Origin of the sequence: Rhizobium sp. 16-488-2b (genome assembly GCF_017741815.1) — a bacterium.
Lineage (GTDB): Bacteria > Pseudomonadota > Alphaproteobacteria > Rhizobiales > Rhizobiaceae > Rhizobium.
On the sequence record NZ_JAGHMF010000036.1, the window covers coordinates 57,672 to 114,853 of the forward strand.

At 61.0% G+C, this 57,182-nt stretch carries 54 protein-coding genes and 2 pseudogenes (2 of these 56 cut by a window edge); 10 read left to right on the top strand and 46 right to left on the bottom strand.

The annotated features are described in order from the left end of the window. The 12 genes from J5286_RS26800 to J5286_RS26855 form a co-directional block, all read right to left on the bottom strand. Positions 1–262: the start of a precorrin-3B C(17)-methyltransferase gene (locus tag J5286_RS26800; RefSeq protein WP_209193053.1), read on the bottom strand. 506 nt of this gene lie to the left of the window's left edge; 262 of the gene's 768 nt are visible here — the first part of the coding sequence; the start codon lies at positions 260–262; its stop codon lies off the left edge, out of view. Next, complete coding sequence (locus J5286_RS26805) at positions 259–990, bottom strand: precorrin-2 C(20)-methyltransferase (protein WP_209193054.1); 732 nt, start codon at positions 988–990, stop codon at positions 259–261. Before J5286_RS26805 ends, J5286_RS26800 begins: the two co-directional genes overlap by 4 nt. After that, positions 987–1,619 (bottom strand): precorrin-8X methylmutase, encoded by a 633-nt coding sequence (locus tag J5286_RS26810; protein ID WP_209193055.1) that lies wholly within the window; start codon positions 1,617–1,619, stop codon positions 987–989. Before J5286_RS26810 ends, J5286_RS26805 begins: the two co-directional genes overlap by 4 nt. Positions 1,620–1,621: 2 nt before the next feature. After that, entirely contained in the window at positions 1,622–2,983 is a 1,362-nt protein-coding gene (cobG, locus tag J5286_RS26815) for a precorrin-3B synthase (RefSeq protein ID WP_209193056.1), read from the bottom strand. 60 nt (positions 2,984–3,043) lie between these two features. After that, on the bottom strand, positions 3,044–3,811 hold the full coding sequence (gene cobF / locus J5286_RS26820; RefSeq protein ID WP_209193057.1) for a precorrin-6A synthase (deacetylating): 768 nt from the start codon (positions 3,809–3,811) through the stop codon (positions 3,044–3,046). Between the two features lie 262 nt (positions 3,812–4,073). Beyond that, positions 4,074–4,787 carry a Bax inhibitor-1/YccA family protein gene (locus J5286_RS26825; protein ID WP_018896506.1) on the bottom strand — a complete coding sequence of 238 codons (714 nt, stop codon included), beginning with the start codon at positions 4,785–4,787 and terminating at the stop codon, positions 4,074–4,076. 19 nt (positions 4,788–4,806) lie between these two features. Next, positions 4,807–5,571 carry an anti-sigma factor family protein gene (locus tag J5286_RS26830; protein ID WP_209193058.1) on the bottom strand — a complete coding sequence of 255 codons (765 nt, stop codon included), beginning with the start codon at positions 5,569–5,571 and terminating at the stop codon, positions 4,807–4,809. Next, entirely contained in the window at positions 5,558–6,097 is a 540-nt protein-coding gene (locus J5286_RS26835; protein ID WP_047505082.1) for a sigma-70 family RNA polymerase sigma factor, read from the bottom strand. The genes J5286_RS26830 and J5286_RS26835 overlap by 14 nt, the downstream gene beginning before the upstream one ends. A 161-nt stretch (positions 6,098–6,258) precedes the next feature. Beyond that, positions 6,259–6,654: a Cu(I)-responsive transcriptional regulator gene (gene cueR, locus J5286_RS26840; protein ID WP_018896509.1), complete on the bottom strand. Its 396-nt coding sequence runs from the start codon at positions 6,652–6,654 to the stop codon at positions 6,259–6,261. 9 nt (positions 6,655–6,663) lie between these two features. Next, positions 6,664–9,159, bottom strand: coding sequence for a heavy metal translocating P-type ATPase (locus tag J5286_RS26845; protein ID WP_209193059.1), 2,496 nt, complete (start codon positions 9,157–9,159; stop codon positions 6,664–6,666). A gap of 105 nt (positions 9,160–9,264) precedes the next feature. Next, positions 9,265–11,355 carry a penicillin-binding protein 1C gene (pbpC, locus tag J5286_RS26850; RefSeq protein ID WP_209215393.1) on the bottom strand — a complete coding sequence of 697 codons (2,091 nt, stop codon included), beginning with the start codon at positions 11,353–11,355 and terminating at the stop codon, positions 9,265–9,267. After that, complete coding sequence (locus J5286_RS26855; protein ID WP_209193061.1) at positions 11,352–16,826, bottom strand: alpha-2-macroglobulin family protein; 5,475 nt, start codon at positions 16,824–16,826, stop codon at positions 11,352–11,354. The genes pbpC and J5286_RS26855 overlap by 4 nt, the downstream gene beginning before the upstream one ends. Before the next feature lie 293 nt (positions 16,827–17,119). Between J5286_RS26855 and J5286_RS26860 the strand changes: the two genes are divergently transcribed. After that, positions 17,120–17,527 carry a response regulator gene (locus J5286_RS26860; protein WP_209193062.1) on the top strand — a complete coding sequence of 136 codons (408 nt, stop codon included), beginning with the start codon at positions 17,120–17,122 and terminating at the stop codon, positions 17,525–17,527. A gap of 73 nt (positions 17,528–17,600) precedes the next feature. Here J5286_RS26860 and J5286_RS26865 read toward each other — a convergent pair whose 3' ends face one another. The 4 genes from J5286_RS26865 to J5286_RS26880 form a co-directional block, all read right to left on the bottom strand. Then, positions 17,601–18,203, bottom strand: a complete 603-nt coding sequence (locus J5286_RS26865) for a HupE/UreJ family protein (protein ID WP_209193063.1) — start codon at positions 18,201–18,203, stop codon at positions 17,601–17,603. 123 nt (positions 18,204–18,326) lie between these two features. Next, on the bottom strand, positions 18,327–19,205 hold the full coding sequence (gene copD / locus J5286_RS26870) for a copper homeostasis membrane protein CopD (RefSeq protein WP_209193064.1): 879 nt from the start codon (positions 19,203–19,205) through the stop codon (positions 18,327–18,329). Beyond that, on the bottom strand, positions 19,202–19,570 hold the full coding sequence (gene copC / locus J5286_RS26875; RefSeq protein WP_209193065.1) for a copper homeostasis periplasmic binding protein CopC: 369 nt from the start codon (positions 19,568–19,570) through the stop codon (positions 19,202–19,204). The genes copD and copC overlap by 4 nt, the downstream gene beginning before the upstream one ends. A gap of 56 nt (positions 19,571–19,626) precedes the next feature. Beyond that, entirely contained in the window at positions 19,627–20,130 is a 504-nt protein-coding gene (locus J5286_RS26880; RefSeq protein WP_209193066.1) for a copper chaperone PCu(A)C, read from the bottom strand. Between the two features lie 319 nt (positions 20,131–20,449). Here J5286_RS26880 and J5286_RS26885 point away from each other — a divergent pair, with 319 nt between their 5' ends. Then, the gene (locus J5286_RS26885) at positions 20,450–20,857 is read left to right on the top strand and encodes a hypothetical protein (protein ID WP_209193067.1); all 408 of its coding nucleotides are present in this window, start codon (positions 20,450–20,452) and stop codon (positions 20,855–20,857) included. Here the strand turns inward: J5286_RS26885 and J5286_RS26890 are convergent. The 9 genes from J5286_RS26890 to J5286_RS26930 all read right to left on the bottom strand — a co-directional run bounded on the left by J5286_RS26890 (position 20,838) and on the right by J5286_RS26930 (position 29,446). Continuing rightward, a complete protein-coding gene (locus J5286_RS26890) occupies positions 20,838–21,338 on the bottom strand; it encodes a hypothetical protein (RefSeq protein WP_209193068.1) in 501 nt (166 codons plus the stop codon). The genes J5286_RS26885 and J5286_RS26890 overlap by 20 nt on opposite strands. Before the next feature lie 74 nt (positions 21,339–21,412). Continuing rightward, the gene (locus J5286_RS26895; protein WP_209193069.1) at positions 21,413–22,180 is read right to left on the bottom strand and encodes a 2-keto-4-pentenoate hydratase; all 768 of its coding nucleotides are present in this window, start codon (positions 22,178–22,180) and stop codon (positions 21,413–21,415) included. An 85-nt stretch (positions 22,181–22,265) separates the two neighbouring features. Beyond that, positions 22,266–23,648, bottom strand: a complete 1,383-nt coding sequence (locus J5286_RS26900) for an FGGY-family carbohydrate kinase (protein WP_209193070.1) — start codon at positions 23,646–23,648, stop codon at positions 22,266–22,268. Further along, positions 23,645–23,965 carry an L-rhamnose mutarotase gene (gene rhaM / locus J5286_RS26905; RefSeq protein WP_209193071.1) on the bottom strand — a complete coding sequence of 107 codons (321 nt, stop codon included), beginning with the start codon at positions 23,963–23,965 and terminating at the stop codon, positions 23,645–23,647. Before rhaM ends, J5286_RS26900 begins: the two co-directional genes overlap by 4 nt. Continuing rightward, positions 23,962–24,975: an ABC transporter permease gene (locus J5286_RS26910; RefSeq protein WP_209193072.1), complete on the bottom strand. Its 1,014-nt coding sequence runs from the start codon at positions 24,973–24,975 to the stop codon at positions 23,962–23,964. Before J5286_RS26910 ends, rhaM begins: the two co-directional genes overlap by 4 nt. Further along, the gene (locus tag J5286_RS26915; RefSeq protein WP_209193073.1) at positions 24,972–25,973 is read right to left on the bottom strand and encodes an ABC transporter permease; all 1,002 of its coding nucleotides are present in this window, start codon (positions 25,971–25,973) and stop codon (positions 24,972–24,974) included. The genes J5286_RS26910 and J5286_RS26915 overlap by 4 nt, the downstream gene beginning before the upstream one ends. Positions 25,974–25,983: 10 nt before the next feature. Beyond that, positions 25,984–27,519 (bottom strand): sugar ABC transporter ATP-binding protein, encoded by a 1,536-nt coding sequence (locus tag J5286_RS26920; protein ID WP_209193074.1) that lies wholly within the window; start codon positions 27,517–27,519, stop codon positions 25,984–25,986. 71 nt (positions 27,520–27,590) lie between these two features. Beyond that, positions 27,591–28,586, bottom strand: a complete 996-nt coding sequence (rhaS, locus tag J5286_RS26925; RefSeq protein WP_018896530.1) for a rhamnose ABC transporter substrate-binding protein — start codon at positions 28,584–28,586, stop codon at positions 27,591–27,593. A 50-nt stretch (positions 28,587–28,636) separates the two neighbouring features. Continuing rightward, positions 28,637–29,446: a DeoR/GlpR family DNA-binding transcription regulator gene (locus J5286_RS26930; protein ID WP_018896531.1), complete on the bottom strand. Its 810-nt coding sequence runs from the start codon at positions 29,444–29,446 to the stop codon at positions 28,637–28,639. Positions 29,447–29,645: 199 nt separating this feature from the next. On the opposite strand from J5286_RS26930, the gene J5286_RS26935 reads away from it, so the two are divergent. Then, the gene (locus J5286_RS26935; protein ID WP_209193075.1) at positions 29,646–31,742 is read left to right on the top strand and encodes a bifunctional rhamnulose-1-phosphate aldolase/short-chain dehydrogenase; all 2,097 of its coding nucleotides are present in this window, start codon (positions 29,646–29,648) and stop codon (positions 31,740–31,742) included. A 3-nt stretch (positions 31,743–31,745) separates the two neighbouring features. Here J5286_RS26935 and J5286_RS26940 read toward each other — a convergent pair whose 3' ends face one another. Next, complete coding sequence (locus J5286_RS26940; protein ID WP_018896533.1) at positions 31,746–31,904, bottom strand: YqaE/Pmp3 family membrane protein; 159 nt, start codon at positions 31,902–31,904, stop codon at positions 31,746–31,748. Positions 31,905–31,988: 84 nt separating this feature from the next. Here J5286_RS26940 and rhaI point away from each other — a divergent pair, with 84 nt between their 5' ends. After that, on the top strand, positions 31,989–33,281 hold the full coding sequence (gene rhaI, locus J5286_RS26945; protein ID WP_209193076.1) for an L-rhamnose catabolism isomerase: 1,293 nt from the start codon (positions 31,989–31,991) through the stop codon (positions 33,279–33,281). A 52-nt stretch (positions 33,282–33,333) separates the two neighbouring features. On the opposite strand, the gene J5286_RS26950 is transcribed toward rhaI, so the two are convergent. After that, a complete protein-coding gene (locus J5286_RS26950) occupies positions 33,334–34,377 on the bottom strand; it encodes an SMP-30/gluconolactonase/LRE family protein (RefSeq protein ID WP_209193077.1) in 1,044 nt (347 codons plus the stop codon). 467 nt (positions 34,378–34,844) lie between these two features. On the opposite strand from J5286_RS26950, the gene J5286_RS26955 reads away from it, so the two are divergent. Together J5286_RS26955 and J5286_RS31395 are read left to right on the top strand one after the other, a co-directional pair. Beyond that, positions 34,845–36,788, top strand: coding sequence for a methyl-accepting chemotaxis protein (locus tag J5286_RS26955; protein ID WP_209193078.1), 1,944 nt, complete (start codon positions 34,845–34,847; stop codon positions 36,786–36,788). A 142-nt stretch (positions 36,789–36,930) separates the two neighbouring features. Next, a pseudogene (locus J5286_RS31395) lies at positions 36,931–37,086 on the top strand (phosphoglucose isomerase-related protein); the annotation flags it as partial. A gap of 523 nt (positions 37,087–37,609) precedes the next feature. Here J5286_RS31395 and J5286_RS26965 read toward each other — a convergent pair. From J5286_RS26965 to J5286_RS27000, 8 genes are all read right to left on the bottom strand, one after another. After that, the gene (locus J5286_RS26965) at positions 37,610–38,920 is read right to left on the bottom strand and encodes a D-tagatose-bisphosphate aldolase, class II, non-catalytic subunit (RefSeq protein ID WP_209193080.1); all 1,311 of its coding nucleotides are present in this window, start codon (positions 38,918–38,920) and stop codon (positions 37,610–37,612) included. A 203-nt stretch (positions 38,921–39,123) separates the two neighbouring features. Then, positions 39,124–40,215 carry an AgaS family sugar isomerase gene (locus J5286_RS26970; protein WP_209193081.1) on the bottom strand — a complete coding sequence of 364 codons (1,092 nt, stop codon included), beginning with the start codon at positions 40,213–40,215 and terminating at the stop codon, positions 39,124–39,126. Between the two features lie 13 nt (positions 40,216–40,228). Then, entirely contained in the window at positions 40,229–41,080 is an 852-nt protein-coding gene (locus tag J5286_RS26975) for a DMT family transporter (protein WP_209215394.1), read from the bottom strand. A gap of 77 nt (positions 41,081–41,157) precedes the next feature. Continuing rightward, entirely contained in the window at positions 41,158–42,270 is a 1,113-nt protein-coding gene (locus J5286_RS26980) for an ABC transporter ATP-binding protein (protein ID WP_209193083.1), read from the bottom strand. A 26-nt stretch (positions 42,271–42,296) separates the two neighbouring features. Further along, positions 42,297–43,613: an alpha-glucosidase/alpha-galactosidase gene (locus J5286_RS26985; RefSeq protein WP_209193084.1), complete on the bottom strand. Its 1,317-nt coding sequence runs from the start codon at positions 43,611–43,613 to the stop codon at positions 42,297–42,299. Positions 43,614–43,635: 22 nt separating this feature from the next. Beyond that, positions 43,636–44,496, bottom strand: a complete 861-nt coding sequence (locus J5286_RS26990) for a carbohydrate ABC transporter permease (protein WP_209193085.1) — start codon at positions 44,494–44,496, stop codon at positions 43,636–43,638. Continuing rightward, the gene (locus J5286_RS26995) at positions 44,496–45,437 is read right to left on the bottom strand and encodes a carbohydrate ABC transporter permease (protein WP_245206586.1); all 942 of its coding nucleotides are present in this window, start codon (positions 45,435–45,437) and stop codon (positions 44,496–44,498) included. The genes J5286_RS26990 and J5286_RS26995 overlap by 1 nt, the downstream gene beginning before the upstream one ends. Positions 45,438–45,467: 30 nt before the next feature. Then, positions 45,468–46,733: an ABC transporter substrate-binding protein gene (locus J5286_RS27000; RefSeq protein WP_209193086.1), complete on the bottom strand. Its 1,266-nt coding sequence runs from the start codon at positions 46,731–46,733 to the stop codon at positions 45,468–45,470. A 361-nt stretch (positions 46,734–47,094) separates the two neighbouring features. On the opposite strand from J5286_RS27000, the gene J5286_RS27005 reads away from it, so the two are divergent. Next, positions 47,095–47,904: a DeoR/GlpR family DNA-binding transcription regulator gene (locus J5286_RS27005; protein WP_209193087.1), complete on the top strand. Its 810-nt coding sequence runs from the start codon at positions 47,095–47,097 to the stop codon at positions 47,902–47,904. Then, the gene (locus J5286_RS27010; protein WP_209193088.1) at positions 47,898–48,788 is read left to right on the top strand and encodes an N-acetylglucosamine kinase; all 891 of its coding nucleotides are present in this window, start codon (positions 47,898–47,900) and stop codon (positions 48,786–48,788) included. Before J5286_RS27005 ends, J5286_RS27010 begins: the two co-directional genes overlap by 7 nt. 68 nt (positions 48,789–48,856) lie before the next feature. Here the strand turns inward: J5286_RS27010 and J5286_RS27015 are convergent, their stop codons facing one another. The 3 genes from J5286_RS27015 to J5286_RS27025 are packed head-to-tail and all read right to left on the bottom strand — an operon-like array spanning position 48,857 to position 50,148. Beyond that, positions 48,857–49,372, bottom strand: coding sequence for an ABC transporter permease (locus J5286_RS27015; RefSeq protein ID WP_209193089.1), 516 nt, complete (start codon positions 49,370–49,372; stop codon positions 48,857–48,859). A gap of 24 nt (positions 49,373–49,396) precedes the next feature. Beyond that, positions 49,397–49,564: a hypothetical protein gene (locus tag J5286_RS27020; protein WP_209193090.1), complete on the bottom strand. Its 168-nt coding sequence runs from the start codon at positions 49,562–49,564 to the stop codon at positions 49,397–49,399. After that, positions 49,561–50,148 (bottom strand): ABC transporter substrate-binding protein, encoded by a 588-nt coding sequence (locus J5286_RS27025; protein WP_209193091.1) that lies wholly within the window; start codon positions 50,146–50,148, stop codon positions 49,561–49,563. Before J5286_RS27025 ends, J5286_RS27020 begins: the two co-directional genes overlap by 4 nt. A gap of 12 nt (positions 50,149–50,160) precedes the next feature. On the opposite strand from J5286_RS27025, the pseudogene J5286_RS27030 reads away from it, so the two are divergent. Beyond that, positions 50,161–50,373: pseudogene (locus tag J5286_RS27030) on the top strand (ISNCY family transposase); the annotation flags it as partial. Between the two features lie 429 nt (positions 50,374–50,802). On the opposite strand, the gene J5286_RS27035 reads toward J5286_RS27030, so the two are convergent. From J5286_RS27035 to J5286_RS27060, 7 genes are all read right to left on the bottom strand, one after another. Beyond that, complete coding sequence (locus tag J5286_RS27035; protein ID WP_209193092.1) at positions 50,803–51,747, bottom strand: 2-hydroxyacid dehydrogenase; 945 nt, start codon at positions 51,745–51,747, stop codon at positions 50,803–50,805. 90 nt (positions 51,748–51,837) lie between these two features. Beyond that, the gene (locus tag J5286_RS31400; protein WP_245206587.1) at positions 51,838–52,116 is read right to left on the bottom strand and encodes a transporter substrate-binding domain-containing protein; all 279 of its coding nucleotides are present in this window, start codon (positions 52,114–52,116) and stop codon (positions 51,838–51,840) included. Beyond that, positions 52,026–52,394, bottom strand: coding sequence for a transporter substrate-binding domain-containing protein (locus J5286_RS31660; RefSeq protein ID WP_348529293.1), 369 nt, complete (start codon positions 52,392–52,394; stop codon positions 52,026–52,028). Before J5286_RS31660 ends, J5286_RS31400 begins: the two co-directional genes overlap by 91 nt. 60 nt (positions 52,395–52,454) lie before the next feature. After that, positions 52,455–53,414 carry an agmatinase gene (locus tag J5286_RS27045; protein ID WP_209193093.1) on the bottom strand — a complete coding sequence of 320 codons (960 nt, stop codon included), beginning with the start codon at positions 53,412–53,414 and terminating at the stop codon, positions 52,455–52,457. 8 nt (positions 53,415–53,422) lie between these two features. Continuing rightward, positions 53,423–54,079: an amino acid ABC transporter permease gene (locus tag J5286_RS27050; protein WP_209193094.1), complete on the bottom strand. Its 657-nt coding sequence runs from the start codon at positions 54,077–54,079 to the stop codon at positions 53,423–53,425. Beyond that, complete coding sequence (locus J5286_RS27055; RefSeq protein ID WP_209193095.1) at positions 54,079–54,888, bottom strand: amino acid ABC transporter ATP-binding protein; 810 nt, start codon at positions 54,886–54,888, stop codon at positions 54,079–54,081. The genes J5286_RS27050 and J5286_RS27055 overlap by 1 nt, the downstream gene beginning before the upstream one ends. Further along, a complete protein-coding gene (locus J5286_RS27060) occupies positions 54,885–55,511 on the bottom strand; it encodes a DUF1989 domain-containing protein (protein ID WP_245206588.1) in 627 nt (208 codons plus the stop codon). The genes J5286_RS27055 and J5286_RS27060 overlap by 4 nt, the downstream gene beginning before the upstream one ends. Before the next feature lie 289 nt (positions 55,512–55,800). Between J5286_RS27060 and J5286_RS27065 the strand changes: the two genes are divergently transcribed. Further along, a complete protein-coding gene (locus J5286_RS27065; protein WP_209193097.1) occupies positions 55,801–56,976 on the top strand; it encodes a M24 family metallopeptidase in 1,176 nt (391 codons plus the stop codon). Positions 56,977–57,041: 65 nt separating this feature from the next. Here the strand turns inward: J5286_RS27065 and J5286_RS27070 are convergent, their stop codons facing one another. After that, positions 57,042–57,182, bottom strand: the final stretch of a protein-coding gene (locus J5286_RS27070) for a VOC family protein (RefSeq protein WP_209193098.1). It continues 273 nt past the right edge of the window; only the last 141 of its 414 coding nucleotides appear in the window; its start codon lies beyond the right edge, outside the window; the stop codon is at positions 57,042–57,044.

The window sequence follows — 57,182 nt, forward strand, 5'->3', positions numbered from 1 at the left end:
TGGCGAACACACCGGGGTCGCCGCCCGAGACGACACAGACAACCGCGCCCTCGGAGGCGGTCTGCAACGCGGCGCCCGCGCGATCCAGCTCCTCACGGTTATCGGATGCCTGACGCGTCTGGTCGGCCCGCAGGTTGAGGCGATCGAGATAGGGGCCGTAGCCGAAAAAGACGGTTGCTTTCGAAACGGCGGCATGCGCCTCCGGTGTCATCTGGTCGGGATTGCCTGGGCCGGTGCCGATGACGAAAAGCTGGCCACTCATCGGTTGCTCTCCCAGCCGGGAACGAGCACCAGCGAAAAGTAGGGCGCGTCGCCTTCGGGCCGGTCGGCGAGCTTGATCATCGCCGCGTTGGCCATGGTGCCGCGCTCGACATAGACCGCCTCGGCAAGCCGTCCCGATGCCTCCAGCGCGCGGCGGATCTTCGGGAGGTTGCGCCCGACCTTCATGATCACCGCGGCTTGCGTATCGGACAGCCGACGCTCGAGCTCCTGCTCGGCCATCGTCCCGGGCAGAACCGACAATACGTCGTCGCCCTGCACGATCGGGATACCGGCGAGAGACCAGCAGCCGGACATTGCGCTGATGCCGGGAATGACCTCGGTCGGATAGCGGTTGGCGAGGCGCACATGCAGGTGCATGTAGGAGCCATAAAACAGCGGATCGCCCTCGCTGAGGACGGCCACCGTGCGGCCGGCGTCGAGATGCGCGGCGACAGCCATCGCCGACTCCTCGTAGAAATCGGTGATCTGGCGCCGGTATTCGGCTTCGTTCTTTTCAATCTCGGTGGTCACCGGATAGTAGAGCGGCAGCATGACAGCGTCCGCCCCGATCAGGTGCTCGACGATCGCCCTGCCATTGCCGCCTCTGCCGCGCTTGGCGAAATAAGCTATCACATCGGCCGCCGCGATTGCCTTGACGGCCTTGACGGTGAGCAATTCCGGATCGCCGGGACCCGTGCCGACGCCGATGAGACGACCTGCGCCGCTCATAAGCCGGGCCTCGCCAACGAGTTGACGGCCGCTGCCGTCATGGCGCTGCCACCAAGGCGTCCGCGCACGATCGCATAGGGCACGCCGTAGGAATTTTCAGCCAAGGCATCCTTGGATTCCGCCGCGCCGACGAAGCCGACAGGCATGCCGATGATCGCCGCAGGCTTCGGCGCGCCGTCGCGCAGGAGCTCGAGCAGGTGGAAGAGCGCGGTCGGCGCATTGCCAATAGCAACGACGCTGCCGGCAAGACGGTCCTTCCAGAGATGAAGGGCGGCGGCCGAACGCGTGTTTCCGGTCTCCTTCGCCAGCTCCGCGGTACGCGGATTGTGCAATGTGCAAATAACATCGTTCTTGGCGGGAAGCCTCGTGCGGGTCACGCCGTGCGCCACCATTTCGGCGTCGCAGAAGATCGGCGCGCCGGCATGGAGCGCCGCGCGCGCAGCGCTGACGAAGTGCGGCGCGAACAGAAAATGCTCAGCGGCTTCAACCAGTCCACAGGCATGAATCATGCGTACGGCAACGTCGGCTTCCTCGGCGGAAAACCGCGACAGGTCGGCTTCGCTGCGGATAATCGCAAACGACCGCTCATAGATGGCATCACCGCTGTGGATGTAATCGTAGTCTGGCATTCCTAGTCCTGTCGCAGTGCTCGCGTAATCGTGGCCGTCCCCACCCTGTCGAGACAGGCCCTAGCAGATTCGCCAGCTTGTCTTTCACTTTTGATGAGACGGGAAAGCCTCTCTATAGCGGAATTGATGTCACTACCAGCAATCTGTGCATCAGGCGCATCCGACGCGACGCCGTCCAGCACCAGAAGATAGCCGTTCGCGGCTCCGGAGACCGTGAAGGCGGGGCGCGGATGCGCGCAGCCCTTGGCGCAGCCGGACAGATGCAGGTCGAGCGAGCCATCCAGAATGTCCGGACACCGCTCGATCAGCGTCTCCGCCAATGCCTTGGTGGCATAGAAGCTCGACGCACAGGCGCCTGCCCCGGCACAAGTGGCGATGCGCGATGAGAGATCGTCACTATCAGCGGATAGACCGAAGCGCTCGGCCGATTGCTGCACCGCCGACGCGCTCTTTTCGCTCAAGCCCGTGACGAACAGACAGCGATCGGGTGCCGGACGGATATCGCGCACATCAAGATCGCCGAGGAATCCCAGAAACGCCAGAAGGTCGGTCGCGTGTATTTGCCCGAAGCGCGGCTTCAGACCGATCACCGCCATGCCACCTGGCATCGGATGGATGCCGACCGATGGCGCATCTCCCAAGCGCGGTTGGCGCGAAATGGCGTGCATATCCGGGAAGACAGATACCAATCGCTCCGGATCGATATCGCGGCAACGTTTCTGCCAGCCGATCGAAAGCAGCAGCTTGAGGACATCACCGACCGCCTCGATCGCTTCATCGGCAGTGCCGACGGCAACCGGACGAGCGCTGGCACCATACCCAGCAATGGCGACCAGCCACTCTTCCGCCGAAAGGGCCAACAGCCTGACATCCGCCGTGACATCAGCCAAATCAAAGCGCCCACCGCCATCGACGATGATCGACAGCTTCGGCGCAAGCCCCGGCGACTGCAGATATTCGGCGAGCCGATCCCGCAGCAGCAATTCCATCGCGGCAGCATCCGCGACGTCACCGAATTCAGCACCATTCAGCGGCGGCAACTCGATCACGGGATTGGGCGACACGATGATGCCGGCCGCATCCACCGCTTCGGCGAACGGCTCGACCGTCTCCGGCCGAAGTCCTCTGATCTGGAGGCTGCCCCGCGCCGTGATCTCGAGCAAACCGTTACCATGCAGCAAGGCGGCTTGTGCCAGTTGCGCGCACTGATGAACCGTCAGGACGCCACCCTGCGGACGCAGGCGAGCGAGCAGGCCATCGCCCGTCGGCATCGGCCGCGCGAGAGTCGGACAGGCACCGCGCCGCGCATAGGCTTGCGTGGCTTCGCCTGCAATGTCCGTCTTGATGCGCTCGTCGAGTGCCATCTCGTCATTTCCTTCCGCCCGGCGCCTATAGCGAGGCACGGGGCAAAGCTATCGCCAGTGTCACAGATCGTCGAAATCGCGGCCCTTGCGCAGCAGGTAGATATCCATGATCCAACCGTGCCGCGCACGTGCCTCTGCCCGAAGCTTCACGATATCCGCAGCGACATCACCGAGCCGTCCGGAACGCACGATCTCGTCGTCCGTCCCAAGATAAGCGCCCCAGAAGATCTCCGCATCAGGATCCTCGATCTTGGAGAAGGCCTGCTCTCCATCCAGCATGACCACGGTGCTATCAGCCCGGTTCCCATGCTCGACAAGCCGCCGCCCCGTCGTGATCTCGACCGGCTTTCCGACTATGTTGATCGGAATGCGGTGGCTTGCCGCCAGGGCCTGGATGCTGGTGATCCCCGGGATGACGCTGAAGTCGAAATCAACGGTGCCGAGTGCTCTTGCCCGCTCGATGATACGGATCACGCTATCATAAAGGCTCGGATCACCCCAGACGAGAAAGGCGCCGGTGCCGTCTTCAGGTAGATCATTGATCAGCCGCACATAGGTCTGCGCCAGTGTCGCATGCCAGTCATCGACGCTTTCGACATAGCTGCGGTCAGCCGTCTTGCGCTGAGGAATGGCGAATTCGACAATGCGGGTCTTCGCATTGGTGACAAAGCGCTCGCAAATCTCGTGGCGAACGGAAGCGAGCTTCTGCTTTTCCTCGCCTTTCGTCGGCAGAAAGATCATGTCGGCGGCGTTCATCTTGCCGATGGCCTGAATGGTGACGTGCTCGGGATTTCCCGTTCCAATACCGATGACATAGATGTGGCGCACGCCGGCTCTCCTGATCAATTCTCCCTGCTTTTGACGCACATGGTCCGGTGCCGCAAGGGCATGGATCAAATGGCCACGCCCAACCAGTAAAAGTGGTCGCAGCTGGCGAAGGTTGAAAATCGCTATGTTCGTAAAACAGAAAAGCGGCCGGACTTGCGTCCGGCCGCTTCCCTATGGTGAACACCCGATCCACGCATCCTGTCACAGAGTGCGGATCGGGCGTTCTAGCGCTTCCTTTGCCCCCAGAAGCGCTGTAGCTCGACTATTCGCGCTCGCCTGTGAAGTTGAGCAGCAACTGGAAGATGTTCACGAAGTTCAGGTAGAGCGAGAGAGCGCCGAAGACGGCAAGCTTCTGGTTCGATTCCTGATCGTAGTTCTCCGAATACTGTTCCTTGATGTTCTGCGTGTCGTAGGCGGTGAGGCCAACGAAGACGACGATACCGATGACCGAGATCGCGAACTGCAGGGCGCTCGAACCAAGGAAAATGTTGACCACGCTGGCAATCACCACGCCGATCAGGCCCATCATCAGGAACGAGCCCATGCGGGAGAGGTCACGCTTGGTCACGTAGCCATAGAGGCTGGTCGAGCCGAACATGGTGGCGGCGATGAAGAAGGTGCGTGCGATGCTGGTGCCGGTGAAGACCAGGAACACCGAGGCCATCGACAGACCCATGACGGCACAGAAGGCCCAGAAAGTCATCTGCGCGGCGCTTGCCGACATCGTCTGGATCTTGAACGAGAAGAAGAAGACGAAGGCGAGCGGCGCCAGCATGACCACCCACTTGAGCGGCGACTGGAAGATCGGCACGTAAAGCGCCGGCGTCGAGCCAACGATGAACGCGACGATGCCGGTGATGACAAGGCCGATGCCCATGTAGTTGTAGACGCGCAGCATGTGCTGGCGAAGACCCTCGTCGAACATGGCCTGCGAGCCAACGGCCGCACCGTAACGCTGCTGATTAATTGGGTTCATTGAGATCTCCTCGAGTGAACTAGTAAAGGGTACGGGCAAGCCCATCGGCTGCCTGATCCAGTGAGATGGAGCGATCCGCGGTCACCAGTGCGTAAGCGACGTCGCCGATCTGCCAATACGCTGCCTCGGCGCCATCGAGCGCGATATGGTTGACCGACTGAACGGAGAAAACGCCCGGACGAACGGCAAACAGCGACAGCTGCTTCTTGTCGGCCGTGATCGACATTTCGACGCTCGGGCCGAATTCGGACGGGAATATCTGTACGTCTGAAATTGCCCAGTCGCGCGGGAGCTGCGGCATGACGATGCCGGTCGCGGCGCGAATTTCATCCGGCTTGTAGCCTTCCGCCGGCTGCGACGAGACGGACTGGCGCACCAAGGCCGTCTTGTAGGCCTGAACGGCCTCCTCGACGTAGGCCGGCGCCGGTACGGACGCAGCCACCTCGGTTGCGGTAAACGCGCCGAACGAGGTGTGCGCAACCCAGCCGGCCGCCACCATGACGCCGACGGCGGCAATACGCTGCACGGCGTGGAAGATGCGGCCATAAGCGAGCCCGCGCTCGAGACGGCGCGCAAGATCGCGCGTTTCCGCCCGGCCCGAGGCGCCTTCATGAGCAAGCGCCAGACGCAATTCGCCGCGCATGCTCAAATCCGCCATGACCTTGGCGGCCGTTTCAGGATTTTCGGAAAGATAGGATTCCACCTGGATGCGACGAGTCACATCGAGTTCGCCATCGACATAGGCATCGAGATCGGCGTCGATAATGGGATCAACTGCTTTCATTCCCGCCTCCTTCGATCAACCTCAAATGTGGCGCGCGCGGTGTCGCTTCTTCGATTTCGCGCAGCTGGGCGCGAGCGCGCGAAATGCGCGACATCAATGTACCGATCGGAACGCCGAGCGCTGCAGCAGCTTCCTGATAGGAGAGGTCTTCAATCGCCACGAGATGGAGGGCCTCGCGCTGCTCCTCCGGCAAGCGGAAGAAAGCGTTGCGCACCTGCTGCAGACGCACGGCATGTTCCTGCGCGGCTGGCAAGGACTGCTCGGCCTCTACGGCGGCCTCATCGTGCCGTCGTGTCAGCGATCGCCCCTGTCGGACGCGGTCGATGTGAGCGTTATGCACGATCGAGAGCAACCACGTACGCAAGTTACCGCCACTGCGGAAGCTCTGCTTCTTCTCGTATGCCCGGACCAGGGCATCATGAACCAGATCTTCGGCGTCATCCGAATTGCGCACCAGGGAGCGCGCGTAGCGCCGAAGCGCTGCGAGCTGACCGATGACATCGAATGGGCGTTCTTTCCGTTCCATGATTGAGTATACGAAGCCGCGCGTTGTTTTATTCCCCGCGGCCGCGATTTTTTCTGCTTTTTCGTCATCCAGCCGATAAAACAGCAGAACGCCCGCAGAATATCACATGGAAATCATGATGTTAAGCATTGCTAGGAGATGCCGCGCATGCGCGCAAATCGTCAGGCATGCTGTTCGTCAGACAGTTCCTCAAGGATGGGACAGTCCGGCCGGTCATTGCCGTGACAGGCGTGGACCAGATGCTCAAGCGTGTGCCGGAGTTCGCTGAGCTCGCGGATCTTGCGGTCGATCTCGGTGAGCTTGGCCTGGGTCAACTCCTTCACATCGGCACTGGCCCGGCTCTTGTCCTCATAGAGGGCCAATAGCTGCCGGCACTCCTCCACAGAGAAACCGAGCCCACGCGACTTCTGCAGAAAACGCAGCTTGTGAACGTCGGCGACCGCGTAATCGCGGTAGCCGTTGTCGTTTCGATCGGGGCGGATGAGGCCGATATCCTCGTAGTACCGGATGGTCTTCGATGGCAGGCCGGACCGTGCCGATGCTTCACCGATATTCATGGCAACCTCCTAAAGCTTTGCGGCGCGCAGCCGCAGCGCATTGCCGATGACCGAGACAGACGACAGGCTCATCGCCGCCGCAGCAATCATCGGCGACAGCAACAGACCGAAGATGGGATAGAGCAGGCCGGCGGCCAGCGGAACGCCGAGCGCATTGTAGCCGAAGGCGAAGCCGAGGTTCTGGCGGATATTGCGCATCGTCGCCTCGGCCAGGCGCCGTGCTCTGACAATGCCGTTGAGATCGCCCTTGACCAGGGTGATGCCGGCACTCTCCATCGCGACATCGGCACCCGTGCCCATGGCGATACCCACATCGGCCGCGGCCAGCGCCGGTGCATCGTTGACGCCGTCGCCGGCCATGGCGACCACCGCCCCCTTGGCATGCAGCTCATCGATCAGCGCCTTCTTGCCCTCAGGCAGAATATCGGCGCGCACATCGTCGATCCCCAGGCTCCGGGCGACTGAGCGCGCCGTGCGCTCATTGTCGCCCGTCGCCATGATGATCTTCATACCGCTCGCATGCAGCGCCTTGATCGCGGCGGCCGTCGTCGGCTTGATGCGGTCGGCGACCGCCACCAGCCCGGCAAGGTGCTGGTCGATGACGACGAACATCACCGTCTTGCCTTCGTCCCGCAGCGACTGCAGCTGCGCATCGTGGGCGGCGACGTCGATGTCGAGATCAGCCATCATCGCAGCGTTGCCGAGCGCCACGGCCGTCTCGCCGATGTTCCCGCGCACGCCTTTACCCGTTGCAGCCTCAAAGCCAGTGATATCGGCCAAGGCGATCCCGCGCTCTTCCGCTCCCGACACGATAGCGGCGGCGAGCGGATGCTCCGATCCGCGCTCCAGGCTAGCGGCAAGTTGCAAGAGTTGGTCATCCGCCACGTCACCGAGCGCCACGACATCAGTCAGGCGCGGCTTGCCTTCGGTGAGCGTGCCGGTCTTGTCGACAATCAGCGTGTCGACCTTCGAAAACCGCTCCAGCGCCTCCGCATCCTTGATCAGCACGCCCTCATGGGCGCCGCGACCTGTGGCGATCATGATCGACATCGGCGTGGCAAGACCCAACGCGCAGGGGCAGGCGATGATGAGGACGGAAACGGCGGCCAAGAGCGCGTGAACCATGCGCGGCTCGGGACCGACGAGAGCCCAGATCGTGAAAGCAGCGATCGCGGCGGCGACAACGGCCGGGACGAAGAAGGCCGAGACGCGATCGACGGCGCCCTGGATCGGCGCGCGCGACCGCTGCGCCGTGGCGACCATGTCGACGATGCGCGACAGCGTCGTCTCCGCGCCGACCTTCTCGGCCGTCATCACCAGCATGCCGTTCTTGTTAATCGTGCTACCCGTCAACGCATCACCCACAGCCTTCTCGACGGGCATCGGCTCGCCAGTCAGCATGGATTCGTCGATCGTCGACTGCCCCTCGCTGACTGTGCCATCGACAGGAACCCGCTCGCCCGGCCGAACGCGCAGGCGATCACCAACCACGATATCGTCAACGGGCACATCGGCCTCGCTGCCATCGCGACCGATACGCCGCGCGGTCTTCGGCGCGAGATCGAGCAGTGCGCGAATGGCCGAACCGGTGCGTTCTCGCGCCTTCAGCTCAAGCACCTGCCCGACGAAAACGAGCGCCACGATAACGGCTGCCGCCTCAAAATAAACAGGCACGGCGCCGCCATGCCCACGGAACGTATGCGGGAAGATGCCCGGTGCCAGCGTGGCGACCAGGCTATAGATATAAGCCGTTCCGACACCGAGGCCGATCAGCGTCCACATATTCGGGCTGCGGTTGACGAGCGACGCCCAGGCGCGGCGGAAAAACGGGAGTGCTGCCCAGAGCACCACGGGTGTCGCAAGAACGAGTTCGGCCCAGGTCGCAAGCGGCTCGCCCAGCCAATCAAGCACAGGCAGGCCGATCATCGGCCCCATGGTGATCACGAGCAGCGGAACCGAGAGAATGCCGCTGATCCAGAGACGGCGCGTGAAATCAACCAACTCCGGATTCGGGCCTTCATCCATGGGCGGAATGCCCATCGGCTCCAGCGCCATGCCGCATTTGGGGCAATCGGCCGGATGATCGCTCATCACCTCGGGATGCATCGGGCAGGTATATTGCGTCCCCTTCGGAGCAGGCTTCTGCTGCGGCTTGCTGCCGTCGCGATAATTCGCGGGCGCTGCTTCGAACTTCGTCTTGCAGCCGGCCGAGCAGAAATAGTGCTTCTCGCCCTCATGCCGCAGGAAGTGCTTCGTGGTCGCCCGGTCGACGCTCATGCCGCAGACCGGGTCCTTTGCCGTCAGATAATCCTGCGGCGCGGCCTCGAATTTGGTGCGGCAGCCCTCGCAGCAGAAGAAATAGCGCCGCCCCTCATGCTCAAGCGACGGCTTGCCGGCGGCGAGATCAACCGTCATGCCGCAGACGGGGTCACGGACCACGTTGTCATCCGCCGGATGATGGTGGTGGTCGCTGCTGCCGTGGTGATGTGCGTGGGTGCTGTCCATTTGTATCTCCTTTGCCTGAAAAGGCAGTGGAGATGCTTATCAACCTTCCAGCAACTGGAAGGTCAAGCGCAAAATGCGCGTTTCTTGACGGCGGTCAAAACCGCGTCAATCTATGAAGACGCCGACACTTGCTGCGCGGCCCATCGCATCGATCACCGTAAGCTTCGAATAGCCGCCGCCATCGGGCGTCCACTGGTTGGTGCGCCGCCGCGACAGGTCAGGCAGAGGTTTGCCGTTGGCGAGCCACCGGAAGGGCGCGCGCCCACCCTGCAGCTTGAGCATCAGCGGCGAGAGCTCGCCGCCCTTTGCCAGACCCTGGGCACCCAAATCGACATGTGCACCCTCCGGCGGATAGACGATCTGCGGCGCCGGCTCGCGGCCTGAGGTGGCCAGCAATCCGCTGGGATTGATGGCGAAGCGGCGCTGGCTGATCGGCAGCTGCGCCTGCGCGATGCGCACGGCGCCCGACGGCGGGCGCGGCAGTGGCGTCGTCGCGATACCCGACTTGGCGAAACCCTCGAACAGGATCGGCGCGGCCGTGCCGTAGCCGGTCAGGCCGGGAGAGGCACCGTTATCAGGACGACCGACCCAGACACCCAGGACATAGCGACCATCATAGCCCACCGACCAGGCGTCGCGGTATCCGTAGCTCGTGCCGGTCTTGTAGGCGATGCCGCGCTGCGGCGCGCCGGCGGGCGGGATGACGCCCGAGAGAATATCGGCGACATTCCAAACCGCGACCGGCTCCAGCAGCGCCTCGCCTTCGATCTCTCCGGGCTTTCCGGATATGCCGTCCCCGATCCTGACCGCCTGCCCTCGATTGGCGAGCGCAGTATAGAGCTGCACCAGATCCTTGAGCGTGAGGCCGACGCCGCCGAGCCCGATCGCAAGTCCCGGCGTTTCGTTGGCCGGCAGCAGCGGGCGCACCTCGGCGCGGCGAAAGCGGATGAGAAGCTTGGCCGGGTTGACGGCATCGAGCAGCTTGACGGCGGGAACGTTGAGCGAGAGCTGCAGCGCATCGCGCACCGTCACGTCACCCTGATAGCTCATATCGAAATTGCGCGGTCGGTAGCCGAAGAAATCCGCCGGCCGATCCTCGATAATCGTCTCCTGGCTGACCAGTCCCTCCTCGAAGGCAAGACCATAGATGAATGGCTTCAGCGTGGAGCCCGGCGAGCGCGGGACGCGCGTCATGTCGATCCAGCCGGATCGGCTGGCGTCGAAATAATCGGCCGAGCCGACTTCGCCGATGATATCGCCGGTCTGCGCATCCGCCATCACCATCGCCAGCGACAGTTTCGGGCCCAGCTTCAGCGCGGCCGCCTTGGCGACGGTCTCCAGCCCCTCCTGCACCCGCTTCTTCAGAGTGGTCCGGTACGGCGACGCGTCCGGCGCCTTGCGTAGCGCGGCTTCGCCGACATGAGCCGCGAGAGCGGGAAGCTGCATGCGTTTTGCCGGCACAAGCATCGCCTCGGCGCGCTCCGCCTCCCCTTCCCCAATCGCGTCTACGACCGCGACGCGCTCCAGGACACGCTTGCGCGCCGCTTCGGCGGCCTTGAGATTGCGGTCGGGACGGCGCTTTTCGGGAAGCTGCGGCAATGCCACGAGCAACGCTGCCTGCGCCACCGTCAGCCGCTTCGGCTCCTTGCCGAAATAGGCAAGGCTTGCAGCCCGAACGCCCTCCAGATTACCGCCATAGGGCGCATGGGTTAGATAGAGATCGAGGATCTCATCCTTGGACAGGCGTCGCTCGATCTGGAGCGCGCGTGCGACCTGCAGCAGCTTGGCCGAAAGCGATCGTCCCTGGCGCGGCTCGATCAGCCGGGCAACCTGCATCGACAGGGTGGAAGCGCCGGAAACGATGCGGCCGTTGGTGATGAGCTGGAAAGCGGCGCGGCCGATCGCACGCGGATCAATGCCGCCATGCTCATAGAAACGCCGATCCCCGTAGGCGACCAGCATGCGCAGAAATTGCGGATCGACATCGCCAACAGTCGTCTTCAGACGCCAGCGCCCCTCCGGTGTCGCGAAGGCGCGCAAAAGCTCTCCGTCGGCATCGAGCACCTCGGCGGATACGCGTGCCTTGTCGAGCGGCGGCGGAAATGCCTTGTCCGCCGCGTCGAGCGCGATCAGCCCGGCGGCGGCTATTGCCATCGCCGCCACAACGCCGATCGCGATTTTCCGCCTCAGTCTCATGGCTGTGCTGCCACGACCTCCATCTTGCCGGTTGCCGTCCGCGCCGAAAGCTGCGGCCGGTACATGTCCTCGACGTTCGCGGCCGGGTGATCGTAGACGCCGGGTGTCACGGCGCGCACGACGTAGGCGACGTTGATCTCGCGGTTGTCATCGGCGCTGCGATTGAAGGCTGCGACGAAGCGATCGTTGCGGAACTCGGTATGCGCGGCCGTCACATCGCCGATCCAGTCGAAGTTGGTCAGCTGTGCGCTGTCGACCAGACTTGGATTGTCGATCTGGAAGCCGGCCGGCAGGAGATCGGTGATGACGATACGCGACGGCCACTTGTTGCTCTCGGTGACGTGCAACACGACGACATAGCGCTCGTTCTGCTTCGCCTCCGAGACATTCGCTTCCTCGCCATCCAGCGTGTAGTAGCTGCGCTCGATCGCGAAGCCATCGCCACCTGCCGGCAGCGGCGTCACCGGTGCGGCAACGGTCGTGACAACAGCCGAAACGGCATCGCTGGTCTGGTTGGTCAGCGTCAGTGCGTGCTCGGCCAGCGCCTCGCCGTTCATCCGCGCCATGTAGGCGCCGTTGTGCAGCGCGCCGTTGACGTCGATCTTCAGCGAATCGTCGCCCCCTTGGATGGCGCGGGCGGCAAGCAGCATCCAAGCCTGTTCCTGGGTGCTGGTGTATTTGCTGCGCTCCCACTCCTTGGCCACTGCCTTCGCCAGTTCCGGCACGATCGGCGGCACCGGCCGGCTTTCGGCGGCGAGCGCGAGGATGGCGGCGCCGTCTCGGAGCACCGAGCCGTAATCGGTGCGCGACAGGTTCACCTTCGTGACCATCGACTGAGCCGACATCTGCAGCGCATCGACGAAGATATTCTTTGACCGCGTCGCATCGCCGTAAAGCGCCAGCGCGGCCGCGATATGGGCCTTGGCGAGCGGCGTCGGGAAGTCGTTGATCATCGTGTCCGCATAGTAGCGCAGATCGCTGATCCCGGCCTTCTTGTTGCGCGCGAGCACATAGAGCGCATAGGCGATCTGGTCGCCCTGATCCTTGACGTTGACGTCGTAGCTTAAGGCGTTCTGCAGGTTCTCCAGCGCCTGTGCGAGCGCGCGATCCGGCACGTCGTATTTCTGCTCGCGAGCCCGCGTCAGGAAATCCGTGACGTAGGAATCGAGCCAGAGATCGCCGCTATCCGGACCCCAAAGGCCGAAGCTGCCGGCGGATGCCTGGAAGGACAGGACACGGTAGATGGCGTCCTGCACGCGCTTCTTGATATCGGCATCGCCATCAAGCCCGGCCTGCTCGGCAAGCTCGCTGAGATAGAGCAGCGGCAGAGCCCGGCTGGTCGTCTGCTCAGCGCAGCCGAAAGGATAGCGATCGAGCGACATCAGCAAGGCTGGAATGTCGAAGGCGGCTGAGCGCGTTACATTGACGCTGACCGACGCGCCCGGAAGGACGCTATCCGCCAGAAGCGCCTTGTCGATCGTCAGCTTCGCGCCCGGCTTGAGCGCCAGCACGCGACGCTCCGTGACCGGCAATACCGCCGGCCGAACGGGGACATCGAGGCTCTGGTCGAGCGACAGTCCCGCCGCATCCGAGAGGTTGATCGAAACGACACCATTGCCCGGCTGCAAGCCGGTAACCGCCAGCGTCACCGCTTGCTTCGCGCCGGCATCCAGGCGGATCGTCTGCGTGGCCTTGTCGATCCCGACAGAGTCATTGCCTGTGACTGCCAGCTTGTAGTCGCCGGCGGGCGCATCGGTATTGGCGATATCAAGGCGCAGTTCGGACTTGTCCCCCGGCGCCAGGAAGCGCGGCAGGCTGGCCGTGACGACGACAGGATCGCGAATGATCACGTCCTGCGTGGCATGGCCGACACCGGACTTGGACCATGCGACCGCCATCAGGCGCGCCGTGCCGTTGAACTGTGGAATATCGAAGCTGACATGTGCCTTGCCCTCGGCGTCCAGCTTCAGCGGACCGGAGAAGAAGGCGACGAGCTTCTGCGTCGGCGGGCTTGCCTGCAGCGCGATCGCGCCGCCATCGCCGCCAGTGCGCAGCTTGCCGGTGGCGCCGAGCGAGCCGTCGATCAAGCGGCCATAGAGGTCGCGGATCTCGAGACCAAGCTGGCGCTGGCCGAAATACCATTCTTCCGGGTTCGGCGGCTCATAGCGCGTCAGGTTGAGAATACCGACATCGACTGCGGCAACGGTGACATAGGCATCCTCGTTCGCGCCTGCACCCGCAACCGCGAGCGTGATCGGCAGAGGGCCGCGCGGCAGCATCTTTTCAGGTGCCTCGATCTTGACCTGCAAGGCCCGATCCTCAGGATCGACCTTCAGCCATTTCACGCCGATTGCGCGCATCGGCATGTGGCTATCCTGAGCATCGCCAGGACGGAAGAGCGTCGCGGTCACATAGGCGCCCGCGCCCCAATCGGCAGTAACGGGGATATCCACCTCGCCGCCCGTCTCGCCGATCGCCGCATTCTGCACGGCAACCAGCGTCTCGGTGCCGGCGGCGATCATCAGCTCGCCGGCATAGCGCGAGGAAACCTTCAGCTTCGCGGTCTCGCCGACCTTGTAGCTATCCTTGTCGAGCGCGATCTCCAGCCCATCGGGCGTTTCCGTGGATGTAGCCTGCACGAACCAGCCGGCGTCGAACTCCACGCTGGAGGTCGGGCCATCCGCGTCGGTGCTCTCGACCTCGAGGCGATAACGGCCCCACTGCACAGGCGAGGCGATCTTGGCGCCATCGATACCGGCATCGACATTGCCGTTGCCCACCTGCTCGGCGGTATAGACCGGCTCATACTTCCATGCCGTGCCATCGCGATACCATTGATAATCGCGGTTGAGCTTGAAGAGCTTCCAGCGAAGCCCCTTCATCTCTTCTTTCGCACCATCGGCACTGACGCCGATGACCGTGAAGTTGGCGATCGAGTTCTCGCCGAGATCGCCCGAGAATTCCGGCTTGATGCCGATCATCGGCCCCTGGTTCTTCACCGGCAACACCAGCGAACGCTCGATCGCGCGTCCGCCCGCTTCCTGCATTCGGATATAGACAGTCGCATTCAGAAGCTGCGTCGTTGCCGGCAGCTCGCCGACCGTCAGATCGGTGACGCCTTCGCCCTTTTCGTCGAGATCCGGCAGGCCCTCGATCGACTGGCGGGAATCCTCACTCGCTTCCTCATCGGCAAGGCCGAAGAAATAGCCCGGAAACGCATCCGCCTGGCGTGTCGGCTTGATCACGACATCGCCTTCCAGCGTCAGCCCGGCGGCCGGTGCTCCATAGAGATACTTGCCCGAGATATTGATCGTCGCCGGCGTGTCCGGGCCGATCACCTTCGCCTCGGTCTTCAGCTCCATGTCGGTACGATCCGGCACGAAATCGTCGACCAGGAAGCTCTTGCTGGCGATCGGCGAACCCTTCGGGTCGGTATGGATGTTCATCGTCCAGGTGCCGCGCATGGCGTTGTCCTGCACGGCGAAATCGACGTTGTAGCCACCAAGATTGCTGGTCTGGCTGACGATGCGGCGATCTTCGACGCCGTCGGGGCGCATGAAGATAAAGGTCAGCGGCAGATTTTCAATCGCCTTGCCATCCGTATCGCGCGCCAGCGCCGAGGCATGCACCGTTTCGCCTACGCGGTAGATGCCGCGCTCGGTGAATGTCAGCACGTCGATGGCACCGGGCGATGCGCGGCCGGTGACACCACGGTCGGAGAGGTCGAAACCAGCCCGCGTCATGTCGAGGAAGACGTAGTCCGACGTTCCGTTCTTCGCCGTGATCACGGCGGGCGTCAGTGCCGACGTCCCGCGGATCAGGCCGGCGGTGAATGTCGCGCGGCCGTTGTCGTCGGTCGTGGCGGTGCCGAGCACCTCGTTGTTCTTGGCGAGAAGCTGCAGCGCGACGCCGGCCATCGGCTTTGCTGATGCAAGCGAACGGGCGAACACATTGAGGCCGTCTGTTCCGGCATAGGTCGTCACGCCGATATCGGAGACCACGAACCACTGCGTGGCCTGCGAATTCCATTCCTGGTCCGGCCCGGTCGGCGATGTCGCGGTCAGCACATAGACGCCCGGCTTGCGCTCCGGCAGCGCCTCATCGACGGGGAAGCTGGTGACGACATCCTTGTTCAGGTCATTGGCGATGTCGATCGCGCCCTGCCAGACAAGCTCGCCGCTCTCGTCCTCGATCCGCTGCGCGCTATAGCCATCGAGCTGGGTGAGGAACTGCGAGCTGGTCAGCAACGGCGCGATGCCGCGATCGCCGATGCGGTAGAGCTTGAGGTTGGCCGAGGCCATATTGACCGAGACGATCGGGATGCCGCGACGGGCTGTCGATGGCAGCACGAAGCTGTCGCCGGTGAAGCGGACGCTCGCGGTGCGATCCTTGACGTAGATATCGATGCTGACAGGCGCCTCCAGGACTTCGTCGACCGACGAGGGAAGACCGGTGCGGAAGGAGATCTTGTAGTTCTCGCCATGCGTCAGGCCCTCGACGCAGATCTGCCTATCCTTGGTTTCAAGTGCCTTCGGCGAGGTGCCGTTCAAGGTTACGAAGGGGGTGTAGTCGGTCGTCTTGACCAACGATTCCGAGAAGGTGACGCAGGCGCGCGGCGTGGCGCTGTCGGCATCGACGGTGTGATCGGTGATGCGGAAACCTTGCGTCGACTTCAGTTGCAGGTAGGCGGCCTGGACTTCTTTCGAGTTCACCAGTGCCAGGCTTGCCTTATAGGCGTTCAGCGCGGCCCGGTAGTTCGCGTTCTTCTCCAGCGCCACAGCCAGAACCGCAAGCGCATCGGCGCGGCTGGTCGTCGTCCGCGTCAGGTCGTAACCATTGATGGCGGCGAGGACGGCCTGGGCGTAGATATCGCTGCCATTGTTGTCGTCGGTCTTGACGAAGCTGTCGCCAGCGCGCGCCGTCTCCAGCCAGAGATCGGCATTGTCAGGCGTGAGCGCCAGCGCTCCCCGGAAGGATTTCAGGGCATCGACGACATTGTTGGCCGTGAGATCGATCCGCGCATTGGCGATGAGGCTGTCGGCGGATTGGCCCTGCTGGTCATCGGCGAGCTCGAGATTGGCCTTGTCGTCGCGCGCCTGTTGCAGCACATCGCTCGAGAGGAAACCAATGCGAGGTGCCGCCCCGAGATCCGGCTCCTGGCTGCCCGCTGTCTCGACGATCTTGCCGGCAATGGCGCCCGGGAAAGCATTCATCGTCTTGAAGTCGGATTTCAGGAAGCACCAGCTGGCCTTGGGGTTATAGGTGAAGGCCTTGCACGATTTGTCGCCGATGCACGATGCCTTGCACTGGTCGAGCGTGACATTCTGCTCGCTGCGCAGATCAAAACCGAAATAGTCGGCATCGCGCACGGTCTGCACCTGGCGCTTGCTGTCCGCGGAAAAGGCGGGTGAACCAATCAGAGCGGTCGAAAGAACAACGGTTACGGCTGTCAAGAACGCGCGTGCGAACATAGGTTTCCCCCCAATATGCTGGCGCCTCATTTGGCGGCAACTCTCCCCACTCGCATCCCCGTTGTCAACTCGGATGGAGCGTCACCCCGCAGTAAATCTCAATCATGTAACAGCACCATCAAGACCGGCTGCGGATCTCTGAAAGAGCATGCGTCACGAGAAGCCGAAATTAGCGTTTTGTTAATACTAACAATATCTTAACTGAAAATAAAGCTGTCCCGCGCCGGAACATATCTGTTGCCAAGCCGTTTTCCGTCCGAGTTCTGGTGAAAATGAGTAACAGGGGGCCAAGTATGGGCACCGGCGTTGAGTACAGTTCACAGACTGAAAATATCACCAAGCAGCGCGTCCTGATCGTCGAGGACGAGCTCTTCATCGCGCTTGATCTCGAGGAAACGATAAAAGAGATGGGCTTCGATGTCGCCGGCCTGGCGAATGGTCGCGATCAGGCGCTGCAGCTTGCGCGTGACGCCGATATCGCCTTCGTCGACGTCAACCTCTCGGATGGGCCGACCGGCCCAGAAATCGGCCGTCGCCTGGTGGAGGAATTCGGCGTGACCGTGGTGTTCATGACCGGCAATCCCGAGGCTGTGGCGGATAAGCTGAACGGCGCGCTTGGTGTCGTCACCAAGCCGGCCATGCCCTCGACCGTGCAACGCACGCTGAGGAAAGCAGCGGAACTTCGCCGCGGCTTGAATTAGAAAGGCCGAGTTGTCTCCGCGAAACTTATGATGAGGAGCCGACACGGGCCCCTCATCCCAGAGAAAATAGCGATCAGATAAGACCGGTCAGCAGACCGATACCGGCCAGCGCCGCGAAACCGCCGGCGGAACGCGCGACGAGAGCGCCTTTGGCATCACCGGCCCGTGCAATCGCAAAGCCCATAGCAAGACCGATGGCGTGCAGCGTGGCTGTCGCGATCATGAAGCCGGCGGCGTAAGACATGCCTGCGGCGGCAGCCGGCATTTCGGAACCATGCGCATGACCGTGGAAAACGGCGAACAGACCAACCAGCCCGGCGGCAACGGCAACCGGCGCACGAACGTTAAGCGCGATGACGGCGCCGAGAACGATCACCGAAAGCGCGATCCCGGCCTCAACGAAGGGGATCGAGATACCCATCATGCCGAGCGCTCCGCCCAGGCCCATGACGGCGACGAAGGTGGCAGGCACCACCCAGACCGCACGGCCGCCAAGCTGCCAGGCAACGACACCGACCATGATCATGGCCAGGATATGGTCGAGCCCGGACATGGGGTGGCTAAAGCCATGCGCGAAGCCGATCGCTTGACCAGCGCCCGGATGGGCGAATGCGAGCGATGGCGCGAGCACGAGGGCGGCAAGCGCGGCGTTGAATTTGATGCTTTTTGAAAACATGATCGTCCCCATTATTGGTATGCAGTGTTGCGCCGAAAATGACATGGAGAATCAAGGCTTCAAAGCGAAAAAACGGGCAGCACCGTTATTTGACGTAGATGGATTGCCCCGCGGTTTTCGCGCCTAGCGTGGCTGCAGCGTACCGAACCAGGCGACGAGGGCCACGACCACGAGCCCCAGCACGACCTCGGTGACGACGCAAATCTTCAGCGGAAGAAGAGAGTGATCTCGAGCGAACTTCGGCACGAAGACATAACGATTGACGATCGCAATCAAGACCATTGCCGCCACCACCGCGATCTTGGCGCTCAGCAGACGCTGATAGCTGAACGACCAATCCGACGGCACGCCCCCTAGAATAAGCAGCGTGTTCGCGGCGCCTGAGAGAAGCACGAGCGTAACGGCGACATGCCCCGCTGTCGAAAACCGCATGACCGCCAAGCGCGCATCGGCCTGCAGCGCGCCGCGTCCCAGCATCGGCAGGATCAAGAGGACCGGCACGAGCGCACCCAGCCATGCACCGCCGGACAGAAGATGCGCACCGTCATTAATACGGTGCATCACCCTAAGCCAGCCGCCGTTCATCGCCGCGTGGCCGCTCAGCGTCAGGCCGAGCAGCAAAAGTGCCGCGCAGGCGGCCCGTCCCATTTGCCGATACCGTGACGGAAGAACCATTGTCGCGCCAAGCAACACGACGCCGACGGCCTGGACCATCCAGGCCGTCCCGACATCCGTCTGCGTGAGCACGGCGCCGAGCATCTCCGGCGCGAACAGATCGGACCACCCGTCACCGATGATCGCCGTGCGGAGCGGGAGCATGGCAACGGTGGAGGCGAACGCGACTGCGATTGCAGCCGCGCTCAACCACCGCAGCCGGTCTCCTACAATGCGTGCAAGTTCGGGCGACACGAGCGCGCAGAGATAGGCGGAGCTACCCCAGATCAGGATGACCGCGGCGTCGAAGAGAAAGCGGCAGACGATAAGGGCCGCATCAGGCGTCACGGCTTGACCGTGAAGCCATAGCTGCCCTTCGTCTTGTGCCCATCCGTCGACAGCACGTGCCACTCAACGACATACCCGCCGGCATCAAGACTTCCAGAAACAGGGACAGTCAGGGTCTTTCCGTCGTCCGACAGCTTTGAATCGCCGGTTGGAACCTGCTTGTCGCCGGCACCGGCAATCGTCGCGCCCGAGAAGCGGAGGTTAAGCTGCTCGGAGAAATGCAGTTCCACCGCTGTGGGGGACACCTGTACCGTGGCCTTATCGGCGGGAACACTTGACGTGAGGTGCGCATGGGCGCTCGCCTGCCCTGCGGCAACAAGAGTGGCAACGAAGGACGCGATAAGGAATTTGCTCGTTCTAGACATAGGATTGCTCACTGTAATGATTTTCTGATTGTCGATGACAGTCTAATACCTGCCGACTATTGCGGCTTGGACATACCGCTCATCCCGGAATGACCATCCATCTTCATGGCGCTGGCGCCGCCTACCGCGAATTCGACAGCGACCTGCCCGGCCTTTTCGAAGGTCAGTGTCGCCCTGACCGTTTCGCCTTGCTTGAAGGGCTCGGTGACGTCCTTGAACATGACGTGGTAGCCGCCCGGCGTGAGCTCGACTGTCTGCCCCGCAGGAATAACAAGGCCGCCGGCGACGAGGCGCATGGTCATGACGCCGTTGTCGACGTTCATCTGGTGGATTTCCGACGATTTGGCACGCGTCGAGGTGATGCCGACGAGCTTGTCGTCGGCATTCCCCTTGTTGGTGATGCTGAGATAGCCGCCACCGACTTTCGCACCGGGCACCATGGCGCGGGCTTGCGGATTGGAGATCTCTATATCGCCTGCGGTGACAGTCTGTGCGCCGGCGGGCGCGATGAAAAGGCCTGCAAGAAGGAGGATAGCCAGAAGGACTGTAAGCTTCTTCATGATGGTAGTTCCTGCCAGAGCGACCGCTGTTTGCCTACGCTCGCGTGACGAACATGTCATGCGGGACCGGCAGCGGACGGATGTATGGGACAGTGGGATAGCTATGCGGGACCGGAACGGCAGCCCGCGTGGCAGCTCATACTTGAGCAGCTTTCAAGGGAGGGCCTCTCGGACCGCCGCCGGGCGATAAAGGCCGGTTTGCGTTAGCCTCGGCACTACGACGCGGGCTAAGATAAGTGGGGATGGAAGCGCTTCGCCATGTGGCGAAAACAGGAATAGGCAAAAGGGCCGACGCGCTGATCCTACAGGCTTCGCAGCCATGCGTGTGGATCTTGCTGTCGTGGTGTGTCGCTTGCGCCCTATCGACCGTGCAGATGACCTGCGCGGTTCCATCCGGCAGCACATATTCGGAAAGCTCATCGGGGATGAATGCGTCATCGGCAAAGGCCGGCACCTGATGCGCGAAGCCGACAAGGATCAGCGCAATCGCGCAGCTGATACGCACCAGCCATCGAACTATGTCTGCCTCCGCCGCTTTCACCTGAGTCCTCGCCGCTCACCTGCATCGTCTTTACGCAAAATGCCGGCAAATCTCAATGCGACAGTTTGGGTAATCTCAGTTCACGGAACCTGGCGTACCGAGCCTGACCAGAAAAATACGGCGGCTGATCGCACCGGTCAGACACCGCGCGGCAAGGGCAAATCAATTAGTTGCGTTGCAGGTTGATCTCGCTTGTCACGACCTGCTTGCCGGACGCAGGATCCTTGTCGACCGTTCTGATCCGTAGAGCGTTCGCGCCGGAGCGTCGGATCGTCATGGTCGCGGCCCGGTCGCCATTGACGATCCTCGACCAAGTGACGGCAAGCTCGATGGCATCGCCTCGCCTGGTGCCGTTGAGTGAAGAAACCCTACCCGAGGGACCAATATAGCGGCCGGTGTAGCTGCCGCCGGTCGCCGTCAGCTGCGCGGATACTGCACGCGAGACGACTAGCATGCCGGTGCACTTGCCATCCATCGATAGCGCTTCGCCGTTGGCTTTCGATTCAAAGCTGCAGTTGAGATTGATCGGAGACGAGGCCGTTGTGCGCTTCATCATGCCGCCGCCGGTCCAATTTCCGGCAAGCGACTTGAGGAATGGCGCCTCGTTCGCCGACGCCCCTCCTGCAGCGCAGACAATGAGCGCGCACAGCGCGAGACGCTTCCCCATCACATCCTCCCGAAGTTCGATCAGGGAGAATGCGTGAGGTGCGTCAATGTTCCGCGTTTTTCTCCGCCGCCTGATCAGACGATCGAAAGGCTGAGGCGCGTTTCGCGACCGAGAACGATATCGATCGCGCCGCGCGAGGTGAGCTCGATCGCGCCGCACAGCGTGCCCGTGGTGATCAGAGCGCCCTTCTTCAGCGAGGTGTGCGGGCGCAGCTTGTCATTGGCGTAGGCCAACAGCCATACAAGCACATCGTCCTTCGGATGGCGCGCCAGGGCGTCATAGATCACCTGCTCGCCATGCGTCACCTTGAGCGCTGTGTTGCCGATGGTGTCCACGATGCTTTTTGGAAGTGCCGGACCAAGAACATAGCCCTTGTTGCCGATGCGTTCGGCCAGGTAGAGAAGGAAGGACACCTGCCCGCTTTCCACAATGCTGCTGGCCAGGAGCTCTGCACCAAGATGGCATTCGGCGATCGCCTCGACGATCTCGTCGCGTGTATAGTCACCGTTCTGACGGACCGGGAGATCCTGGCCCAGGCGGACTGCCACTTCCGCCTCGAACTTCATGCCCGGACGCCAGGAAATCGACGCGCCGGAAACGGCCTCGAAATACGGATGCAAGGGCGCCAGGACAGGCTCACCCGACGGCGACATGGCCACCTTCCATGCGTGTGTGGAGATGCGCTCTTCGGCGGCCAGAAAATTCTGCGCGTCCATCGCTTCGCGCAAAGTCGCGGGCAGTACGAAGTCCGCCGTCGGCGCCTTTTCGCCTGCCTTTTCAAGGCCACTCAAACGCGCGGCCAGCGCCCGCGGATCGAAACCCTCGCCGGATGAAACTGTCATGTCGTGTTTTCCTCACCTGGTATGAAATGCGCTTCAACTCTACCGGCATTCATAGATGGCGCAAAGAGGCGATCCGGAAAGAGTCTTATGCTAGCGCGGCGTACCAGCGCCGCCGATACTCAGGCAAGTGAAAGATCTCGCGCGGCGGAAAATGCTTCTCTTTGCCTTTCATCGGAGCAATTCCGGTCAGAAGTGCAGCGCCGGCACTCGTGCCCGTCGAGCCGGGAACGGCGATCACATCCCGGCCGGTGAGTGCCGCGACCACATCGAGATAGGTCTCGTTCAGCGAAAACGGCCCCTCGACGACAACGGGCCCACCTGCGCCGATCAAGCCCAGGCACGCTTCGGTCATCAGCGCCAGATAGAGACAAACTGCCGCGTAACGTTCACCAGCGTTCGCTGCCTCCGCGTTGATCCAGCGTCGCTCCTTGCCCGGAAAAGGCCCCGACCCGGGCGCCACGTTGGGCAACAGCATCATCCCTGTTTCGATGACACCGGGCATGGCCGCGACCGTGTCCTCGACCGCCACGGGACCGATCTCGGCCGACAGGATTTCGAATTCGCGCCCGCCCATGAACCGCGATGACGGGACAGCCCGCCCGTAGGCATCGACATTGGCAAGCGTATCGCGTTTCGGATCGAGATGGTCGAGATCGCCACCCACGCCGAAGTTGACCACCCATGTGCCCGTCGAGACGACAGCGAACGGCGCTTGCCGGCTGACCAGATGCGGCAGCAGCGACGCATTGGAATCGTGAATGCCGCAGTAGACCGGGACGGGTTTGGAAAGCCCGATCTGCTCGGCGATTTCGGGCAGCACCGGACCGAGCGCATCGAAAGCCGACCGGATCGGCGCCATCAAAGGTCTTATACCCAGCGTGTCGACGAGGCTGGAATAGCTCGATGCGCGCGGGTTCCACAGATCGGTATGGCAACCGAGCGACGTCACCTCGTTGGCTGCGACATCAGTCAGGCGCGCCGCCCAGTATTGGGCGTAGGTGACGATGGTGGCGACACCGGCGAACGCCTGTGGGAAGGCCGTCTGCTGATAGTGCAGCTGCGCTCCGATGTTCAGGCCCATCGACTGGCGCGGCGAATAGGTTTCCTCGAATGACGGGCGCAGCGCGGTATAGGCGTCGATAATCTCGAGCGGATATTCGTGTTCATAATCGAGCACCGGCATGGAGAGCGCCCCATCCGCAGCGAGCAGAGCGGCGGCTGCGCCATGCGTGGTAATCGAGATCGCATCGAAACCGGGCGACACGGCAAATCGCTTCAACGCGTCGAGCGCGAAAGCCCACAGCGCCTCCACATCATAATGCGGGTAGAGACCCGACTTGATCACCACGTTCGGGGTCTTGACGACCGCGACCTCGGCGCGTGTGGCGCTGTCGAGCACGACCACCTTCGCATTCGTCTTGCCGATATCGAAAACCGCGACGCGGGCGTAGCTCTGGGTTGATGTCATGGCATATGAAAGACGGTGACGAGGTCTGTCTGGACAGGCGAATTATCCGGATTGGTGGCCATGATATCGCGCATATGCGCCCACCAACGCTTCATCACCGGATGTTCCGGCAGGCTCGACAGTGTGTTGTCGCTTGTTCGTGTCAACACGCCGAACAGCGTGTTGGTCTCGCGGTCGAGATGGATCGAGTAATCGCTGGCGCCGGACTGGTGCAGCAGCTCGACCAGTTCCGGCCAGATTTCGTCGTGGCGCTTGATGTACTCGGCTTCCATGCCGGGATTGAGCATCATCTTGAAGGCGTGTTTTTCCAGCGTCATTTCGAACTCATGGCTTTGATGCGGAGAGCGATGATCGGGATCGCGATGGTGATGATCAGCAGCAGCCCGATGAAGATCGACATGACAATGCCGGGAACGTTGAGCAGACCGAGGCCGAAGGTGACGAGGCCCATGACGAAGGCGGCGATGACCACACCGCCGATTTTGCCGGAACCGCCAAGGATCGACACCCCGCCGAGAACCACCATGGTGACGACCTCAAGCTCCCAGCCTTGCGCGATCGACGGGCGCGTGGAGCCGAGCCGCGAGGTCAGGCAGACCGAGGCGATGCCACTCATCACGCCCGTCAGCATGAAGAGAATGAACTTCACCCGCTCGACCGGGATACCGGAGAAGCGCGCGGCGAAATCGTTGTTGCCGATCGTGTAAACTTGGCGGCCGAAATTGGTGGCGTGCAGCAGGATGGCGAACAGGATCGCCAACACGATGAAGAGCACGAATTCGAAGGAAAAGACCCAGACGACATATCCTTGGCCGAAGAAGGCGAAATCCTCGGGATAGTTGCCGTAGGCCTGGTCACCCAGCACGATGTAGGAGATGCCACGAAACAGGCTCATCGTGCCGATGGTGACGACGATAGAGGGAAGCTTCATCACGGAGACGAGAAAGCCGTTGAACATGCCGCAAAGCAGACCGACGCCGACGCCGATGGCGACGAGACCGGGCGCACCGACACCGGCCTGCGCTGCGGCGCCCATGGCGGTCGAGGCCAGCGCGATGATGGCGGCAACCGACAGATCGATCTCACCGGATATGACGAGCAGCGCCATGGCAAACGCGATCATCGCCTTTTCGGTGAAGTTGAACGTCGCGTCCGAGAGGTTCCAGGCGTCGAGGAAGTAGGGCGACGCCAGCGAATTGAAGATGAAGATTACCACGGCAACGCCGAAGAGCAGCACTTCCCAGCTGGCCATGATCCGCTTGAATGGCGTTCCCAAGCGATCCGGTATGACGCGCTTTTCGGTGGGCGTGGAAACGACGGTGCTCATGCTGCCACCTCTGCTGGAGTTTCCGCGGCGGCCTTGTCGCGCAGGATGATGCGGCCGCGATTGCGCTCGCGCCTTGCGTTGAAGACCACGGCGAGAATGATGACGGTGCCGGAGATCGCCATCTGCGTGAAGGGCGAGATACCGATGACGGGAAGCGCGTTCTTGATGACGCCAAGGAAGAGCGCGCCGAGCACGGTGCCAAGCACCGATCCGACGCCGCCGGCGATCGAGATGCCGCCGATGACGCAGGCCGCCACGCTGTCGAGCTCGAAGCCATTGGCGATGTCGACATAGGCGACCGCATAGCGCGAAACCCAGAGATAGCTCGCAAGGCCGGCAAGCGCGCCCGACAGAACGAAGGCAAGGAATTTCGTCCAGCCGACATCGATACCCGCATAGACCGCCGCTGTCGGATTGCCGCCGGCGGCATAGGTGGAGCGGCCGAACTGGGTGTATTTCAGCACGACATAGATCAGCGCGACGATGATGATCGCGGCCCAGCTCAGCACCGGCATACCGAGAACGACGGTGCGGGGAACGTTGAGGAAGGTCGGCGTCATCTGGTGCGCGTTGACCCACTCGCCGCCCGAGAGCACGAAGGCCATGCCGCGATAGATGGTGAGCGCGCCCAATGTCACGACGATCGGCGGGATCTCGAGCGCCCAGACGAGGAAGCCATTGATGGCGCCGAGGCAGGCGCCGATCAGGATCGCGGCGAGGATCAGGACGATCAGCGGCAGATCAGGATGCGCGGCGTTCAGCATCGCGATCGCCATGCCGGTGAAGGCGAGGTTGGCAGCAACCGACAGGTCGATCGACTTCGTCAGGATGACGGTCATCTGCGCCAGCGCCAGAATGATCAGGATCGACGTGTCGTTGAAGATGCCTGCGAGGTTTCCAGGTGTGGCAAAGCCGTCGGCGCGGGTCGAAAAGGCGGCGATCATCACCGCGATGATGATAAAGAGCAGCGTTTCGCGTTTTCTCAAGAGTCTGGACATGCTGGTTACCTCAAGCGTTACCGGTGGCAGCGCGCACCAGCGTTTCCGGCGTCAAGTCCTTGCGATCGAAAAGGCCGGCCGACAGGCCCTCCTTCATGACAAGCACCCGATCGGACATTCCGATGATCTCCGGCAGTTCCGACGAGATCATGATGATGGAGAGGCCCTCGGCGGCGAGCTCGCTGATGAAGCCGTGCACGGCCGCCTTCGAGCCGATATCGATACCCTTGGTCGGCTCATCGAGAATGATGACCTTGGGCATGGTCGCCAGCCACTTGCCGATCACCACCTTCTGCTGGTTGCCGCCCGACAGCGTTCCGACTGGAACCGAAAGTGCCGCGGCACGCAGATCGAGCCGCTCGGCATATTTGCGCGCCAGCGCGAACTCATTGGCCGCCTTCAGGAAGCCCTTGCGTGAGGTGCGCCCGAGCGAGGGCAGTGTCATGTTCTGGTAGATCGGCATGGGAAGCGCCAGGCCGTGACGGCCGCGCTCTTCCGGCACATAGACGATGCCGGCACGGATGGCATCGAGCGGCGAGTTGATGCTGATCTCCCGGCCATCGAGCGTGAGCTTGCCCGACAGCGGCTTGGTGATGCCGAACAGGGACTGACAGAGCTCGGAGCGGCCGGCGCCGATGAGGCCATAGACGCCGAGAATTTCGCCCTTGCGCAGCGTCAGCGAGATATCGCGGAACTCTGTCTGGTGACAGTATTTCTCGACCTGCAGCACCGGTCCGCCGATCGCGACGTCGATCTTCGGGAATGCGTTCTCGACATCGCGGCCGACCATCATGCGGACGATCTCGTCCTGTGGTGTGGCCTTGAGATTGCCGTGACCGACGGCGCGGCCGTCGCGGAATACCGCGAAATTGTCAGCAATCTCGTAGAGTTCGTCGAACTTGTGGCTGATGAAGAGGATCGCCTTGCCCTGTGCCTTCAGGCCTTCGACGATGCGGAAGAGATCGTCGATCTCCTTGCGCGACAGGGCGGCGGTCGGCTCGTCCATGATGACGATGCGGGCCTCGATCGACAGTGCGCGCGAGATCGCCACGAGATGGCGTTGCGCGATCGAGAGGTCCTTCAGGCGGATTGTCGGATCGATATTGCTTTCAAGCGAGGTCAGCAACGCCTTGGCGCGGCTGTTCATCAGCTTCCAGTCGATGGTGCGGAAGCGCGTGCGCGGCGCATGGCCGAGGAAGATGTTTTCGGCAACCGTCAGCTCGTCGAAGAGCACGGTTTCCTGGTGGATCGCGGTGACGCCGGCATCGATCGCGGCCTGCGCATTGGCAAACGTCGTCGGCTTGCCATCGACGAGGATCTCGCCTTCGTTCGGGCGGTAAATGCCGGTGAGAATCTTGACGAGCGTCGATTTGCCGGCGCCGTTTTCGCCGATCAGCGCGGTGACCTTGCCGGGATAGAGCGCGATGCTGACGTTATCGAGCGCCTTCACGCCAGGGAAGATCTGCGAGATGCCGCGCATCTCGAGAATTGCGGGTACGTCGTTTGTCGCGACGCTTGCAACAGGGTGTTGAAGGGCGTTGTTCATCAGCGCTTACCAGTGTTCATTGGGAAGGGCCCGGCGGCAGCGCCGCCGGGTTTTGTCTGTCCGCGAAAGGCTTAGAAAACCTTCGAGAACTGATCGATGTTCGACGCATTGTAGATGAACGGGTCGGCCATTGCGGCTTCGCCCTTGTCGTCTACCTTGATCTTGCCCATGCGGCCGGCTTCGATTTCGGTGCCCGGTGCGCCAGTCGCGTCACCCTTTACGAGGTGATAGGCGATCTGCGTTGCGGAATAGCCGAGGTCGATCGGGTTCCAGATCGCGAATTCCTTCGTAGCGCCCGACTTGATCGCACCGGCCATTTCGGACGGCAGGCCGAGACCCGTAACGTAGACCTTACCGACGAGCCCCTTGTCTTCGACGACCTTGGAAGCGGCCAGAACGCCGACCGTCGTCGGAGCGACGATGACCTTGACGTTCGGGTTCGACTTCAGGAGGCCTTCGGCTTCACGGTAAGACTTGTCGGAGAGATCGTCACCGTAAACGGTAGTGACGAGGTTCATGCCGGCGAAGTCCTTGAGCTGCTTCTTCATCTCACCGATCCAGATATTCTGGTTCGTCGAGGTGGTCGTTGCAGACAGGATGGCGAAGTCACCCTTGCCGCCTTCGAGGTGATCCTTGACGAGCGTCAGGCACATCTTGCCGATCAGTTCGTTGGACGATGGGTTCAGCTGCAGGATACGGCCGTCCTTGTTGACGCCGGAATCCCAGGAGATGACCTTGATGCCGCGCTGCTTGGCCTTCTTGAGGGCCGGGATGACAGCGTCGGGATCGTTGGCGGAGATGGCGATGGCGTCGACGCCCTGCGCGATCAGCGAGTTGATGACTTCGATCTGGCCTTCGGCCGTCGTCGAGGTCGGGCCGGTGTAGATGACTTCCACGCCGCCGAGTTCCTTGGCTGCTTCCTGGGCGCCCTTGTTGGCGGCTTCAAAGAAGCCGTTGCCGAGCGACTTGACCACGAGGCCGATCTTGATGTCCTTGGCGCTTGCAGCACCTGCCATCAATGCGACGGCAAAGGCGACGCCCACCGCCAGTGTCTTTGCGAGTTTCATGCTTTCTTCCTCCCACGTTGATTGACTTGACTACATCCTGCCGGCGCCGTTCAGGCGACCGACGAGGAATCCTCCCTTGCCTGCGAGACCATGCTCGCAACGACGAGCTTGACGCCCGCATCCTCGATCATCCGCACCGCCTCGTCGGAGACCCCCTCGTCCGTGATCACGGTCGTGACGCGATCGAGCCCGCACAGAATGAGGCTGGAGCGGCGATGGAACTTGCTGGAATCGACCATGACGATCAGCTCGTCGGCCTGATGCATCAGCTTCTGCTCACTCTGGATGATCTGCGCATCCGCTTCCATGATGCCGAGCGGCCCCACGCCCTGCGCGCCGATGAAGAAGCGCCGCGCATAGAAATTGCGGATCGCGTCATTGTCGAAGGGCGAGAGGATCAGGCTCTGCTCGCGATAGATCACACCACCCGGAACCGTCACCGTGTTCTTCGAGTGCTTGACCAGATGCTCGGCGATCGCGAAGGAATTGGTCATCACCTGCATGCGATGCGCCGCCATGAAATGCACCATCTGGAAGGTGGTCGTTCCACCATTGATGATGATGGCGTCGCCAGGATCGCAGAGATCGACGGCCGCGCGCGCAATTGCGCGCTTCTTATCGGAATTGACTGATTCTGAAACCCTGAAAGGCCGACCGGCGAGATTGCCGAGCTGCGGCGGATGCACGGCTTCCGCCCCGCCACGCACGCGCCGGATCTTCCCCTGCACGTGAAGCGCCGCGATATCGCGCCGGATCGTCGCCTCGGAAGCCTCGGTCAGCTCGGAAATATCCTGAACCGTCACGACCGACTTTTCCTGTACGGCGCTCAATATGATGCGATGGCGTTCGCGTTCGTGCATGGGTTCCTCCTGCATCGTTTATTTCGCAGTTGTGACTATGTGTCAATCACAAACGATCATATTTTTCCATATTGCGTTGCAACATAATCGTTTTTGATCGTTTTCGATTGACAACGGCGCTTTTGATGAGCGATACCGTCACCGCAAAGGGCGTATTACTCATTTTCGCGTCCTTAAGAATTCTACATGGGAGGATGACATGGCGGCAACCGTCCGGCTTCTGGATAACCGTTGGGATGACTCGTACGCTGCAGGCCTGGATGAGCCTGGAAAGCTACTCTATCGCTCGAACCTGCTGGGCGCCGACAAGCGCATCACCAATTATGGCGGCGGCAACACCTCTGCCAAGGTCATGGAAACCGACCCGCTGACCGGCGAAAAGGTCAAGGTTCTCTGGGTCAAGGGTTCGGGCGGCGACGTCGGCACCATCAAGCTCGACGGCTTCGCCACCCTCTACCAGGACAAGCTGGATTCGCTGAAGAGCATCTACAAGGGTGTTGAAGACGAAGACCGCATGGTCGGCTTCCTCCCCCATTGCACCTACAATCTCAACAGCCGCGCCGCCTCGATCGACACGCCGCTGCATGGTTTCGTGCCCTTCACGCATGTCGACCACATGCATCCCGATGCGATCATCGCGATCGCCGCTTCGAAGAACTCCAAGGAGCTGACCCAGCAGATCTTCGGCGCTGACATCGGTTGGCTGCCCTGGCGCCGCCCGGGCTTCCAGCTCGGCCTCGACCTTGAAGCCTTCGTCAAGGCGAACCCGAATTCCAAGGGCGTCGTGCTCGAAAGCCATGGCCTCTTCACCTGGGCGAACGACGCCAAGGCCTGCTACGAGCTGACGCTCGAGATCATCAACAAGGCGATCGTCTGGTTTGCCGAGAAGACCGAAGGCAAGACGATCTTCGGTGGCGCGGCCACCGAGAGCTTGGCCGCCGAACAGCGCCGCGCCATCGCCGCCCGCCTGATGCCCGAAATTCGCGGTCGCATCGGCAAGGCGGAACGCAAGCTTGGCCACTTCGATGACCAGGACGCCGTTCTCGAATTCGTCAACTCGAAGAACTTGGCACCGCTCGGCGCGCTCGGTACCAGCTGCCCCGACCACTTCCTGCGCACCAAGATCCGCCCGCTGATCGTCGATTTCGACCCGGCAAAGCCGGATGTGGATGCGATCGTTGCCGGTCTCGACAAGGCGCTCGAAGACTACCGCGCCGACTACGCGCGCTACTATAACGACTGCAAGCATGACAATTCGCCCGCCATGCGCGACGCGAACCCGGTCATCTTCCTCGTTCCCGGCGTCGGCATGCTGTCCTTTTCCCGCGACAAGGCAACGGCGCGCATCGCCAGCGAGTTCTACGTCAACGCCATCAACGTCATGCGCGGCGCCTCGACCGTTTCGGAATATCAGGGCCTGCCTGAGCAGGAAGCCTTCGATATCGAATACTGGCTGCTCGAGGAAGCCAAGCTTCAGCGCATGCCGAAGCCGAAAAGCCTAGCCGGCAAGGTCGCCTTCGTCACCGGCGGCGCTGGCGGCATCGGCCGTGCGACGGCTGCCCGTCTGATCGGCGAAGGTGCTTGCGTGGTGCTGGCGGATATCGACCAGGAAGCCCTCGACAGCACGAAGGCCGATTTTGCCAAGCAGTTCGGCGCCGATGCCGTTCGCGGCGTCAAGCTCGACGTGACCAAGGAAGACGGCGTGATCTCGTCCTTCGCGGAAGCCTGTGTCGAATTCGGCGGCGTCGACATCCTGGTTTCGAACGCCGGCATTGCATCGTCCGCGCCGATCGAAAACACTGAGCTTTCGATGTGGAACAAGAACATCGACATCCTGGCGACCGGCTACTTCCTGGTTTCGCGCGAAGCCTTCCGCCTATTCCGCAAGCAGAACCTCGGCGGCAACGTCGTCTTCGTCGCCTCCAAGAACGGCCTGGCGTCGTCGCCGAATGCTGCTGCCTACTGCACGGCCAAGGCTGCCGAGATCCATCTCGCCCGTTGCTTGGCGCTCGAAGGCGCTGAAGCGGGCATTCGCGTCAACACCGTCAACCCGGATGCGGTTCTGCGTGGATCGAAGATCTGGAACGGCGAGTGGCGCGAGCAGCGTGCTGCATCGTCGAAGATCGAGATCAACGAGTTGGAGGAGCACTACCGCAAGCGCTCCATGCTGAAGCTCAACGTCTTCCCTGAAGACATCGCCGAAGCGATCTACTTCCTGGCGTCCGATCTCTCGGCAAAGTCCACCGGCAACATCATCAATGTCGATGCCGGCAACGCGCAGAGCTTCCCGCGCTGATCGCTACCGCCGGAGGATCACCCATACCGCATGGATGATCCCCGGCACGTAGCCGCACAGCGTCAACAGTATGTTTAGCCAGAACTGCAGGCCGATTCCGACCTGCAGGAATACACCGACAGGTGGCAGGATGATCGCGAAAAGAATGCGTATGATGTCCAAGGTCGCCTCATTACTGATTTGAGTATTTCATGCATCGAAACGCGGACAGGAGCCGTTTGGTTCGATGCCACACGGGAGGAATTCATGGCCGAAACCAAAATCGCGCAGGATGTGATTGCGCAAGAAAACGAAAAGCGCGCAGCCGCGCTCAAATCCGATTACGAAGCCTTGGGCGCCAACCTGTCGCGCCGTGGCGTGGACATTGAGGCGATCACGCGCCGCGTCTCCGAATTCTTCGTCGCCGTTCCATCCTGGGGCGTCGGCACCGGCGGCACGCGCTTTGCCCGCTTCCCCGGCGCCGGCGAGCCGCGCGGGATCTTCGACAAGCTCGACGATTGCTCCGTCATCAACGAACTGACCCGCGCCACGCCGAACGTCTCGCTCCACATTCCGTGGGACAAGACCGACGTCAAGGAATTGAAGGCGAAGGGCGATCAGCTTGGCCTCGGCTTCGACGCGATGAATTCCAACACCTTCTCCGACGCGGCCGGCCAGGCCCACTCCTACAAGTATGGTTCGCTCAGCCACACCGACGCGGCAACCCGCGCGCAGGCCGTCGAGCACAACATCGAATGCATTGAGATCGGCAAGGCGATCGGCTCCAAGGCCCTGACCGTCTGGGTCGGCGACGGTTCGAACTTCCCGGGCCAAAGCAATTTCACCCGCTCCTTCGAGCGCTACCTTGCCTCGATGGCCGACATCTACAAGGCGCTGCCCGACGATTGGAAGCTGTTTTCCGAGCACAAGATGTACGAGCCGGCCTTCTATTCGACCGTCGTGCAGGACTGGGGCACCAACTACCTGATCGCCCAGACGCTCGGCCCGAAGGCGCATTGCCTCGTCGACCTCGGCCACCATGCGCCGAACACCAATATCGAGATGATCGTCGCCCGCCTGATCCAGTTCGGCAAGCTCGGCGGCTTCCACTTCAACGACTCGAAATACGGCGACGACGACCTCGACGCCGGCTCGATCGAGCCTTATCGCCTGTTCCTCGTCTTCAACGAGCTGGTCGAGGCCGAGCAGCGCGGCGTCAACGACTTCAACCCGGCCCACATGATCGACCAGTCGCATAACGTGACCGATCCGATCGAAAGCCTGATCAACAGCGCCAACGAAATCCGCCGCGCCTATGCGCAGGCGCTGATCGTCGACCGTAAGGCGCTGGCAGGTTTCCAGGACGGGAACGATGCCTTGATGGCGACGGAGACGCTGAAGCGCGGTTATCGCACCGATGTCGAGCCGATCCTGGCGGAGGCCCGGCGCCGTGCGGGCGGCGCGATCGATCCGATTGCCACCTACCGCGCCAGCGGCTATCGCAAGAAGGTTGCCGCGGAGCGCCCGGCGTCCGTGGGCGGCAGCGGCGGCATCATCTGAGGTCGAAGACTTGCTCGAGCCGCCACGACAATCGCGGCGGCTCGATTTTTAATCAGACTGCTCCGCGCGTCTCGACATAGAGCGCATAGACCGAATGGCTGGACGCCATGTAGAGGCGGTTCTTCTTCGGCCCGCCGAAGACGAGGTTGGGGCAGCGTTCCGGCAGCTTGATGAAGCCGATTGCCTTGCCGGCCTTGTTGAAAATCTTCACGCCGTTGAGATCTTCCGGCTTGGCGCCGGCCGCACCCGAAGAGCCCCATCCGCACCACAGATTGCCGTCGACATCGACCTTGAAGCCGTCGAGGCCGCCATTGTCGTCGGCGGTGATCAGCGCCTTCTTGTTGGAAAGCGAAACGCCGTCCTTGGCGACGTCGTAGGACCAGACGATGCGATAGGGCTGTGCACGGCCTTCGACGATATAGAGCTTCTTCTCGTCTTCCGAGAAGGCGATGCCGTTCGGACCCTTCAGCTCGTCGGTGACGAGATTGAGCTTCCCATCCGGTGAGATGCGATAGACCGAATGCGGCAGTTCGGGTTCGGCCTTGTCGCCTTCCCATTCACCGGCAATGCCGAAGGTCGGGTCGGTGAACCAGATCGAACCGTCCGACTTGCAGACGATGTCGTTCGGCGAGTTGAGCTTCTTGCCCTTGTAATTGTCGGCCAGTACCGTGATCGAGCCGTCATATTCGGTGCGGGTGACGCGGCGCGTCAGGTGCTCGCACGACAAAAGCCGGCCCTGCATGTCGCGGGCGTGGCCGTTCGAATAGTTCGAATTCGGGTTGAAGACACTCCAGGTCTCATTCGTCTCGTCGTATTTCATGACCCGGTTGTTCGGCACGTCGCTGACGAGAAGATAGCGACCATCGCCAAACCAGACCGGGCCTTCCAGCCAGCGGGCGCCGGTGGCGACCTGTTCCAAGGACGAGCTGGCGACGCGATATTTGGCAAAGCTCGGGTCGAGAACCTGGATGGCCGGATCAGGGTAGATCGGCGATGGCGTGAAGCCGATCGACTGTGCGGCTGCGACCTTCGGCAGAGCGGCACCCGCCAGCGCGGCTCCTGATATGGCAATGACGTTGCGGCGTGTGTAAACCATTGGGCATCCTCAATATGATTTGTTTCAAATGGACCCACGGGATCGCGGGTTACGATCAGAATAATGATCGCGCCCATGTATCTCGACCTAAGCGTGTGCCGCAATGACACTCCTTGGGCACCTGCCCAATTGGTTAACTACCAGTGACCATTGAGCTGCTGCAAGTTGCGCATCCCTGCGAAAACTCAGATTGCAAATTTAGCTCGCATAAATATACATTTACGCGACCGTTGGCGGCGCTTTTTGATAAAGCGCAGGTTAACTCGCGATTTCAGCCACGCTGTCCGCAAAAGTCAGATTTTTTTAAGGATGAGCGCCTAGGTTGAAGTCATTCGATCGAAATGATCACTCGATGCTCCGCGCATGATGCGTTTGTCACACAGTTTCAGAATTCATTTCCTGGGGTTTGAGCTTTGCTCATCCGCAGGCCTCGCCATGCCGTTTCACCACGATTTCCAAGGTGCCTCATGTTGCAAAACCTAAAGATAAAAACCAAATTCCTTATTGCAATCGCCCTGCTCGGCCTCGTTTCCATGGCCGGCTTGCTTTACCTCACCGACAAGTTCAGCGCGGCCAATCAGCAGTATACTGGCTTCCTACAGAACGAGAGCCAGGCAGCGACCTTCAGCGCTCGTGCGGCAGCCGGCATTTGGACATCCACGACATGGCTGAGCCGTGCCGTTGCTCAGGAACCCGGCTCCGCCGGCTTTAATGATATCTCCAAGCGCTTCGCCACCGAATTCGGTGGCGCTCGCCAGCGCCTTGCACAAGTGCCGGAACTGGTCCCTAGCCGCAAGATTGCGATCGACGAACTGCTTGCCGGCGCAGACGCTCTGAAATCACTTGGCGATCAGCTTCTTGCCGCGCGCGCCGCCAACAATGCGGCTGAAACGCAGCAACTTGCTGCAAAGCTCGATGACATGATCGTTGGCCTGTCGCCCAAATTCGGCGCGAATAACAAAGCCATGGCGGACCTGCTTGAACAGGGAGGCAGCCAGCTTTCCGCCTCCGTTTCATCCACCATCTTCTATACGCTTGTCGGCCTTACCGTTGGCGTCATCGCGGCAATCGCCTTTGCGATGGTCATCGCGCAGAAGGGCGTGACGACACCGATGGCGAAGCTCCGCGAACGCATGGAAACGCTTGCCTCCGGCGAGACCGGCGAGGAGGTTCATGGCCTCGACCGCCGCGACGAAATCGGCCAGATGGCTGCCGCCGTCGCCGTGTTCCGGACCAATGCGATCGACCGCATGCGCATCGAACAGCAGGCAGAAGCCACCCGCTCGATGAGCGAGAGCGAGCGCCTCGCGCGCGAAACAGAGAAGGCCAATGAAGCCGCCAACCTGCATCGGGCGGTCAAAGCTCTTGGCGGCGCGCTCGGCGATCTCGCCAATGGCGACCTGAATTGCCAGATCGACACGCCGTTCACCGGCGACCTCGACACGCTTCGCCAGGACTTCAACGCGGCGGTCGCCAAGCTGCACAATGCGCTGCAGGCCGTTGGCGCCAATGCGAGCGCCATCAGCGCCGGGTCAAGCCAGATCCGCGCCTCCGCCGACGACCTCTCCAAGCGCACCGAACAGCAGGCGGCTTCCGTTGAGGAAACCGCCGCGGCGCTGGAGCAGATCACCACGACCGTCAAGGACGCCGCCGGACGCGCAAGCGACGCCAGCCAGCTGGTCGCCAAAACGCGCGAAGCCGCCGAACGCTCCGGCGAGGTCGTGCGCAACGCCGTAACCGCGATGCACCTGATCGAGCAGTCCTCGAACGAGATCAGCAACATCATCGGCGTGATCGACGATATCGCCTTCCAGACCAACCTTCTCGCTCTCAACGCCGGCGTCGAAGCCGCCCGGGCAGGTGATGCGGGCAAGGGCTTTGCCGTCGTCGCTCAGGAAGTGCGCGAACTCGCACAGCGCTCGGCGCGCGCCGCCAAGGAGATCAAGGCGCTGATCACCGCCTCCGGTTCGCAGGTCGAGTCTGGCGTGGAACTGGTCGGCGAAGCCGGCAAGGCGCTGGATGCAATCGTCGCCGAAGTGCAGGAGATCAACCGCCATGTTCACGCGATTGCCGAAGCCTCGCGCGAGCAGTCGCTTGGCCTGCAGGAGATCAACACGGCCGTGAACAGCATGGACGAAGGCACGCAGAAAAATGCCGCCATGGTTGAGGAAACGACTGCGGCGAGCCACAGCCTCGCGCATGAAGCCATGGCGCTTTCTCAGCTCATGTCCCAGTTCAAGCTGGATGGCGCCGTTGCCAACCAGGCGCGGCCGAGCTTCGCCAAGCCTGCGACGACGACCGCCAGCCACAGCCCCGTCGCCTCGCCGGCACGGCAACTGGGCCAGAAGTTGACCAACGCGTTTCGCGGAAACGCCGCGCTGAAGCAAGAGCCGGAATGGTCTGAATTCTGAGCCATGTCACTTAGGAAACGGAGCCCAGAAGGTTCCGTTCAGACTGCTGACACCCCCCCGGTCGTGACCGGGGGTTGTGGTTCACTGAATGCCCGGAGTTTTCAACTGGACGATCAAACGGCTTCCATCTCTGCCCAACGATCTGCTTATCCGCAGCAACTCGTTCGATCAATGGAGCGCCGAACTCGGCAGGGAACTGGCAAACGGCCTGCTTCCCGTCATCGAAGGCACGGAAAGCACTGCCAGCCATGATTCGGCGACGCAGGGCCTCGTTGCCGAACTGGCGGGGCTGAAAGGAATTAGGTTCATACGGCGCCCTAACGAAAAACCCAGGATTTGCATCGGACATGTCCTGCGTACGCTGCCCTTCGAACTGTTCGGCAGAGTTGCTACGGCAAGTTGGAGCCTGCCGCTATCGCACATATCGCAACGTCCGCGTCGTTGTGTCGGTCGACGTTGTTTGGTCCCTTTGGATCGCCGCGGCTGAGGGTATACTCGGCCTTGGTACGTTCGCTGCGTTGTGGTTGTAATTCGGATGTCGCGGAGCCTGCAAACAACGTCGTACAGATCAGTAGTCTAGATATACCCGTTTACTGACTAAAAGTGTCAGAAAGTAGAGATGTGCGGCCTAGGGCCGAAAGCCGACATCGCGTGCTACCCTTGGTTCTCGATGCGAGTCGAACCCAGAACACGGGGGTTCGGTAAGTGTTTAAAACAAGCGCATCTCACGGAAGCGGAATAGCTTCCACGAACAACGTTATCATGGAATCGCCAGTTCGATCCTACTCATCTATCAACCAACGGTCGCGGCCGGCGGTCATTTAGGGCGCATCCGCCATTCCATCCTCACATAACTCTCGGCAAGCTTCGAAATAATCCTCCAGAACGCAATCGACGGAATGTAGCGCAAGAGCCTCGGCGTTTCGTGCTATCTTGCCGGAACGAACAGCTTCGTAGGAGCCCTGCAGGTACTGGCTAATCAGAGTTTCTGGGATCTCAACATCCGCCAGTAGGCCGAAGAGTTCTTCAACCGCCGCGCGGATGGTCACGTTCGGGAAGTAATAGCGCACGCGATCACTGTAGCTGAAATGACGCTGCAGCCGTTGCTCGTCCGCGGTCCCATGATAGTATTTTTCCCAGTTCTTCGGCTCGGCCACCATCACTGTCTCGATCGTCTCAAGCAGCGTTGCCGAACGCCCGGTTGGAAACAGGAAGGCCGCGATCCGATCAAGGCCATAGAAGGCTTCGCGCAACGCAAATGTCAGGCCAGGGCCGACTTTCAGGATGGCGAAACCATCGAGCACAAGGCTGCGCAGCGCATCCCGCGTCTGGTAATCGGTGGAATGCGCTTCGAAGACGAGGCCTGGCAAGTCGGCAAGCGTTGCACTCAGCGCTGCCGCCTTGCCACTGTCATAGGCGATGACATTATGGTTGCCGAACTCGACGCCCGGCTGCACGACGGCACCGACGACGCGATCGAAAGCCTTGCTAACGCCGGCAGCCTCGAAAGCGGTCCGATGCACGGCGATGGTACGCCGTGCTGCTTCCGGCTTGGTGACCTCGAGCTCATTGAGCTCTTCCATCGCTCCACCGGGAATCGGTACTTCGGTTCCTATGATATAGACCGGCAGTACACACGACGATCCGGCAACGGCCGCTTCCGCTGTGGCGGCAAGGCTTGCAGCACGCTCGGCTGTCAACGCATCCGGCAGTCCGACCGGTTCGCCCGCGCAGCCCATGCTGGTATCGAGATGCAATTTGGTGAAGCCGGCCCGCGCATAAGCATCGATCATCACCCTTGCTTTTTTCATCGCTTCTGCTGCAGGCAGCTGTTTCCAGGGATTGGGGCCCAGATGGTCTCCACCAAGAAGGAGCTTTTCGCGCGGAAAGCCGGCCTTAGCCGCGATCGTCTCAACGAAGGCGCGAAAATCGGCCGGCGTCATGCCGGTATAGCCGCCATCTTGGTTCACCTGGTTGCAGGTTGCCTCGACAAGGAGATATTTGTCGCGGGCAAGCGCATGGCGCATCGATGCCTCGATGACCATGGGATGTGCCGAGCAGATCGACGGAATACCCTTTACCCCGGCTCCCTTGCCCCAGGTCGCGATGTCGGAAAGGTAGTTTTTCTGCATCTTGCAGCATCCTCTTATAAACGCGTGGACCCCGTGTTTCGGTCAGTTGACCGAATTCGGATCGCCGTGGCCACGTCGACAGGTCAGCCCTTGGTGGCAATGCCGAGCGCTAATCAGCGCCCGCGCAACCTGGAGCTGTCGCGATGGTTAGATGTGGCAGTCCGTACTGCCGCCTCACTGTCAGAGGGGACGAAGCCTGTTGACTACGCCGCCCAAGGATAGAGTGTGACACCCGATACGACACGAGACAGCGTCCCGCTCGCAAACGGGTTGTCCACCTCCAGCCCGAGACCGGCCGACCAGCGGACAGCCCAGACTTGGCCTGCCAATATGTAGAGGACGGCGAGTGCCCGCGGATCGGCAATGGCCGGCACGGTGACGTCACAGCCGGCAGCACCCAACGTGGTGACGACGGCGCCCGGATACTGGCTGCGCAGTTCGTTGATGACGTCAATATCGTAGCGCGACGTGTGTTCGTCCGGATGCACCATGAGGGCGATATGGGTGCCCGGCACCACGGCAGCCTTGGGGCCATGCCTGAAGCCGAGGGGGCTGTCCCACTGCACCATCACCTGACCAGCTGTCAGCTCCAGAACCTTCAGCGCCGCCTCGCGCGCCAGCCCCTTAAGAGCGCCACCGCCGAGAAAGATCATCCGCGGCGGGCAGACCGGCGCATCCTGGCCGGTAAGCTCAGCCAACAAGGTGTCGGCCGCCGTCGACAGGGCAGGCAGAGTGGTGGCCGGATCGAATGCGCCGTCGATGCAGGCAAGCGCCGACAGCAGCATGGTGGTGAAGCTCGACGTCATGGCAAAGCCGTGGTCATGCGTCTCTGCCGGCAGCAGCAGTATCTTCTGCTCGCCCGGCCCCGCAGCCGGACGCGTTGCAAGCGCGCCGTCCGGATTGCAGGTGATATGCAGCCGATGTGCTTCGGGCATCGCCTTGTCGAGAAGCTCGAGCATGCCGACAGTTTCGGAGCTGTCGCCGCTACGTCCGAACTGGACCACGAGGATATGTGCGCTTCTACGGACATAGTCAGCAGGGCTCGCGACAAAGTCGGTCGTGGGAACCGCCCGGATCAGCGGGCCGTCGACTGCACTGCAGGACGACGCCGCCAAAATGTCGCCGATGAAGGCCGATGTTCCCGCACCGCACATCCAGATTTCGCGGATATCCTTGACTTTGATCCAGGCGCGGATATCGGCAGCCTGATCTTTCAGCTCAGGCGCCCAGTTCCGCCAGATCGCCGGCTGCCGCAAGATTTCTGTCCAGGTCGCAGAGGTGTGATTGAATGCCATGACGAAGGTGCTTTCATTCTTTGGGATGAGAGGGCGCACGGGCAGCCAGGAAGCCTGAAGCGACCAGAAGCACGGCGCCCACAAGCGTGGAGACGGATGGCACTTCACCGAAAAGCGCAAAGCCGACGATGGAAGCGGCGATCAACTGGGCGTATTGGACGGGTGCGAGCGCGGAGGCGTCGGCATACCGGTGTGCAAGAATAAGCAGCCCGTGGCCGAGCGCACCGAATAGCCCTACTCCGATGACCGCCATCCATGTCGCTGCATTATCTGGCGTCTCCCAGACAAACATCACCATGGGCGTCAGCACCAACGCTGGAAGCCCGCCCATCATAAGCAGCATGCTACCGACGCTCTCCGTCGGGGCCAGGCGCCGAGTTGAGATGATGTAGAATGCGCCCAGTGTGACGGAGCCCAAACTATAGATGATCGCAGGGTCAACATACCCAATGCCGTGCCAAAGGCCGGACACAATGACGACTCCTGCGAAGCCGATGATGATCGCCAGCCATCGCGAAGGAGCAACGCGCTCTCCAAGCAGCACGATGGACAGAAGCGCCACCAGGATCGGTGTGGTGAATTGGATCGACAGCGCCTGCGCCATGGCAAGATGACTGAGTGCGAGGAAGCTCAGGCCAGCGCTACCGGCCTGAAACAGTCCCCTCACCATCTGAAGGCCTGGCCGCTTCATCTTCCAGCTGTCGCTGCTGGTCCACGGGTTGAGAACCAACGCTACGATGAGAAAGTGTATCGCGAAGCGGAACCAGGTAACTTCAATGACCGGAAGATCCTGAGCCGCCCGTTTGCCGGACGCATCGAGAAGCGAGAATGTCGAGACCGCAGCCAGCATGAGCAGCATGCCCATGCTGGCCTGCGCCACCGAAGATGATGTAGCAGGCGGTAGCGACGACAGCGCGCCTTTTGCAGCTGGCAGTCGTTGGTTCATCGCAGAGCAACCCTTGCGATCTCCACGATCTGATCGGGGAGCAGCCGATTGCCGGTTTCCGAGTCAAAAACGTGGCCCGTGCCGGGCTTCGGAGCGATCGTAATCCTCTGGCCGGGCGCGAGATCATAGCGGTCGCGCAGCAGCAGGCAGACCGCCGCCTCGCCGATCAGCTCCGAATTTCGGAGCATGACAATCGTCTCGGCGCCCGTCGGTTCGATGACGTCGATTTCAAATTCGAGACCACTCGCGGACGGCTGCAACTCTTCCGGACGCAAGCCGAGCTTCACAGCCTGGCCCTCCGCACCGCCGACCGCGCATGGCAGGCGAACCTGGCTGCCATCACGAAGCACAACGCTTTGGCGGTCGCCACCAAGCGTCCCCTCGATGAAGTTCATCGAGGGAGATCCAAGAAACCCCGCGACAAACTCGTTGGCCGGCCGATCATAAAGCTCAATCGGCTTACCGACCTGCTCGACACGGCCGTCACGCATGACGACGATCCGGTCGCCCATGGTCATGGCCTCGACTTGGTCATGGGTCACGTAGATCATGGTCGCCTTGACGCGCTTGTGCATCTGCTTGATTTCGGTGCGCATCTGGACGCGAAGCTTGGCGTCGAGGTTGGAGAGCGGCTCGTCAAAGAGGAACAGTGCGGGTTCGCGAACGACCGCGCGGCCCATGGCGACACGCTGGCGTTGGCCGCCGGACAACTGGCGCGGATAGCGATCGAGAAGATGGCTTAGACCAAGGCTTTTGGCCGCCGCCTCCACCCTCGGCTTCCGTTCAATCTCGGGGACATCCCTAAGCTTCAGCGAAAAACCCATATTCTCGCGCACAGTCATATGCGGATAAAGCGCGTAGTTCTGGAAGACCATCGCGATATCGCGATCCTTGGCCGCGATATTGTTAACCACGCGACCGGCAAATGCGATCGTGCCAGATGTGATGCTTTCCAGGCCAGCGATCATCCGCAGCAATGTCGATTTTCCGCACCCGGACGGGCCGACGAGAACAACGAACTCGCCGCTTTCCATCTCAATATTCAGTCCGTGCAGGGCGGCCTGAATACCGTAAGACTTGCGCAATTGAGATATCTTGACGTCAGTCATGAACGTCTCCTGTCGAGGCCGGGGGATTACGAGAGGTGCGGAACCATGTTGCCGTGTGCCGCGATCATATCGGCGACAAGTGAGGCGATCTGATCGGGTGCAAGTTCGGCAGAGGTGTGCGGGTCGAGCATCGCAGCCTGTTCGATATAATGGCGCTTGCCCGTCAGGGCGCCGAGGACGGTGAGCTCCTGAACATTGGTGCTCAGCCGGATCACGGCCGCCAGTTCAGCCGGGATCTTGCCGACCTTGATAGGCTGGATGCCATTGCGGTCCACATGGCAGGGAACCTCAACGCTTGCCTCGTAAGGCAGGTTCTCGATCAGGCCTTGGTTGACGACGTTACCGTAGATCAGCTCCGGCTCGTTGGTGACCATCGCGTTGAGGATCGCCGAGGCATACTCGTTGGAACGGCATACCTCGATGGGCTTGTCGCCCTCGAGATCCTTGCGCTGCTGTGCCCATTCGCCCAGGCGGCGCTCGCAGCGGCGCGGGTACTCGTCGAGCGGAATGTTGTACTTCTCGATCAGGTCCTCGTGGCCCCGCTTGATGTACCAGGGCGTATATTCGGAGAAGTGCTCGGAGGATTCGGTTACGAAATAGCCGAAACGGCGCAGCATGTCGAAGCGGACGCGGTCGTCATCGGGAACCTTGTCGGTCTGTGCAAGCGCCTTGAGGCGTGGATAAAGGTCCTCGAAGGAGCCGTCCGGGCGCCGTTTTCCATATTTCAGCATGAAGGCAACATGGTTGATACCGGCCGACGTATAGTCGATGTCGCGGATGTCTTCGCCGAGGCATTCGGCAAGATGCTGTGCAGTGTGCTGCACGGAATGGCAAAGGCCGACTGTCTGGATTCCCGGAGCGATCTGCGAGACCGCCCAGCAGTTCATCGCCATCGGGTTGACGTAGTTCATCAGCAGCGCGTCCGGGCAGAGATCCTGCATGTCCTCACAGATGCCCTTGAGCACGGGGATGGTGCGCAGGGCGCGGAAGATGCCACCAATGCCAAGCGTGTCTGCAATCGTCTGGCGCAGGCCGTATTTCTTCGGGATTTCGAAATCGATGACCGTCGAGGGGCGATAGCCGCCGACCTGGAACATCAGGATGACGAAGCGCGCATCTTTCAGGGCAGCACGACGGTCCATCGTTCCCTCGATGCGGACTTTTGGGAGCTTGAGCGCTTCGCAGATACGGCGGGTCACGATCTCTGACGTGGAAAGCCGGTCTGCATCGATGTCGTGTAGGCTGATGGTGCAGTCGGCAAAGGCCGGGCGGCTCAGGATGTCGCCGAGAATATTCTGGGCAAAGACGGTGCTGCCGGCACCGATAAGCGTAATCTTGGTCAAAACAGGCACTCCGTGATTTGGGTTATTTGCCAGCGCCGGCCATCAGGCCGTTGAGCAGGTAACGATTGAGAAACATGACGACCAAAGCCGGGGGGATCATTGCGAGAATACCGGCGGCGTTGATCAGCCCGTAGTCGACGTAGTTTTTGGTGGCGAATTCAGGGATGAGGACGGTGAGCGGCTTGGTTGCAACCGTGGGTGCGAAGACCAGGGGAACGGAGAACTGCCCCCATGCACCGAGGAATGTCAGGATCGCTGCCGCGATCAGGCCAGGTGTTGCAAGCGGGATGACGATACGGATCATCGTGTACAGCCGGCCCGCGCCGTCCAGATAGGCCGCCTCTTCGATCGACAGCGGAAGCGATTCGTAGACCGAACGCATCAGCCACATGGCAAGCGGCAGATAGGCCGAGATGTAGATCAGGATGATGCCGGAATAGGTGTCCACCAGACCAAGGCTGACCATCATGCGATAGAGAGGAATGAGTACCGTGTATCCGGGCACCGCCAGGGTCGCCACGATCATGTAGAAGACGAGGTTGCGGCCGGGGAAGCGCATTCGTACAGCCGAATAAGCTGCGAGTGCGGCAATCGCCGTCGTAAGGATTGTTGCTCCACCGGCGAGAACAAGACTGTTTACCAGCGCCCGGAGGAAGTCATACCAGACATCGGTATCATCAGGCAGACCAACGAGGCCTCCCAGCAGCTTTTGGTAATGTTCGAACGTGATCGACGGGGGAACAAGGTTTACGGGCGATGTGGCGATATCGCGCGGCTTCATCAGACTGGTGGCCAGGGCCCAGTAGACCGGACCGAGAGACCACACAAGCAGGAGCAAAGCTGCCAGACGCTGACCGGTTCCGCGGAGGATGAGAGAAATCATCAGTCGAACCTCGTTTCACGATAGATGCGGCGAACGTAGAAGGCGGAGACCAGGATCGACACGAGCATGACGGTGATCGACATCGCCATTCCGTAGGAGAATTTCAGGTCCTGGAAGGCTGTCATGTAGATCTGCCCCTGGATCGGCCGCGTGATTGCGCTCGCCTTGGCGAGGATCCAGGCTTCGTCGAACATGTTGAATGCGGTTATCGTTGACTGCGTGAGTGCAATGCCGAGCGCTCCCGAGATCAATGGCAATGTTATCATGCGCAGGCTGCGAAACCTGCTTGCACCATCGACCTCAGCAGCCTCGTAAAGTTCACGCGGAATGGTCTGAAGCGCGGCGAGAAGAATGACGGCATTGAGCGGCATCATGCGCCACACATGCACCAGGGTGACCAGAACCAGCGCGGTTCCCTGATCGTTCATCCAGACGCGGGCCTGGTCGATCAGGCCGAAGCGCAACAGCAGTCCATTCAACAGGCCGTAATGCGGGTTGTAGATCCACGACCACACCATCGCATTGACGACGGGCGGAAGCGCCCAAGGCAGGATGACGGCCGCCAGCAGCCAGCGACGGCCCGTCTTCATGTTGTTGAGCAACAACGCGGTCCCAAGGCCAAGAACCACCTGCAGCGAAACGGCGAGAACGACGTAAAACCAGGTGTTCCACCATGCGTTTCGGACATTCGGGTCCGAAAACATCGTCACATAGTTCCTGAAGCCGACGAATGGCTCGCCGGGCTGCATAGGGCTGACGCGGTGAAAACTGTCCCACAGGGTTATCAGAACGGGAATGAAAACGAAGGCAGCCATCAAAGCAACTACGGGAAGCGCAAGCGCTATGCCTAGACTTGCGTCACTCGACACCACTTGCCGCCAGTTACGCTTTGGTCCTTCATCGGTCGCCACAACGTTCATGACAGCGTCATTGTTACTCATCAAGCTGCCTCCTTTCTCAGGTCCGGTCCGTTACTCGTCCTTGGCGGATTTGGCGCCGGCAGCAATTGCGGCGGCGGCAGCCTCGACTGTCGACTGACCTGTCGCTACTGCGTTTACGGCCGACGCGGCAGCGCTGGAAAAAGGCGGGTACCAGGCAGGCGTTCCTTCGGCGAACAGCGGTTTGACTGAAGCGACCTGCTCGACAATGGCGTCGCCGCTTTCCAGCTTACCCTGCTTGTTCAAGGCGGAAAGAGCATCCTGGCGGGTCGGCAGATTGCCTTCCTGCTGGTAGTAGAGCTCCTGGACATCCTGCTTCAGAATGTAATTGATGAACTTGATGGCGTTGTCTTTGTTCTGTGACTTCGCAGGAATTGCCAACGCTTCGGGCAGACCGTAGGTTACCGTCTGACCGCTGACGTTCGGAACGACGGCACCAACGATGTTTCCGGCGACGCGGGACTTTTCCTTATCGTTGTAGGTCGCAAGCGGGCCAGGACCGTCGGAGAGAATGAAGCTTATGTCGCCTGCCTTGAAGGCTTCTCGAACTTCAGGGTTGCCGTAAGCCGTCGAAGCCGGATCGATCAGACCCTCATCGATCGCCTGCTTGATGAAGGCGAGCGCCTTGTAGCCACCGGAAGACGGGTCAGTGAAAGCTGGCTCACCCTTGTCGTCGAACAGCGTTCCGCCATACATCATCGCCAGGAGATACCATGCCGTCGATGTCGCCTCGCCGACGGAGAGCGGCAGTCCGAAGGGGTATTTGGCAACGCCCTTTTCCTTGATCGCCCGGCCAGCGGCGAGCAGTTCGTCCATAGTCCGGGGCGCCTTGTCGATGCCAGCTTTCTTCAGATGGTCGGCATTGACGACCATCATCTTGAAATCGTTGTTATAAGGAGCGCCGACGACCTTGCCGCCGAACTTGAAGATCGGCAAAACGGAGACCTGATCGATTGCCGTCTGTTCAAGTTTGCCGTCCAAAGGTTCGAGCCAACCTGCAGCACCGAACTGACCGACCCATGACCAATCCAGTTCGATGACGTCTGCCGGTGAGGTGTTTGCCACGAGCGCAGTGATGATCCTGGTGTGCAACTGGTCCCATGCGAGCGTCTGCTGCTCCACCTGTATCCCGGTCTCTTGCTCGAACGACTTCAAGATATCAGGCGTGTAGCCCTTGCCTGGCAGGAGCAGCGTAAGCTTGTCGGCAGCGTCTGCCGGCAAGGAGAAGAGCGCTACGGAAAGTGCAATTGCGGCACTGCAAAGGGCACGCCGGTGCGTACCCAGAATATTCTTCTTCATGATGTACTCCCAGTTGGACAAAGTTCATTCCCGCCGGCCCCATTTCGGGGTCCTATTGCGACAACCACAGCTTCAGGCCGCCGACGACCAGACGATATACGATCATTTTCGATCATCAAGAGCTTTATTTATTGAGCGATTATTATTTTCATTTGATCGATAAAACTGCCGTCAATTGCGCCAATTGCTCACTTCCTAAACCCAAAATGCCTATATTCAGTTCACCACTCCACTAGGTGGCGTCAAAACAGCTCACTCTCCCGTTCACTACAGTGTTCACTTTTGACGTTTTCTCTTGACCTTGTGAGGGTCGTCTGTCCTATGTGACGTCAACGTGTCGTACACATCAGGGGCGCTCTCAATGAAGTTAAACCGGCTGGACGCTATCCGAAGCCATCTTTACAGCCGTGGCCCGACGAGCATTAACGAGCTTGCCAGGGCAATGAATGCTTCGCTGGCAACGATCCGGCGCGATCTGGCAGAACTGGAAGAAGCCGGCACGATCGATCGGTTGCACGGCGGAGCGCGGCTCGCACAGGGCTCCAGCGTCGAGATCGACTTTGACATGCGCGAGCAGCAGAATATTGCGGAAAAGCGTGCTATCGCTACAGCAGCCTATGAGAGAATCAAGCCGCACGGATCGGTTTTCCTCGACGCCGGTACGACGGTGCTGCAGGTTGCCAACCTGCTTAGGATCGAGCCACTAGCATGCCTCGTCTTCACCAATGGCCTGCGCGTCGCGCAGGAATTGTTCAACGTTCCGAAGGCACGGGTCAATCTCATCGGCGGCAGTCTGCGTAACGAGAATGCGTCGTTTGTTGGACCGCTGGCGGAGCAAACGCTGCGCTCGATCTACATCGAAACGTTGATGCTCGGCATCGGTGCGATTGCAGACGACGGGATGATCTATAGCATCGACAGCAGCGAAGCACAGCTGAACGCGCTCATGATCGAGCGTTCTTCCGAACACGTCATCCTCGCCACTGCCGCCAAATTCGGCCACCGCTCGACGTTCGCGGTTGGGCCGATACCGAAGGGCGCAACCGTCATCACCAGCGTGCACTTGAGTGAGGACTGGCAAAACCGGATACGGGATTGGGGATGTGAGCTGGTCTTGACCCAACCCAATATTGCCGCCCCCATTCCTCTGGGGGAGGTCGAGGCATGCTGATCCTGGGCCTTGACGGCGGCGGCAGCAATGTTCGCCTGGCGATAGCGACGGAAGCTGGTGACGTCATTCATCGGTCTGCCGCAGGTGGTGTCAACCCGATGGACAACCCCACATGGCGGGAGAATTTCCAAGAAATCATTGCGAGTGCTGGCGCCTTTCTAAAGGATGTTGAACTTGGCGTCATGGGCCTGCCCGGCTGGGGCGAAGTACCCTCACTCGATAAAGAGGTCGCAGACTGGCTGGAGCAAAACCTTCCCTTTCGCCTATACCTACTGAACGATGTCGAGCTAGCCCAGAGAGCCGCTTTCGACGATGGGCCGGGTATCCTCCTTCTGTCCGGTACCGGTTCGATGGCGATGGCACGCTCTCACGACGGCGTTATGCTACGAGCAGGCGGCTTCGGCGATCTTATCGGCGATGAAGGCAGCGCCTACGATATTGGGCGACGTGGGCTGGCGCGGCTGTCGCATGAGCTCGATGGTCGCCAACCCGCAACACCCTTCGGCAATCAGTTAACTGCGCGACTAAAACTCGCGGAGCAAGATTATTCTCAGTCCTTTATGGACTGGATCTACCGTAAGACGCACGCGCGGTCGGCAATCGCCTCAATTTCGGCGATTATAAACGAGCTGGCCGATGCAGCGGATCCGCTGGCGATCGAGATTCTAACAACAGCTGGTAAGGAGCTTGGCGCCCACTACAGTGCGCTGTCGAGCCGGATTGGACGCTCAGGCCTCGAATGGAGCCACGCCGGCAGCACTTTCAAGTCGGCAATCTTCCGCAAGGCCGTCGAACATTCGGTGGGCCATCCACCAATCCCTCCGAAACGTGATGCATTGGGCGGGGCACTCCGAATAGCGGAAAGATTACGCTCAACGTTCTAGCTTGAGATGCCACTGGTTGCAAAAGCATCTCGCCGTGCCCGCTTTTTGAAGGGGCCTCAAGCATTCCGTCAAATTGACGAATGACGATTTCGTTTCCAAGGCGTGCACAGATGCTCGGCCCAAACAACGACACCATAGACAGCCATACTGATCCCTGACGCCAGAAGCGCCGTGGCCCAGAGTTCTGGTATTTTATAGTCCTGACCATAATCGACGATGAGGTAGCCGAGGCCGCGTTCCGATGCCAGCCACTCCGCCACAAGCGAGGTGACGATCGAGCCGCAGGCCGACAGCTTCAGCGCATTGAAGAGAAACGGGACAGAGGCTGGCAGGCGAACCATAAAAAGTCGCTGCCTCGTCGAGACGGCACGAAACCCTTGGCCGACCCTGCCGACCAAAGCACCAGCAACACCAAGATAAATAATGCCGGAGGAATGGCGGCGGCAAGCGTTGTCCAGACAGCCGCGCCTGCCGGCAGTTTTATCAGAAACGCCTTCGTTGAAGGCTTGCCATCGTCGACCGCGACATCTGTCATCGTGGATTATACCCGTGTGATCATAGAGAAGATTTAGGCGGGACGACATGAGCCCGTCCCGCCTCGTTCGTCGTTAAAGCTTCGGGCGTTCAACCTTGTCGAGGATCTCCGTCGTCAGGAATTCGGACGGGTCGATCAGGCTCGGTGTGCTTTTCGCGGCGAAGGAATTGGCAGCCGTTTCCTGCCAGACCTTCGGCCCGAGGTAGAGGATGCCCTTTTCCTTGGTCGTCTCGCTGGTCATGAAGCTGACCTGGCGCCCGGCCCGTCGTTGAAGCCGCCTTCAACCGTGAACGTTGCGGCGGCGGCCGGATCCTTGAAGAACTCCGCCCAGGCCTTGCTCTCGGCCGTCAGGAAAGCGGTGAGGACGTCCTTGTTCTCGTTCAGATACTTCTCCGTTACCGTGATAGCACCGGGCTGGCCGTTCAGGCCGTAGTCTCCGAGCGGCAGGACGTTGACGGGCACGCCGGCCCCTTCGATAAGGCGCGGTTCGTTGAATGCGAAGGTCGAATAGAGGCAATCCACGCGGCCGGCGATGATCGCCGAGATATCGCTGCCGCCGACGCTCAGTGTTTCCATATCCTTTGCGGTCATGCCGAGTTTGGACAGAAGCACATCCGCCTGCTTTGTCGCCGTCTGCTTGATCGCAAGGCGCTTGCCCTTGACCATATGCGCATCTGTGACGCCGGAGTCCTGCCGGCAGGTCATGGCCTGCGGTTTCATCTGGAAGCGCGCGCCGATCACCTTCAGATGCTCACCACGACCCTCGGCGGAAAATACGCTTTCGGCGGCGACCATGGCGATCTGTGCCGTGCCCGAGGAGATCATCTGGATGCCGTCGCGATCACCGAGAACAAGCGGTTGGGTGATGTTCTGACCTATATCAAAGAGTGCCAGGAACAGCAGGACAAGCCGAAGGTGAAGAGCAACAGCGACAAGAATGGCTATGTCAAACGTGCTCGCGGACCAGGCCGGCGGACGGATTTAATGAACGATCCGGCGGTAATTGCGCGGCGCCAGAAAGCACTGTCGCGACAGCAGGCTGCGGAATGACGTGTCTCAAAGCTAAAGCCGAAAGGGTGTGCTTACTACCCGCCCCGATCTGATCTTGCAAATGGGATCAGCCGGTCAGATCGGGGCTGGCCGGTGTGCCATGCAGCGACCTCTCGGACATTTCTACTTTGCATATCGGCGGACATTCCAACTCTCCCGCCACACTACTGACGAATCGGACTAGAACGCCGCTTCGCTGGGGTTACTGTTCTTGAGCGGGTCGAACCTGCGGCATTCCAATGGCAGCGCATTGAGGCTGTTCGCGAGGGAAAACGGCAAAATCTTGGCTCAGCTCACGTGTGTCTGCACTCATTGTTGAAAATAAGTGCCGCTTACGATGGTCACCAAGCTGTCGTACTCTCCTTACGGAAGCTCAAGATGCGGTGTGATTCTTCTGGACATTCTGAATCGTCTTCGAGACGCGCTATTTTAATAGCCCCGATTGAAATCTATGCCTTCGGGTAGAACGCCATTTGTGCGATATGTTCCAACTCTATTGGCGACGATGTTGGCTGCCGTCGACTGGTTGGTGGGCGCCGAAATATGGGGCAGCACGGTTACGCGGGAATGCCCCCATAGAGGGCTTTGCTCATCGAGCGGTTCGGTTTCGAAGACATCAAGCACTGCGTGACTGACGGCGCCCGTGTCGAGCGCAGCCATCAGATCGTTTGTCCTCACGATGTGGCCACGTCCGAAATTAATGAAGCAGGCGTTCGGGGGCAGAAGAGCAAATTCGCGCGCGCCAAGGAGACCGGTCGTTTCAGCGGTTAGCGGCAGCAGGCAAACCACGATGTCCGAAGTCTTCAGCATGGCGTCCAGGCCATCCGGGCCGAAATAGGTCGCGACACCTTCAACCTGCTTTTCGGTGCGGCTCCAGCCACTAACCGCAAAGCCCGCCAGCTGCAACTGCCGGGCGGCAGCGCAACCAAGAGCGCCGAGGCCCAATAGGCCGACACGGGTATCGAGTGCCGACCGGTAAGGGAGCTGCCGCCAAAGACTTTGGCGCTGCTGCATGCCATAGGCGGGCATGTCGCGGGAGAGATAGAGCGTCCAGGCGAGCACCGCCTCGGCCATGGTCCGCGCAAGATCCGGGTCTACTAGGCGCACGATCGGATGCGAGAAGCCTTTGAGTTCCAGAACCAGCCGCTCGACACCCGCCCAGAGGCTGTGCACCCATTTCACGTTCGGCAGCCGCTCAAGATCAACAGGATCGGGATTGGCGACGATGGCGATGTCGACGAGAGCGAGCTCTTCGGTCGACATCGCACGAATGGAACGGATGGTTTCACGCGGCATAGCCGCACTGAGGACCGTGAGCCAGTTGTCTTCGGCTGCCTTGGATAAGCGCGTGATAAGCGCGATGCGAGACGACATCGATCTGCTCTGTATGGGTTGCCCGTCTAGGACGCCGGGCGATATCAAGAAAGGAAGGCCGGACACTTTCGGTGCCCGGCCATGTGATCATTACTGAATGGTCTTGATCGGGTCCTTGGGCGTCGGATCGAAGCCGACCAGATCGGTCGTCAGCTTGGCGTAGGTGCCGTCGGCAACCATGTCGGCCAGTGCCTTGTTGACTGCCTCGACCAGATGCGGCTTGCCCTTCTTGAAGGCGAAGCCCTTCTGAACGTGACTGACATAATCGTCGGTCATGGTCAGCGGCATCTTCGCGGACTTGATGGCGTAGGCGGCGGCGATCGCATCGGTGATGACGGCGTCGACATTGCCGTTGACGAGGTCCTGCATGGCGTCGGATTCGGCTTTGTAGCCCTTGGCGGTCGCGCCCTTATCAAGACGGGCGTGTATTCGAGGTTGAGGCGCTTTGCGACCTCAGTCATGACGCGGATTTCGAGGCCATCGAGCTTACCGTCAGGTGCGCGCATGCTGAACGGCGCGTAGGTGCCTTCGGTGGCGACCATCAGCTTGCTAGGCTGAAGCAGCTCGAGGTCGGCGGCATGAGCGAGAGAGCCGACAGCCATACCTGCAAGGGCGGCGGCGGTCATGATGAGAGACTTCAATTTCATGGTTCAGTTCCCTTTATGTTGGTTCAGTGCATTCACTCGGCGTCGCGCCGCCGGTTTTCGTTAGCCCTTCGCCTGAGCGCGTTGGGAAGCAAGCAAAGCCATCAGCTCCGCCATCACGGTAGCGGCCATCAAGGCGGTGATCTGTCCTGGCCCGTCGTAGAGCGGATTGGCCTCGACCACGTCGCAGCCGACGAGGTTGATGTCGTGCAGGGCGCGCAAGATCTGAAGCGTCTCACGCGCCGTCGGCCCACCCGCCTCGGGCGTCTGGACCGCGGGTGCCGCAGATGGATCGATGAAATCCATGTCGAAGGAGATGAAGGCCGGCCGGCCGCTGACACGATCGGCGATGCGCTGGGCGAGATCATGAGGGCCGAGATCGAGCGCATCGTCGGTCGTCAGGACGTCGTATCCGAGATCGATGGACTGGCTGATATCGTCCTTCTGGAACAGCGAGCCGCGCATGCCGATCTGGATCGAGTGCGCGGGATCGATGATGGCTTCCTCTGCGCCGCGGCGGAACGGCGTTCCGGCGCTATACTTCTTGCCGGCGAAATACTTGTCCCAGGTGTCGGTGTGGGAATCGAAGTGGATCAGTGAGATCGGGCCATGGACCTTGGCGAGCGCCCTGATCTCGGCCAGCGTGATCGAGTGATCGCCGCCGATCGCGAAGGGGACGATGCCGGCATTGACCAATGCTGCGACCGACTCTTCGATGCGCTCAAGAGATTCGATCTCGTATCCCGGCACGACGTTGGCGTCGCCAACGTCAGCCACGGCAAGCTCTTCGAAGACATTGATATTGCCGCGATAGGGATTGATCGGACGCAGCATCACCGACATGGCGCGCACCGCATTCGGCGCAAAGCGCGCCCCGGTGCGGTACGGGCCGCCGGAATCGGAGGGAAGTCCGATCACGGCCGCATCCAGCCCACTCAATGTCATTGCCTGCGGCAGGCGCATGAAGGTCGGGACACCGCAGAACCGAGGCGTTTCAAGCGAGTCGATCGGCAGGACACTCATGGCTGACCTCAACCCAGGTTGGCGTAGCGTCGCTCAAGCCAGGAGGCGACGAATGTAAGGATCGTGGTCAGGACGAGATAGATGACCGCCACGGCGATGTAGAACTCGAAGGGGCGGAAGGTCGCCGCGATCAACGTCTGTGCGTAAAGCGTCAGTTCGACGACGGTGATGGTCGAAAGCAGCGAGGTGTTCTTCAGCGTCGAGATCGCCTCGTTGGTGACCGCTGGCAGGACGATGCGGAAGACCTGCGGCAGGATGATCGTGCGCATGGTCTCGCTGGGACTGAAGCCGAGCGCCAGCGCCGATTCATTTTGGCCGCGCGGGATGGCGTTCAGGCCACCGCGGATGATCTCGGCCACATAGGCGCCGCTGTTGATACCGAGCGCGATGACGCCGGCGGTAAACGGCGAAAGCCGGATGCCGATCTGCGGCAGGCCGAAATAGATGATAAACACCTGAATCAGCGTCGGCGTGCCGCGAACGAACCAGATATAGAAGCCCGCCGCCACGCGCGCGGATTTCCATTTGGAGCGCTGCGCCAATGCAGCCAGCAGACCGCATGCCCAGCTGACGACAATCGTCAGGATCGTCAGGCCAAAGACCGTCCAGGCGGCTTCGAGAAAGCCTGGACCATAAAGCTGAACTTCTTCGATAAAACCGCTCATTACGCCTGCGCTCCCTGACCTTGATCGTTCGAGAAGGAATGACCAACGTCGTCATGCAGGATGCGATGAAGGAACTGCTTCAGGCGGTCGCTTTCGGGGTGCCTCAGAATATCCGGCGGCCCCTCTTCGGCGATCACGCCCTTGTCGAAGAACAGGACGCGCGAGGAGACGTCGCGCGCGAAGGCGATCTCATGGGTAACGAGCAGCATGGTCATGCCCTCGGACGCCAGCGATGCCATCAACACCAGCACCTCGTGGACGAGTTCCGGATCGAGCGCCGAGGTGACCTCGTCGAACAGCATCAGGCGCGGCTTCATGGCGAGCGCACGGGCGATCGCCACGCGCTGCTGCTGGCCGCCCGAAAGTCGCGACGGATAGCTATGGCGCTTTTCGAACAGGCCGATCCGCGATAGCAGAGCCTCGGCCTCCTCGATCGCCTGCGCGCGCGGCAGCTTCAAGAGACGGATCGGCGCGTGCGTGACGTTCTCAAGCACCGTCATATGCGGCCAGAGATTGTAGCTCTGGAACACCATGCCGACGCGCGCCCGCAAGGACTGCAGCTGCGACGCCGTGGGGAAGAAGCGCGAGGCTGGACGGAAATCGAAAGACAGGCCCTCGAACTCCATGAAACCCGATTGCGGCATTTCAAGCGCGTTGATCGAGCGCAGGAAGGTGCTCTTGCCGGAGCCGCTGGCGCCGATGATCGAAACGACCTCGCCCGCCTTGACGTCCAGCGAGACGCCTTTCAGCACCTCGTTCTCGCCAAAGCTCTTGCGGATTTCGCGCAGTTTCAGAAGCTGCTCGCTCATGCTGACACCTCCGACGAATAGGTATCGAGGATATTGACCGCCACATCGCGCGGCGTGCGCGCGGCGCCGTTGATCGGCGTGATGTCCTGCGGACAGGCAGAGAGCACGAAGATCAGATCCATCTCGGCGCGCATGACAACATAATCGCCGGCAGCCGTATCGGGCGGAACGCGATCGACGGTGCCGTCAGCGGTGACGGGCACGTTCATGAAGAGGTTCAACGACGCAGGCGTGAACGGCATTTCGATGCCTACGCCAGACAGCGCCTCGTGGAAATTGTCGGTACAGCTGCGGTGATATTCCTGGCATCCGAGCTGCTGATAGAGCTCGCGATTGCACGGGCAAAGCAACGTGTCGTGCCTGACCTTGGCGCTGTCGGCCACCATTGTCAGCATGGGGCGGCGGCGTGAACTCATCAGCGCCATCCCCTCGGTGAAGAAGATATTGCTGTTCATCGAACGCGTGTGATCGAGCGAAGACGTCTCGAAGTGATCGCTGTCAGCCAACGCCCAGGCATCGACAACCTGGTTGCCGTGGGTGTTCGTCACGAGGGCAAATTGCCCGGCCTTCATCTTGAAGGAGCGCCCCCTGCTGGCGGGCACGATATCTGCGTCTAGGCTCATTTCAAACTCGTCTTTCTTCGATGCGATCAGTGCTGGGATGGTCCGATCGATCAAGTCCCGGCAACCCTATTCAGTATACCAGTGGAGTTCAAGTAGCAATTTCAATAAATTATCGCCCATATAATTGCCTTCTTGTATATAATTTAGACACGGAATGCTTGTCGCGTGAGCATATTGCGCCGGTTGGCGCATTAATCAGCAGAAGCGCAAAAGGCTCGATTGACGTCCGGATACTCGTGGTGTACCGAAAATCAAAGCCTTAACACATGAGTGCATACGGAGTGACAGGATGGAGCGCTATTTTCCGCTGGACGAATACGAGGCGCGCTGGACTCGCGTCCAAGAAGAGCTGAAGCGGCGCGGCTTCACCACCACTGTCGTCTTCGGGCGCGGCGGCGGAACGACCGACAATTGCGGCGATATCCTCTACCTCTCCAATCACTATGCGATCAGCAGCGGCATGGATTCGCTGATCTGGACAGCGCGATCCTTCGCGGGCGTCATCCTCCAGGAAGGGCGGGCGCCGCAGCTGCATATCGACGAGCCGGAAGTTCGTCGCGATCTGGTATCGATCGATGATGTGCTGACCAGCAACCATCCCTTCGAAAGCGTTGCCCGCTCGCTCGTCGAACGCGGCGTGAAGGGCCCCGTCGCGCTCGTTGGCACCAACCTGATTCCGGTAAAATACTACCGCGAGCTGGAAGCCATTGCGCCCGATATCGAATGGATCCCGGCCGACGACCTTGTCAGATCCGTTCGGCGGATCAAGAGCAAGCGCGAGCTCGACTGTTATCGCGTCGCGGGCGAGACCGCGACGGCGGGGATGACGATCCTGATGGAAAGCCTGATCAGCGGCATGTCGGAGCGTGAAGCGGCCGGCGAGGCCGCGCGCGAGGTCGTGCGCCGTGGTGGCCGCATCCAGATGATCGGCACCAACCATGGCGACACGCTGGGCTTCGACCAGCGCTTCCCGCTCACGGGTTATAGCGCCGATGTGCCTGCTGTCGGCGACATCGTCACCGGCACGCTCCATGGCCCGCTGTTTCAGGGATATTACCTCGACCCGGGCCGGACGGCGGTGCGTGGCAGGGCCAACAGCGAACAGCTGCGCCTGATCGAAGCCGCCGGCGATATCGTGCATCGCCTGTCGGACATGATGCGGCCCGGGACGAAACTGCTCGATGTCGCGGCCGAAGGCGACCGCATGACGGCGGCGTTCGGCGGCTCGATCTCACCGATCATGAAGAACTTCCCCTTCTATGGCCACGGCATCGGTCTCGGCTTCGAGCTGCCGCGCATCTCGACGACCATGTCGATGCCAGAGGACGTCGTGGAAGAGGACATGGTCTTCGGCGTCGAGGCGTTCTTGTCGCTCGACGGCGTCGGGGCGGCTTTCTTCGAAGACATCATCATCATTGGCAAGGATGGCAACGAGCTGCTGACGAAATCGCCGAGCGTCTTCTAGGCTGAGCGCCAACCGCAACCTGAATAAGAAAGGACCGGGCGAGATGATCGCCCGGTCCTTTTTGCTTAGTGTGCGAAGACGCTATCGAAGTCCTTGAAGCCCTTGACCTCGATCGGGTTGCCGCTCGGGTCGAAGAAGAACATGGTCCGCTGCTCGCCTGGCTCACCCTCGAAGCGGATGACCGGCGGAATGTCGAAGGCGATACC

Coding starts and splice junctions, on each gene's coding strand:
- J5286_RS26805 (WP_209193054.1), bottom strand. CDS start 990: ATGAGCGGCGCAGGTCGTCTCATCGGCGTCGGCACGGGTCCCGGCGAT.
- J5286_RS26810 (WP_209193055.1), bottom strand. CDS start 1,619: ATGCCAGACTACGATTACATCCACAGCGGTGATGCCATCTATGAGCGG.
- cobG (WP_209193056.1), bottom strand. CDS start 2,983: ATGGCACTCGACGAGCGCATCAAGACGGACATTGCAGGCGAAGCCACG.
- J5286_RS26825 (WP_018896506.1), bottom strand. CDS start 4,787: ATGAACCCAATTAATCAGCAGCGTTACGGTGCGGCCGTTGGCTCGCAG.
- J5286_RS26830 (WP_209193058.1), bottom strand. CDS start 5,571: ATGAAAGCAGTTGATCCCATTATCGACGCCGATCTCGATGCCTATGTC.
- J5286_RS26835 (WP_047505082.1), bottom strand. CDS start 6,097: ATGGAACGGAAAGAACGCCCATTCGATGTCATCGGTCAGCTCGCAGCG.
- cueR (WP_018896509.1), bottom strand. CDS start 6,654: ATGAATATCGGTGAAGCATCGGCACGGTCCGGCCTGCCATCGAAGACC.
- J5286_RS26845 (WP_209193059.1), bottom strand. CDS start 9,159: ATGGACAGCACCCACGCACATCACCACGGCAGCAGCGACCACCACCAT.
- pbpC (WP_209215393.1), bottom strand. CDS start 11,355: ATGAGACTGAGGCGGAAAATCGCGATCGGCGTTGTGGCGGCGATGGCA.
- J5286_RS26855 (WP_209193061.1), bottom strand. CDS start 16,826: ATGTTCGCACGCGCGTTCTTGACAGCCGTAACCGTTGTTCTTTCGACC.
- J5286_RS26860 (WP_209193062.1), top strand. CDS start 17,120: ATGGGCACCGGCGTTGAGTACAGTTCACAGACTGAAAATATCACCAAG.
- J5286_RS26865 (WP_209193063.1), bottom strand. CDS start 18,203: ATGTTTTCAAAAAGCATCAAATTCAACGCCGCGCTTGCCGCCCTCGTG.
- copC (WP_209193065.1), bottom strand. CDS start 19,570: ATGTCTAGAACGAGCAAATTCCTTATCGCGTCCTTCGTTGCCACTCTT.
- J5286_RS26880 (WP_209193066.1), bottom strand. CDS start 20,130: ATGAAGAAGCTTACAGTCCTTCTGGCTATCCTCCTTCTTGCAGGCCTT.
- J5286_RS26885 (WP_209193067.1), top strand. CDS start 20,450: ATGCGTGTGGATCTTGCTGTCGTGGTGTGTCGCTTGCGCCCTATCGAC.
- J5286_RS26890 (WP_209193068.1), bottom strand. CDS start 21,338: ATGGGGAAGCGTCTCGCGCTGTGCGCGCTCATTGTCTGCGCTGCAGGA.
- J5286_RS26895 (WP_209193069.1), bottom strand. CDS start 22,180: ATGACAGTTTCATCCGGCGAGGGTTTCGATCCGCGGGCGCTGGCCGCG.
- J5286_RS26900 (WP_209193070.1), bottom strand. CDS start 23,648: ATGACATCAACCCAGAGCTACGCCCGCGTCGCGGTTTTCGATATCGGC.
- rhaM (WP_209193071.1), bottom strand. CDS start 23,965: ATGACGCTGGAAAAACACGCCTTCAAGATGATGCTCAATCCCGGCATG.
- J5286_RS26910 (WP_209193072.1), bottom strand. CDS start 24,975: ATGAGCACCGTCGTTTCCACGCCCACCGAAAAGCGCGTCATACCGGAT.
- J5286_RS26915 (WP_209193073.1), bottom strand. CDS start 25,973: ATGTCCAGACTCTTGAGAAAACGCGAAACGCTGCTCTTTATCATCATC.
- J5286_RS26920 (WP_209193074.1), bottom strand. CDS start 27,519: ATGAACAACGCCCTTCAACACCCTGTTGCAAGCGTCGCGACAAACGAC.
- rhaS (WP_018896530.1), bottom strand. CDS start 28,586: ATGAAACTCGCAAAGACACTGGCGGTGGGCGTCGCCTTTGCCGTCGCA.
- J5286_RS26930 (WP_018896531.1), bottom strand. CDS start 29,446: ATGCACGAACGCGAACGCCATCGCATCATATTGAGCGCCGTACAGGAA.
- J5286_RS26935 (WP_209193075.1), top strand. CDS start 29,646: ATGGCGGCAACCGTCCGGCTTCTGGATAACCGTTGGGATGACTCGTAC.
- rhaI (WP_209193076.1), top strand. CDS start 31,989: ATGGCCGAAACCAAAATCGCGCAGGATGTGATTGCGCAAGAAAACGAA.
- J5286_RS26950 (WP_209193077.1), bottom strand. CDS start 34,377: ATGGTTTACACACGCCGCAACGTCATTGCCATATCAGGAGCCGCGCTG.
- J5286_RS26955 (WP_209193078.1), top strand. CDS start 34,845: ATGTTGCAAAACCTAAAGATAAAAACCAAATTCCTTATTGCAATCGCC.
- J5286_RS26965 (WP_209193080.1), bottom strand. CDS start 38,920: ATGCAGAAAAACTACCTTTCCGACATCGCGACCTGGGGCAAGGGAGCC.
- J5286_RS26970 (WP_209193081.1), bottom strand. CDS start 40,215: ATGGCATTCAATCACACCTCTGCGACCTGGACAGAAATCTTGCGGCAG.
- J5286_RS26975 (WP_209215394.1), bottom strand. CDS start 41,080: ATGGGCATGCTGCTCATGCTGGCTGCGGTCTCGACATTCTCGCTTCTC.
- J5286_RS26980 (WP_209193083.1), bottom strand. CDS start 42,270: ATGACTGACGTCAAGATATCTCAATTGCGCAAGTCTTACGGTATTCAG.
- J5286_RS26990 (WP_209193085.1), bottom strand. CDS start 44,496: ATGATTTCTCTCATCCTCCGCGGAACCGGTCAGCGTCTGGCAGCTTTG.
- J5286_RS26995 (WP_245206586.1), bottom strand. CDS start 45,437: ATGAGTAACAATGACGCTGTCATGAACGTTGTGGCGACCGATGAAGGA.
- J5286_RS27000 (WP_209193086.1), bottom strand. CDS start 46,733: ATGAAGAAGAATATTCTGGGTACGCACCGGCGTGCCCTTTGCAGTGCC.
- J5286_RS27005 (WP_209193087.1), top strand. CDS start 47,095: ATGAAGTTAAACCGGCTGGACGCTATCCGAAGCCATCTTTACAGCCGT.
- J5286_RS27010 (WP_209193088.1), top strand. CDS start 47,898: ATGCTGATCCTGGGCCTTGACGGCGGCGGCAGCAATGTTCGCCTGGCG.
- J5286_RS27015 (WP_209193089.1), bottom strand. CDS start 49,372: ATGTCGTCCCGCCTAAATCTTCTCTATGATCACACGGGTATAATCCAC.
- J5286_RS27020 (WP_209193090.1), bottom strand. CDS start 49,564: ATGACCAGCGAGACGACCAAGGAAAAGGGCATCCTCTACCTCGGGCCG.
- J5286_RS27025 (WP_209193091.1), bottom strand. CDS start 50,148: ATGATCTCCTCGGGCACGGCACAGATCGCCATGGTCGCCGCCGAAAGC.
- J5286_RS27035 (WP_209193092.1), bottom strand. CDS start 51,747: ATGTCGTCTCGCATCGCGCTTATCACGCGCTTATCCAAGGCAGCCGAA.
- J5286_RS31400 (WP_245206587.1), bottom strand. CDS start 52,116: ATGCAGGACCTCGTCAACGGCAATGTCGACGCCGTCATCACCGATGCG.
- J5286_RS31660 (WP_348529293.1), bottom strand. CDS start 52,394: ATGAAATTGAAGTCTCTCATCATGACCGCCGCCGCCCTTGCAGGTATG.
- J5286_RS27045 (WP_209193093.1), bottom strand. CDS start 53,414: ATGAGTGTCCTGCCGATCGACTCGCTTGAAACGCCTCGGTTCTGCGGT.
- J5286_RS27050 (WP_209193094.1), bottom strand. CDS start 54,079: ATGAGCGGTTTTATCGAAGAAGTTCAGCTTTATGGTCCAGGCTTTCTC.
- J5286_RS27055 (WP_209193095.1), bottom strand. CDS start 54,888: ATGAGCGAGCAGCTTCTGAAACTGCGCGAAATCCGCAAGAGCTTTGGC.
- J5286_RS27060 (WP_245206588.1), bottom strand. CDS start 55,511: ATGAGCCTAGACGCAGATATCGTGCCCGCCAGCAGGGGGCGCTCCTTC.
- J5286_RS27065 (WP_209193097.1), top strand. CDS start 55,801: ATGGAGCGCTATTTTCCGCTGGACGAATACGAGGCGCGCTGGACTCGC.